Origin of the sequence: Streptomyces sp. CA2R106 (assembly GCF_037034245.1) — a bacterium.
Lineage (GTDB): Bacteria > Actinomycetota > Actinomycetes > Streptomycetales > Streptomycetaceae > Actinacidiphila.
This window is the reverse complement of sequence record NZ_JBAGKC010000007.1, coordinates 169,613-227,283: the sequence shown is the minus strand read 5'-3', so window position 1 is coordinate 227,283 and position 57,671 is coordinate 169,613. Positions and strand designations below refer to the sequence as shown.

The 57,671-nt window shown below is 73.2% G+C and carries 43 protein-coding genes and 3 pseudogenes (1 of these 46 cut by a window edge); 25 read left to right on the top strand and 21 right to left on the bottom strand.

Going from position 1 to position 57,671, the window contains the following annotated elements:
• From WA788_RS13475 to WA788_RS13465, 3 genes are all read left to right on the top strand, one after another.
• Positions 1-287: the final stretch of a cysteine hydrolase family protein gene (locus WA788_RS13475; RefSeq protein ID WP_335976719.1), read on the top strand. The gene continues 355 nt to the left of window position 1, outside the view; only the last 287 of its 642 coding nucleotides appear in the window; the start codon falls outside the window, past its left edge; it ends in the stop codon at positions 285-287.
• A 10-nt stretch (positions 288-297) separates the two neighbouring features.
• Positions 298-1,236, top strand: a complete 939-nt coding sequence (locus tag WA788_RS13470; protein ID WP_335976716.1) for a GlxA family transcriptional regulator — start codon at positions 298-300, stop codon at positions 1,234-1,236.
• A gap of 91 nt (positions 1,237-1,327) precedes the next feature.
• A complete protein-coding gene (locus tag WA788_RS13465) occupies positions 1,328-1,921 on the top strand; it encodes a DUF4291 domain-containing protein (RefSeq protein WP_335976713.1) in 594 nt (197 codons plus the stop codon).
• Positions 1,922-2,440: 519 nt separating this feature from the next.
• Here WA788_RS13465 and WA788_RS13460 read toward each other — a convergent pair.
• Genes WA788_RS13460 through WA788_RS13445 form a run of 4 tightly spaced genes read right to left on the bottom strand, consistent with a single transcriptional unit; the run spans position 2,441 to position 7,752 of the window.
• Complete coding sequence (locus WA788_RS13460) at positions 2,441-4,528, bottom strand: amylo-alpha-1,6-glucosidase (protein ID WP_335976711.1); 2,088 nt, start codon at positions 4,526-4,528, stop codon at positions 2,441-2,443.
• Positions 4,525-5,877, bottom strand: coding sequence for an MGH1-like glycoside hydrolase domain-containing protein (locus tag WA788_RS13455; RefSeq protein WP_335976709.1), 1,353 nt, complete (start codon positions 5,875-5,877; stop codon positions 4,525-4,527). The genes WA788_RS13460 and WA788_RS13455 overlap by 4 nt, the downstream gene beginning before the upstream one ends.
• Positions 5,874-6,674, bottom strand: coding sequence for a sugar phosphate isomerase/epimerase family protein (locus WA788_RS13450; RefSeq protein WP_335976707.1), 801 nt, complete (start codon positions 6,672-6,674; stop codon positions 5,874-5,876). The genes WA788_RS13455 and WA788_RS13450 overlap by 4 nt, the downstream gene beginning before the upstream one ends.
• Positions 6,675-6,705: 31 nt before the next feature.
• Positions 6,706-7,752: a zinc-dependent alcohol dehydrogenase gene (locus WA788_RS13445; protein ID WP_335976704.1), complete on the bottom strand. Its 1,047-nt coding sequence runs from the start codon at positions 7,750-7,752 to the stop codon at positions 6,706-6,708.
• Between the two features lie 161 nt (positions 7,753-7,913).
• On the opposite strand from WA788_RS13445, the gene WA788_RS13440 reads away from it, so the two are divergent.
• The 7 genes from WA788_RS13440 (at position 7,914) to WA788_RS13410 (ending at position 14,417) form a co-directional block, all read left to right on the top strand.
• Complete coding sequence (locus WA788_RS13440; RefSeq protein ID WP_335976701.1) at positions 7,914-9,335, top strand: ABC transporter substrate-binding protein; 1,422 nt, start codon at positions 7,914-7,916, stop codon at positions 9,333-9,335.
• Positions 9,336-9,379: 44 nt separating this feature from the next.
• On the top strand, positions 9,380-10,351 hold the full coding sequence (locus WA788_RS13435; RefSeq protein WP_335976698.1) for a carbohydrate ABC transporter permease: 972 nt from the start codon (positions 9,380-9,382) through the stop codon (positions 10,349-10,351).
• Positions 10,348-11,214 (top strand): carbohydrate ABC transporter permease, encoded by an 867-nt coding sequence (locus tag WA788_RS13430; protein ID WP_335976695.1) that lies wholly within the window; start codon positions 10,348-10,350, stop codon positions 11,212-11,214. The genes WA788_RS13435 and WA788_RS13430 overlap by 4 nt, the downstream gene beginning before the upstream one ends.
• Before the next feature lie 22 nt (positions 11,215-11,236).
• The gene (locus WA788_RS13425; protein ID WP_335976693.1) at positions 11,237-12,457 is read left to right on the top strand and encodes an ROK family transcriptional regulator; all 1,221 of its coding nucleotides are present in this window, start codon (positions 11,237-11,239) and stop codon (positions 12,455-12,457) included.
• A 158-nt stretch (positions 12,458-12,615) separates the two neighbouring features.
• On the top strand, positions 12,616-13,506 hold the full coding sequence (locus WA788_RS13420; RefSeq protein WP_335976691.1) for a Gfo/Idh/MocA family protein: 891 nt from the start codon (positions 12,616-12,618) through the stop codon (positions 13,504-13,506).
• Positions 13,507-13,647: 141 nt separating this feature from the next.
• On the top strand, positions 13,648-13,809 hold the full coding sequence (locus tag WA788_RS13415) for a hypothetical protein (RefSeq protein WP_335976943.1): 162 nt from the start codon (positions 13,648-13,650) through the stop codon (positions 13,807-13,809).
• A gap of 35 nt (positions 13,810-13,844) precedes the next feature.
• The gene (locus tag WA788_RS13410; protein WP_335976689.1) at positions 13,845-14,417 is read left to right on the top strand and encodes a DUF309 domain-containing protein; all 573 of its coding nucleotides are present in this window, start codon (positions 13,845-13,847) and stop codon (positions 14,415-14,417) included.
• 65 nt (positions 14,418-14,482) lie between these two features.
• On the opposite strand, the gene WA788_RS13405 is transcribed toward WA788_RS13410, so the two are convergent.
• The 3 genes from WA788_RS13405 to WA788_RS13395 all read right to left on the bottom strand — a co-directional run bounded on the left by WA788_RS13405 (position 14,483) and on the right by WA788_RS13395 (position 18,826).
• Positions 14,483-16,414, bottom strand: coding sequence for a DUF2264 domain-containing protein (locus WA788_RS13405; RefSeq protein ID WP_335976687.1), 1,932 nt, complete (start codon positions 16,412-16,414; stop codon positions 14,483-14,485).
• Between the two features lie 220 nt (positions 16,415-16,634).
• Positions 16,635-17,744, bottom strand: a complete 1,110-nt coding sequence (locus tag WA788_RS13400; protein ID WP_335976685.1) for a LacI family DNA-binding transcriptional regulator — start codon at positions 17,742-17,744, stop codon at positions 16,635-16,637.
• A 92-nt stretch (positions 17,745-17,836) separates the two neighbouring features.
• A complete protein-coding gene (locus tag WA788_RS13395) occupies positions 17,837-18,826 on the bottom strand; it encodes a hydroxyacid dehydrogenase (RefSeq protein ID WP_335976682.1) in 990 nt (329 codons plus the stop codon).
• 385 nt (positions 18,827-19,211) lie between these two features.
• Between WA788_RS13395 and WA788_RS13390 the strand changes: the two genes are divergently transcribed.
• The 7 genes from WA788_RS13390 (at position 19,212) to WA788_RS13360 (ending at position 29,104) form a co-directional block, all read left to right on the top strand.
• A complete protein-coding gene (locus WA788_RS13390; protein ID WP_435131139.1) occupies positions 19,212-20,204 on the top strand; it encodes an ABC transporter permease in 993 nt (330 codons plus the stop codon).
• Positions 20,205-20,337: 133 nt separating this feature from the next.
• Positions 20,338-21,198 carry a carbohydrate ABC transporter permease gene (locus WA788_RS13385; protein ID WP_335976932.1) on the top strand — a complete coding sequence of 287 codons (861 nt, stop codon included), beginning with the start codon at positions 20,338-20,340 and terminating at the stop codon, positions 21,196-21,198.
• A gap of 77 nt (positions 21,199-21,275) precedes the next feature.
• On the top strand, positions 21,276-22,958 hold the full coding sequence (locus WA788_RS13380; protein WP_335976680.1) for an extracellular solute-binding protein: 1,683 nt from the start codon (positions 21,276-21,278) through the stop codon (positions 22,956-22,958).
• Positions 22,955-24,487, top strand: a complete 1,533-nt coding sequence (locus WA788_RS13375) for a M1 family metallopeptidase (protein WP_335976677.1) — start codon at positions 22,955-22,957, stop codon at positions 24,485-24,487. The genes WA788_RS13380 and WA788_RS13375 overlap by 4 nt, the downstream gene beginning before the upstream one ends.
• Positions 24,484-26,748, top strand: coding sequence for a galactose-binding domain-containing protein (locus tag WA788_RS13370; RefSeq protein ID WP_335976676.1), 2,265 nt, complete (start codon positions 24,484-24,486; stop codon positions 26,746-26,748). The genes WA788_RS13375 and WA788_RS13370 overlap by 4 nt, the downstream gene beginning before the upstream one ends.
• 208 nt (positions 26,749-26,956) lie before the next feature.
• Positions 26,957-28,159 carry a Gfo/Idh/MocA family protein gene (locus tag WA788_RS13365; RefSeq protein ID WP_335976673.1) on the top strand — a complete coding sequence of 401 codons (1,203 nt, stop codon included), beginning with the start codon at positions 26,957-26,959 and terminating at the stop codon, positions 28,157-28,159.
• 156 nt (positions 28,160-28,315) lie between these two features.
• Positions 28,316-29,104, top strand: a complete 789-nt coding sequence (locus tag WA788_RS13360) for a hypothetical protein (protein WP_335976670.1) — start codon at positions 28,316-28,318, stop codon at positions 29,102-29,104.
• A 30-nt stretch (positions 29,105-29,134) separates the two neighbouring features.
• Here the strand turns inward: WA788_RS13360 and WA788_RS13355 are convergent, their stop codons facing one another.
• On the bottom strand, positions 29,135-29,662 hold the full coding sequence (locus WA788_RS13355) for an NUDIX hydrolase family protein (protein ID WP_335976930.1): 528 nt from the start codon (positions 29,660-29,662) through the stop codon (positions 29,135-29,137).
• Positions 29,663-29,747: 85 nt separating this feature from the next.
• Complete coding sequence (locus tag WA788_RS13350; protein ID WP_335976668.1) at positions 29,748-32,891, bottom strand: glycoside hydrolase family 2 TIM barrel-domain containing protein; 3,144 nt, start codon at positions 32,889-32,891, stop codon at positions 29,748-29,750.
• Between the two features lie 578 nt (positions 32,892-33,469).
• Here WA788_RS13350 and WA788_RS13345 point away from each other — a divergent pair.
• The gene (locus tag WA788_RS13345) at positions 33,470-35,773 is read left to right on the top strand and encodes a glutaminase family protein (protein ID WP_335976666.1); all 2,304 of its coding nucleotides are present in this window, start codon (positions 33,470-33,472) and stop codon (positions 35,771-35,773) included.
• Positions 35,770-39,045 (top strand): TIM-barrel domain-containing protein, encoded by a 3,276-nt coding sequence (locus WA788_RS13340; protein WP_335976664.1) that lies wholly within the window; start codon positions 35,770-35,772, stop codon positions 39,043-39,045. The genes WA788_RS13345 and WA788_RS13340 overlap by 4 nt, the downstream gene beginning before the upstream one ends.
• 105 nt (positions 39,046-39,150) lie before the next feature.
• Here the strand turns inward: WA788_RS13340 and rhaI are convergent, their stop codons facing one another.
• The 7 genes from rhaI to WA788_RS13305 form a co-directional block, all read right to left on the bottom strand.
• Positions 39,151-40,317, bottom strand: coding sequence for an L-rhamnose isomerase (gene rhaI / locus WA788_RS13335; protein ID WP_335976661.1), 1,167 nt, complete (start codon positions 40,315-40,317; stop codon positions 39,151-39,153).
• A gap of 51 nt (positions 40,318-40,368) precedes the next feature.
• A complete protein-coding gene (locus tag WA788_RS13330; protein WP_335976658.1) occupies positions 40,369-41,829 on the bottom strand; it encodes an L-fucose/L-arabinose isomerase family protein in 1,461 nt (486 codons plus the stop codon).
• Complete coding sequence (locus WA788_RS13325) at positions 41,807-42,178, bottom strand: L-rhamnose mutarotase (RefSeq protein WP_335976656.1); 372 nt, start codon at positions 42,176-42,178, stop codon at positions 41,807-41,809. The genes WA788_RS13330 and WA788_RS13325 overlap by 23 nt, the downstream gene beginning before the upstream one ends.
• A gap of 104 nt (positions 42,179-42,282) precedes the next feature.
• Positions 42,283-43,293 (bottom strand): substrate-binding domain-containing protein, encoded by a 1,011-nt coding sequence (locus WA788_RS13320; protein ID WP_435137700.1) that lies wholly within the window; start codon positions 43,291-43,293, stop codon positions 42,283-42,285.
• A gap of 207 nt (positions 43,294-43,500) precedes the next feature.
• Complete coding sequence (locus WA788_RS13315; RefSeq protein WP_335976650.1) at positions 43,501-44,553, bottom strand: ABC transporter permease; 1,053 nt, start codon at positions 44,551-44,553, stop codon at positions 43,501-43,503.
• On the bottom strand, positions 44,543-45,586 hold the full coding sequence (locus WA788_RS13310; protein WP_335976647.1) for an ABC transporter permease: 1,044 nt from the start codon (positions 45,584-45,586) through the stop codon (positions 44,543-44,545). The genes WA788_RS13315 and WA788_RS13310 overlap by 11 nt, the downstream gene beginning before the upstream one ends.
• Positions 45,583-47,100, bottom strand: coding sequence for a sugar ABC transporter ATP-binding protein (locus WA788_RS13305; protein WP_335976645.1), 1,518 nt, complete (start codon positions 47,098-47,100; stop codon positions 45,583-45,585). Before WA788_RS13305 ends, WA788_RS13310 begins: the two co-directional genes overlap by 4 nt.
• A 561-nt stretch (positions 47,101-47,661) precedes the next feature.
• On the opposite strand from WA788_RS13305, the pseudogene WA788_RS36055 reads away from it, so the two are divergent.
• Both WA788_RS36055 and WA788_RS13295 read left to right on the top strand, forming a co-directional pair.
• A pseudogene (locus WA788_RS36055) lies at positions 47,662-47,814 on the top strand (HAD family hydrolase); the annotation flags it as partial.
• 367 nt (positions 47,815-48,181) lie between these two features.
• The gene (locus tag WA788_RS13295) at positions 48,182-48,613 is read left to right on the top strand and encodes an SUKH-4 family immunity protein (protein WP_335976642.1); all 432 of its coding nucleotides are present in this window, start codon (positions 48,182-48,184) and stop codon (positions 48,611-48,613) included.
• A gap of 159 nt (positions 48,614-48,772) precedes the next feature.
• Here WA788_RS13295 and WA788_RS13290 read toward each other — a convergent pair whose 3' ends face one another.
• From WA788_RS13290 to WA788_RS13280, 3 genes are all read right to left on the bottom strand, one after another.
• Entirely contained in the window at positions 48,773-49,246 is a 474-nt protein-coding gene (locus tag WA788_RS13290; RefSeq protein WP_335976641.1) for a low molecular weight protein-tyrosine-phosphatase, read from the bottom strand.
• A gap of 23 nt (positions 49,247-49,269) precedes the next feature.
• Positions 49,270-51,879 carry a polysaccharide lyase family 8 super-sandwich domain-containing protein gene (locus WA788_RS13285; protein WP_335976638.1) on the bottom strand — a complete coding sequence of 870 codons (2,610 nt, stop codon included), beginning with the start codon at positions 51,877-51,879 and terminating at the stop codon, positions 49,270-49,272.
• 144 nt (positions 51,880-52,023) lie between these two features.
• Positions 52,024-52,872 (bottom strand): helix-turn-helix transcriptional regulator, encoded by an 849-nt coding sequence (locus WA788_RS13280; RefSeq protein ID WP_335976635.1) that lies wholly within the window; start codon positions 52,870-52,872, stop codon positions 52,024-52,026.
• A gap of 115 nt (positions 52,873-52,987) precedes the next feature.
• Between WA788_RS13280 and WA788_RS13275 the strand changes: the two are divergent.
• The 4 genes and pseudogenes from WA788_RS13275 to WA788_RS13260 all read left to right on the top strand — a co-directional run.
• Positions 52,988-53,161 (top strand): annotated as a pseudogene (locus WA788_RS13275) (GNAT family N-acetyltransferase); the annotation flags it as partial.
• Between the two features lie 23 nt (positions 53,162-53,184).
• A complete protein-coding gene (locus WA788_RS13270) occupies positions 53,185-53,637 on the top strand; it encodes a type II toxin-antitoxin system PemK/MazF family toxin (RefSeq protein ID WP_335976633.1) in 453 nt (150 codons plus the stop codon).
• Between the two features lie 206 nt (positions 53,638-53,843).
• Entirely contained in the window at positions 53,844-55,214 is a 1,371-nt protein-coding gene (locus tag WA788_RS13265; RefSeq protein ID WP_335976629.1) for an FtsW/RodA/SpoVE family cell cycle protein, read from the top strand.
• Positions 55,215-55,263: 49 nt separating this feature from the next.
• Positions 55,264-56,130 carry an SURF1 family cytochrome oxidase biogenesis protein gene (locus WA788_RS13260; RefSeq protein WP_335976627.1) on the top strand — a complete coding sequence of 289 codons (867 nt, stop codon included), beginning with the start codon at positions 55,264-55,266 and terminating at the stop codon, positions 56,128-56,130.
• Positions 56,131-56,233: 103 nt separating this feature from the next.
• Here WA788_RS13260 and WA788_RS36050 read toward each other — a convergent pair.
• Together WA788_RS36050 and WA788_RS13255 are read right to left on the bottom strand one after the other, a co-directional pair.
• A pseudogene (locus tag WA788_RS36050) lies at positions 56,234-56,665 on the bottom strand (YczE/YyaS/YitT family protein); the annotation flags it as partial.
• Positions 56,666-56,777: 112 nt separating this feature from the next.
• Positions 56,778-57,632, bottom strand: a complete 855-nt coding sequence (locus tag WA788_RS13255) for a glutamate racemase (RefSeq protein WP_335976625.1) — start codon at positions 57,630-57,632, stop codon at positions 56,778-56,780.
• Positions 57,633-57,671 lie beyond the last annotated feature (39 nt).

The following is a 57,671-nucleotide window of genomic DNA, read 5'->3' as shown; positions in this document are numbered from 1 at the left end:
AGACCACCGCGCGGATCGCGAGCGACTTCGGCTACCAGGTCACCTTCGTCGTCGACGCCACCGCCACCGATCCGATCCCGCACCGCGACGCGCCCGCCGGGCGGAGCGTCGCCGAACTGCTCGCGGACCCGCGGACGTTGAGCGCGCAGGAGGTCATCCGGCGGACCGAGTACGCGCTCGCCGGGCGTTTCGCCACCATCGCGACCGTCGCGGAGCTGGAAGCGGCGGCCGCGCGAACGTCCGAGGACCGGGACCCCGCCGCCGACGGCGGCGCGCACCCGGCATGATGGCCGGACCGTGAGCCGTATCGTCTTCTTCCTCGTCCCCGGCGTCCACCTGCTGGACCTGGCCGGCCCCGCGCAGGTCTTCTCCACCGCGGCAAGCTTCGGGCACCCCTGCACCCTGGAGTACGTCGCCGAGCAGCCGGTGGTCGGGACCGCGCAGGGACTGCCGGTGGTGGCGGGAACCGCGTGGCCCGAACTCGGCCCGGCGGACCTGGTGGTGGTGCCCGGCTGGCGGTCGCCGGCCGCCGTGCCGGGCGCCCGCGGCCCGGCCGGCCCCGCCATCGGCCCGGCCGTCCTGCGGGCGCTGCGCGACCACCACGCGCGAGGCGGCACGGTGGCCGGGGTCTGCGCGGGGGCGGAGGCGCTCGGCCGGGCCGGGCTGCTCGACGGGCGCCGCTGCACCACCCACCACGACGTGCAGGACGAGCTGGCCCGCCGCCACCCCGCGGCCGTGGTGGTCCGCGACGTCCTCTACGTCGCCGACGACCGGGTGGTCACCTCGGCCGGGATCGCCAGCGGCATCGACCTGGCGCTGCACCTCGTCGCCACCTGGCACGGACCGGCCGCGGCCGCGGCCGTCGCCCGCGACATGGTCGTCCACACCCGGCGCAACGGCCACGAACCGCAGGCCAGCGCCATGTTCCGGCACCGGTCGCACCCGGACGACACCGTGCACCGGGCGCAGGACCTGCTCGACGCGCGGTTCGCCGAGCCGCTGCCGCTGCCGGTCCTCGCCGCGGCGGCGGGCGTCAGCGAGCGCACCCTCACCCGCCTGTTCACCCGCGCCACCGGCGGGCTCACCCCGCTGCGCTACCAGCAGGCCCTGCGCCTGGAACGCGCCGAGCACCTCATCAGCCACGGCGCCACCGCGGACGCCGCCGCCCGCGCGGTCGGCTTCGAGGACCCCCGCATGCTGCGCCGCCTGCGGTCCCGTACGGCGGCGGGCGCGTGAACCGGTAGCGCGCCGGCACGCGAACCGGTGGCGGCGCCGGGCGCCGTAAACCGGTGGCGGCCGCGGGGCGGCGGCGGTGAGGGTGGGGGACATGGCAGCACCCCGGCAGCAGATACGCGCCCTGCACACCGCCTCCACCGTGACCGTCTACCAGGCGTACGCGCCGCACATCGGCGAGCCCGCGGCGCGCGACGGCCGCTTCCCCGCGGCCTGGAAGCGGGACCGGATGACGTGGATCAAGCCGTCCTTCCTGTGGATGATGTACCGCTGCGGGTGGGGTGAGAAGGAGGGCCAGGAGACCGTCCTCGCCGTCGAGATCACCCGGGAGGGCTTCGCCTGGGCGCTGGAACACGCCTGCCTGGCGCACTACGACCCCGCGCTCCACACCGACCACGGCGCCTGGCGGCAGGAGTTGAAGCGGGCCCCGGCCCGGGTCCAGTGGGACCCCGAACGCGACCTGCACCTGCGGCCGTTGCCGCACCGCTCGCTCCAACTCGGGCTCGCCGGGGAGGCCGCGCGCCGCTACGCCGACGACTGGACGGTCGGCATCACCGACGTCACCGCCCTCGCCCGCGAGGTCCACGCGCTCGTACGGCAGGGGGAGTCGGCGGCCGCGGAGGCGCTGCTGCCGCGGGAGCGGCCCTACCCGGAGGACGCGCGGCTCCTGGCCCACCTGCGCGGATGAGCGGCCGATGAGCGGCTGATGAGCCGCCGATGAGCGGCGGACGGGAGCGGTGTACCGGACACATAAGGACCGCGCGGCGACGGCGTACGGATGTTTATGCCATCGTGACCTGACGGATGTCAGAGTGTGGCCATGAGCGTGAGAACCACGGAGGACCACAGACACCCGTTCGCACCCCTCGCCGACGCGCCCGGCGGTCGCGCCGGCCGGTTCGGCACCGAGGGCGCCGGCCAGTTGGGCGGGTCGCCCGCCGGTGCCGGGCTCATCGCCCGGATGCAGGCACTGAACAGACGATGCCGGTGAGCAGTCCCGAGCACCGACGGTTCCTACCGCCGAGGGGCCCGATCACCTCCGGGCCGACCACCGCCGGCCCCGCCCCTCGCCGGTCCGGCCGCCATCGCCGCCCACCCGGGCCGACATGACGGCCCGTGAACCGGTGGTGCGCGGCACGAGCCGCCGGCAGGACCCGCCCACCCGTACACGTCCCCCGCGCACCCGCACCCACGTATCCGTAAGCGCTCAGCCGGACTTCGGCCCCGCCGTCGCGGTGAGCAGCGCCAGCGGAGTGGCCGCGGCCCAGGCCTGGGGAGAGCAGGCGTGCGGGTAGGGAACGGGCCGGGGCTGGAGGTCACTGCCGTAGCCGGAGATGACCTCGGGCAGCCGCCATCCGTTGTGGCCGGCGGCGGCCACCAGTGCCTCGGCCACCTCGCGGGCCTCGGCGTCCAGGCCGTACGCGGCCATGCCGAGGGCGATCACCGCGTTGTCATGCGGCCAGATCCCGCCCCGGTGGTAGGACAGCGGATGGTAGGGCACCTGGCCCGCCGCGAGCGTGCGCACGCCCCAGCCGGAGAAGAAGTCCGGTTCGAGCAGCCGCCGTGCCACCCGCCGTGCCTGGTCCTCGTCGAGCATCTTCGACCAGAGCAGGTGTCCCGCGTCGGAGGCGAGGGCGTCCACCTGGCGGCCCTCGCCGTCCAGGGCGAGGGCCGGGAAGTCCGCGCCGACGAGCCAGAACTCCGCCGGGAAGCGCCGGCGCAGGTCGAGCGCCGCCGCCCGCAGCTCCCGCGCCCAGGCAGGGTCGCCCCACACGGTCTCGGCGAGCCGGGCGGTGCGGCAGAGCGCGTCGTAGGCGTAGCCCTGGGCTTCGGCGACGGCGATCGCGCCGGTCGCCTGGGTGCCGTCGGTGAAGCAGATCGCGCCCGCGGAGTCCTTCCAGTTCTGGTTGGCGAGCCCGCCGGCCTGCTCGTCGGACCGGTAGACCAGCCAACCGCCGTCGTCCAGGCCCCCGTCGCGGAACATCCATGCCACGGCCGCGCGGGCGTGCTGCTCCAGTCGCCGCGCGATCGCGGTGTCCCCGGTGTGCTCGGTGTACGCCTGGAGCAGCACGAGGAAGAGCGGTGTGGCGTCCACGGACCCGTAGTAGCGGCCGTAGGGGACCTGGCCGAAGTGCGCGAGCTCGCCGTGGCGCAGCTCGTGCGGGATGCGGCCGGGCTGTTCGAGGCGTGCGGGATCGTCGCGGGTGCCCTGCGCCGCGGCGAGCGCCCGGAGGGTGTGCGCGGCGACGCAGGGCCGGTACGGAAGGCAGAAGAGCGAGGTCAGCAGTGAGTCGCGCCCGAAGAGGGTGAGGAACCAGGGAGTGCCGGCGCCCGGCACCCGCAGCGGCTCGCCGTCCGGGCCGGTCGCGGGCACCCGGAGACCGGCGATGTCGGCAAGCCCCTGCCGCACCGCGTGGGCGAGGTCGGGCCAGCCGGTCAGCCCGGCCGGTCGCGGCTCGGCGTCACGGAAGGCTGCCACCTCCCGGGCGATCCTGTCCCGTACGGCCTGCGGCCCGGTGTCTTCTTCCCCACCGGTGGCGGTGGCCCGACCGGCGTCGGGGGCCGGTTCGGCGTCGGTGGCCGCGCTGCCGGGCATCGTCCGTGCTGTCAGGTCGATCCGGGCACTGCCGTGCGGCGGGAGGTCCAGCCGCCAGCTCAGCACGCGCGCGGTGCCGGGCAGGTGGCCGGGGGCGTCCAACTCGGCTCCGGCGGTGGCGTGTTCGCCCCTCGACACGTCGATGCGGTCCGCCGCCCCCGCCGGGCCCGTGGCCGTGGGCGGCGGGTCGGCGGTGACGCTGGTCGAGGCCGACCATCCTGGCTCGCGCCGGTAGCGGAAGGTCACGCCGCCGGCGTGCTCCTCCACCACCCGCGAGGCCCCGGGCTTGGCGTAGTGGCGCCGGTCCGAACGCAGCTCGAACTGGTCGGCGAAGTCGGCGTCCACGGTCAGTTCCAGTGCGGCGGTGACCGCGCGCGGCAGGTTGTTGACGACGGTCAGCCGTTCCGCCAGCACCCCGGCGGCGAGCGCCTGGTCGCGCCGGACGGTGTACGGCGACGGCTCGTCGCGGGTGCCGGGCAGCACCATCACCGCGCTCGCGTCGTCCGAGGTCAGGACGGTCAACGCCTGTCCGCCGACGCTCAGTTGCCACCGGCTCAGATGCCGGGCGTCCCGGGCGAACAGCCCGTCCGGAGCGGCGCCCCGGCCGCCGGCGATGTCGCCGTCGGAGGCGAGGACGGCGAAGGTGCCGCCGTCGACGAGGACGCGGTCACGGTCCCGGCCCGTGGATGTGCCGGTCATCGTTCCTCCCGTGGGTCGGACAGCAGGTCGAGCACCACCGCGGCGGTCCAGCTGAAGTCGCGGATGCCGCGGGCGGCCCCGGTACGGGGGTTGACGTACTCGGCGAAGCCGCTGGTCCAGGCGTCGCGCAGGATGCCCGCGCGCAGCTCGTCGGCGGCGTCGGTGCTGCCGGAGGCGTGCAGCCCGCGGTGGACGAGCCAGGCGGTGTTGAACCAACTGGGGCCGCGCCAGTAGCGGTTGGGGTCGAACTGCTCGGACGTCAGGTCGTAGCTGGGCACCATGTGCACCTGCCCGAGCTGGAAGCGCTCGCCGGTGGCGGTCGACTCAAGGGCGTCGGCGAACGGGCGCGGCAGGCCCGGGACGGCCAGCGGCAGCAGCCCGTTCACGCCGGCGACCGGCAGCAGCCGGTCGTCGTGCAGGTCGCGCGGGGCGAAGATCCGGCGTTCGTCGTCCCAGAGCCGTTCGGTCAGCACGGTGGCGAGCCGTTCCGCGCGGCGCAGGGCCGGGGCGGGGTCGGCGCCCACGGCCCGCAGGATCTCGGCGAGGGCCTGCTCGGCGGCGACCAGCAGGGCATTGAAGCCGGGGTCCTCGACCTGGAAGGCGTGTGGGGCGGCGTCGTCGTAGCCGCTGTCGCGGTAGTCACGGGCAAGCCGGACATAGCGGGCGTAGTCCAGGTCGGTCGGACGGTCGCCGGCGGCGCTGTGGTCGAGGTCCACCCGGCGGTAGGAGTCCTCGGCGGCCGGTGTGACCCGGCCGAGGGGGATGTCCCAGCAGGGGCTGTTGTCCAGACCGGGTTCCCAGGGGTGCAGGATGGCGGCCAGGCCGCGGCCGCCGAGGTCCCGGTGGTCGGCGAGGTAGCGGTGCCAGGCGTCCAGGCGCGCGGCGACCCGCGGCAGGAAGCCGCGGCGGGCGGACTCGCGCGGGTCGGCGCGGTGTACCAGCCAGGCGGCGATGGCATGCACCGGCGGCTGCACGATCCCGGAAGTCTCGGCGTGGGCGGGCGCGCCCCGGTGCCGCCCGGCGCTGGAGGACTGCCAGAAGTCGGGGCTGGGGAAGTAGGCGCCGGCCGGTACCGCCGGGTTGAAGACGATGTGCGGAACGCGGCCGTCGGCCCACTGGGCGCTCAGCAGCCACTCGAGCTCCTGCTGCGCGCGGCGGGGGGAGAGGTGCCGCAGGCCGATGGCGACGAAGGCCGAGTCCCAACTCCACTGGTGGGGGTAGAGGGAACGGGACGGGACGGTGCCCCTGCCGTTCCAGTTGCCCAGCAGCACACGGGTGGCGGCGGCCCGCAGCGCCCGGTGGTCGTGGTCGGTGTCCGTGACGTCGCCGCTTCGGAGGAGGGAGGTCATCCCGCCGCCCGTCGCAGGAAGGCGGGCACCGACCGTACGGCGTCCAGCGGGTCGCCGGTCAGCCGGCACTCCGCCGCGAGCCAGCCGGTGTAGCCGGCGGCGCCGAGGGCGCCCAGCCAGGCGGGCCAGTCCAGGTGGCCGGCGCCGGGCTGGAACCGGTTGGAGTCGCTGACCTGGGCGTGCCCGATCCAGGGAGCGGCGGCCAGGATCGAAGCGGCCGGATCGGCTTCCTCGATGTTCATGTGGTAGCTGTCGATGCCGATGCGCACCGAGTCCAGCCCCACCTCGCCGATCAGGTCCACCGCCTGTTCGAGGCGGTTGACCATGTGGTCCTCGTAGCGGTTGAGGGGTTCGAGGAAGAGGGCGACCCCCTCGGCGCGGGCGTGCTCGCCGAGTTCGGTGAGCCCGGCGAGCAGCACCTCGCGGTCCTCGGCCTCGGTCCGCGGCGGCTCGAAGGGCGGCAGCCGGCGGGAGAACATGCCGTAGGAGGCGGGGGTCTGCGCGCCGAGGCCGCCGAGTTCGGCGATGACGCTCAGCTGGGACTTCATCTGCTCGATGGCGTCGCGGCGCTGCTCGGCGTCGAAGGCGCCGAGGAAGTGCAGCATGTCGACGCAGACGGTCGGCATGACGACCCCGTCGGCGAGCGCGGCGCGCAGTTCGGGCAGCCGGTCGCGGAAGTGCTGGTCGCCCTTGCCGCGCAGCTCGATGCCGTCGTAGCCGGCGGCCTGGGCGAAGTCCCACTTGGCCTGGAGGGTGCCTCCGGGCAGCAGTTGCTCCTGGCAGGCGAGTTTGAGCATGGGAGGGGGCCTTTCGGATCAGCCGGGCGGCTCAGAATTCCAGGACGACCTGGAGGGCGTCGGAGGGGCGTTCGTCGAGCAGGGCGTAGGCGTCGGCGGCGTCGGCGACCGGCACGCGATGGCTGACCAGGGCTTCGGTGTCGACCTGGCCGCGTGCGACCAGGTTCAGGAAGGTGCGCTGGAGCCGCTCGACGTTCCAGCGGTGGGACAGCTGCGGCGGGACCCCGCCGATCTGGGAGCAGACCAGCTGGACGCGGTTGTGGTGGAACTCGTCGCCGAGCCGCAGCCCGGTGCCGTCGCCCTGGTAGAAGCCGGAGGCGACGACCCGGCCGCCGGCGGCGACCGAGCGGATCGCCTCGTGCAGGGCGGGGTAGGCGCCGCTGATCTCCACGGCGACGTCGGCGCCGCGGCCGTCGGTGAGGTCGCGGACCGCCTCGGCGACCTTGCCCGCGCGGACGTTGAGGGTGTGGGCGGCCCCGTAGTGGCGGGCGGCGGCCAGCCGGGAGTCGAGGGCGTCGACGGCGGTGACGGTCGCGCCGTTGAGCTGGGCGAGTCGGGTTGCCAGCAGGCCGATCACGCCCTGGCCGAAGACGGCGACGTCCTCGCCGAGGTGGATGTCGGCGGCGAGCACCGCGTTGTATGCGATCGCGCCGACCCGGGCGAACGCGCCGGCGAGCGGTTCCACCCCGTCGGGCAGCCGGTGGCCGATCATCCGCTCGGCCGGCACCAGGCCCTCGCTGCGGTGGCCCCAGATCCCCCAGACCAGGTCGCCCGGCTCGGGCAGGTCCGGCGTTCCGGCGAGTTCGGGGGAGACCTCGACGACCTCGCCCACCTCGGAGTAGCCCCAGCCGGCCACCGGATAGGAGATGCCCGCCACGTCGTCGTGGAACAGCCGCTGCTCGGCGTCCCAGGTGCGGGTCAGGTACGGGTTCGTGCCGCGGTAGGCGGTCAGTTCGGTGCCCGCGGAGATGCCGGAGAAGCGGGTGCGGACCCGCAGATGGCCCGGTGGAAGTGCCTCCGGGGCGACGTCCGCGACCTCGACGGTGCGGGGGCCGGTGAACTGGACGATGCGTTCCACGTTGACTCCGGAGCTGCTGCGGGATGCGTGCCATGAACCGTCGGATGACGCTGGCTTGTGTCGAAGATATCTCAGACTTAAGTCTTGTCAACAAGTAAAAGTGGTGGTGTTATGCAACACGACGTTGACGCAAGGCGGGCAAGTGAGGACGGTTCATGCACATGAGGTCCCTCGGAGGCATCGGCGGCGGCAGAGGCAGAAGCAGGTGCCTGGCGGCCGGTACCGCGGCGGCGCTCGGTATCGGGCTGCTGGCGGGATGCTCCGGCCAGAGCCCGGGGCCGCACGCGGGCAGGACCCTCACGGTCTGGAGTGAGGAGAACCTGCCGGCCCGGATGGCGGCGACGCAGAAGCTCGTCGACACCTTCGAGAAGCAGACCGGATACAAGGTCAAGCTGGTGGGCATCGACGAGAGCCAGCTGCCCCAGCTCGTGGAGTCCGCCGCAGCGGCCGGCAAGCTGCCCGACGTGATGGGCGGCATCCCGCTCGCCCCGATCTGGCAGATGTACAGCAACGGCCTGATCGACACCGACGCCACCGCCAAAGTGCTCGACAACCTGGGGCGCTCCACCTTCAACGCCAACGCGCTCAAGCTGACGAGCGACGGCGGCAAGGCCCTGTCGGTGCCCAGCGACTCCTGGCAGCAGATCCTCGTCTACCGCAAGGACCTCTTCGCCAAGGCCCACCTGCCGGTGCCGGACACCTACGACGCGATCCTCAAGGCCGCGCGGACGCTCAACAAGGGCTCGATGAACGGCATCTCGCTGGCCACCGACCCCAAGGACGCCTTCACCCAGCAGAGCTTCGAGGACTTCGCGGTCGCCGGCGGCTGCCAGCTGACCGACTCCGGCGGTGACGTCGCGCTGGACAGCCCCGCCTGCGTGAAGGCATTCAAGACCTACGACGACCTCGCCAAAACCGGTCCCGAGGGCACCCAGACCGTCGACACCACCCGCGCCACCTACCAGGCCGGCCAGTCGGCGATGGTGGTGTGGTCCACCTACCTGATGGACTCCCTCGCCGGCCTGCGCGACGACGTCCTGCCCAACTGCCCGCAGTGCAAGGGCGACCCGACCTTCCTGTCGAAGAACTCCGGCATCGTCACCGCGATCAAGGGCTCCGCCGGCTCCTCCTCCGCCCAGTTCGGCGAGATCTCCTCCTGGACCGTCACCAAGACCGCCAACACGCTCGGGGCCGAGAAGTTCATCCAGTTCATGATGTCCAGCGGCTACGAGGGCTGGCTCGGCATGGAACCCGAGGGCAAGATCCCGGTCCGTGACGGCACCGCCGCCGAACCGCAGAAGTACGTCACCGACTGGCGCGGCATGAAGATCGGGGTCAGCCGGACCGAGCCGATGAACCGGCTCTTCCCGGCTGCCTTCCTCGACCAGCTGCTCGCCGGCGTCACCAACATGCAGCGCTGGGGCATCGCCCAGGGCCAGGGCGCACTGGTCGGCGCGACCGAGGGCTCGCTGCCGGTGCCCCAGGCCATCGGTTCCATGACCGGCGGGGACGGCACCTCGCCGAAGGACGCGGCCAAGCAGGCGAACGACGCGGTGTCCGCCCTGAAGAAGACGCTGCTGTGACCGGCGGCACCCTCACACCCGAGGCAGCACCTGAGGAAGCGCACATGAGCACATCCACCGCCGGCGGCCGCCGACGGTCCACCCCGTCGGAACGCGCCGAGAACCGGGCCGGGCTGGCCTTCGTGTCGCCCACGCTGCTGGTCGTCCTGGTGATCGTCGTCGTGCCGATCATCTGGACCGTCCTGCTCGCCTTCCAGCACGCGAAGCTGATCGACCTCCAGGGCATGGGCCTGTTCGGCAACTGGACGTCGCACAACTTCGAGCAGGTCTTCACCGCGCCCGGCTTCTGGAGCTCGCTGACCACCACCCTCATCTACACCGTGGGCGGCACCGTCGGCTCCATCGTGCTCGGTCTGATCGCCGCGCTCGCACTGCGCCGCCCGTTCCGCGGCCGGGGAGTGGTCCGCAGCACCATGCTGCTGCCCTACGTCGCCCCGGTTGTCGCGGTCACCTTCGTGTGGGAGACCGCGCTCAGCCCGCAGACCGGCATCATCAACAACTGGGGCACGCACGTGTTCGGTTGGCACAAGCCGATCGCGTTCCTGTCCACCAGTTCCTACCCGGTGGACCTGCTCGGCTGGCACCTGCACCTGCCGCTCGCCCTGCTGACCGTCGTCGCCTTCGAGATCTGGCGGTACTTCCCGTTCGCCTTCCTCTTCCTGCTGGCCCGCCTCCAGGCGGTCCCGGCCGGCATCGAGGAGGCCGCCGAGGTCGACGGCGCCACCCTCACCCAGCGGTTCAGGCACATCCTGCTGCCGCAGCTGATGCCGGTGATCGCGCTGCTGTCCGTGCTGCGCTTCATCATGACCTTCAACAAGTTCGACGACATCTACCTGCTCACCGGCGGCAACTCCGGTACCGAGGTGGTCTCGGTGCGGGTCTACAACTTCCTGACCGCCAGTTACGACGTCGGCGCCGCCGCCGCGCAGGCACTCGTCCTGGCCGTCATCCTCATGGTGCTGCTCGGCATCTACTTCGGGTTCTTCGCCAAGCGGGTACAGGAGGAGCAGGCATGAGTCGGGCACAGTTCGAGGATCGCCTCTTCGGCACGCTGCGGTGGGTGGTCATCGCGGCGCTGCTGGTGGCGACGCTCTTCCCCTTCTACTACATGGTGATGCTCTCCTTCCGGCCCACCGGACAGCTGCTGCTGCACCCGGGGTCGCTGTGGGTGCCGCTGCACGAGATCACCGTCAGCACCTACAAGACCATCCTGGAGCCGACCTCCAAGGGCGGTCAGGGCCTGCTCGGCATGCTGCGCAACTCCGCCCTGGTCTCCCTGGGCACGGTGGTGCTCACGCTGGCCGCCGCCGTCCCCGGCGCCTGGGCGATCAGCCGGCTGAAGTTCGTCGGCAGCCGCCAGATCAGCGCGCTGTTCCTGGCGGTGTACCTCTTCCCGGCGACCCTGCTCGCGGTCCCGCTCTTCGTGATGTTCGCCAAGATCGGCCTCCAGGGCAGCCTGGTGGGGCTGGCCGTGGTCTACATCGCCCAGACCGTGCCGGTGTCGATCTACATGCTGAAGAACTACTTCACCACCGTGCCGGTGAGCATCGAGGAGGCCGCCGCCCTCGACGGCTGCTCGCGGCTGCGCATCCTGTGGCGGGTGGTCCTCCCGCTGGCGGCTCCCTCGCTGATGGCGACCGGGCTGTACGTCTTCATGATCGCCTGGAACGAGTTCCTCTTCGCGCTGCTGTTCCTCGCCGCCACCCCCGCCAAGTGGACGGTCTCGCTCGGACTTTCGCAGATGAACAACGCCATCGAGGTCCCCACCACGGTTCTCATGGCGGGTTCGGTGGTGCTCACCATCCCCGTGATAGTCCTGTTCTACGCTGCTGAGCGGTTCCTCACCGAGGGACTGACCACCGGCGCCGACAAGAGCTGAGACCATGAGGAGATCCCACCCGATGGCCCAGACGGCCGCGCCGCGGACCACCGCCGGCCACCTGCTGGAACTCATCCGCACCGGCCAGGCCGGCACCCGGGGAGAGCTCCTGAGCCTCACCGGTCTGTCCCGTTCCACCGTCGGCCACCGGCTCGACCAGCTGTTCGCCGCCGGCTGGGTGGCCTCCGCCCCGGGCCAACTGTCCACCGGTGGACGGCCGTCGGTGCGCCTCACCTTCGACACCACCCACGCGGTGGTGCTCGCCGCCGACCTCGACACCAGCCAGGCGCACGCCGCGGTGCTCGACCTGGCCGGCGCGGTGCTCGCCGAGCGGCGGGGCGAACTGCGGGTGGCCGACGGGCCGGAGACGGTGCTGGACACCCTCGCCGACTGGTTCACCGGTCTGCTCGACGGCCTCGGCGCCGCCGCGTCGAAGGTCTGCGGTGTGGGCCTGTCGGTGCCCGGACCGGTCGAGTTCGACACCGGCCTGGTCATCCGGCCCCCGATCATGCCCGGTTGGGACGGCTACCCGATCCGGGAGCGGATGCGCGCCGCGCTCGCGGAGCGCGCCGGCACCGAGCCGCTGCTGCCGGTGCTGCTCGACAACGACGCCAACCTGATGGCGCTGGGCGAGCAGCGCGCGGACTGGCCGGACTGCTCGACCTTCATGCTGGTCAAGGTCTCCACGGGGATCGGCGCCGGCGTGGTGATCGACGGCCAGGCGTTCCGCGGCATCGACGGCGGCGCCGGCGACCTCGGCCACATCCGCCTGCACGACCAGCCGGATGCCCGCTGCATGTGCGGCTCCTACGGCTGCCTGGCGGCTGTCGCCAGTGGGAGGGCGGTGGCCGGGCAGCTCTCCGGACTGGGTGTCGCGGCCGAGTCGGGCACCGACGTACGCGAACTGCTCGACGCCGGGCAGCCCGACGCGGTACGGCTGGCCCGCGAGGCCGGCCAGCGCTGCGGCGAGGTGCTGGCCACCGCCGTCACCCTGCTCAACCCCGGCGTGCTGATGATCGCCGGCGACCTCGCCGAGACCCACTTCCTCACCGGGGTACGGGAGGTGCTCTACCAGCGCGCGCTGCCGCGCTCCACCCGCAGCCTCCAGATCGTCACCTCGCGACTCGGCGACCGGGCCGCGCTGGCCGGAGCGGCCGCCACCGTCGTGGAGCACCTCTACGCGCCGGAACAGGCCGACCTGCGCCTGGCGGCCACCCTCGCCGACCAGCCCGCCACCACCTGACCCCTGACCCCTGCCCTCTGACCCTGCCGTCGCTGTCCGGTACCGGCCGGCCTTCGACACGGCCTGCGGGACGACCTGACCACGGGTACGGACCCGACCACGGGTACGACCCGGCCTCCGGCGCCGCCGGACCCACGACCCCTCCCGGGAGAACCACCGTGCACTCCACCGCCCCCGACCCGGTCCGGGTCGGACTGATCGGAGCCGGACCGTGGGCGCGCGACATGCACGCCCCCATGCTGGCCGCCGGGCCCCAGACCAACCTGACAGCCGTCTGGGCCCGGCGGCCTGAAGCCGCCGCCGAACTGGCCGCCGCCCACGGGGCGGTCGCCGCCACCAGCATCGACGAGCTCTTCGACAGCTGCGAGGCGGTGGCCTTCGCGGTGCCGCCGGCCGTGCAGGCCGAGCTCGCCGTACGCGCGGCCCGCGCCGGAAAGCCTCTGCTGCTGGACAAGCCGCTGGGTGCCGACCTGGCCGCGGCCAGGTCGGTGGCCGACGCGGTCGCCGAGGCCGGTGTGGTCTCGCAGATGGTCCTCACCAAGCGCTACCACCCGGCGACCCGCGCCTTCCTGGACCGGGCTCGGGACCTGACGCCGACCGGGGCGCGCTCCTGCTACCTGCACGGCGCCTTCCTCGGCGGCGAGATGGCCACCGGCTGGCGGCTGACCGAGGGCGCGCTGCTGGACCTCGGCCCGCACCTGCTCGACCTGCTCGACACGGCGCTCGGCCCGATCGTCTCCGTACGGGCCACCGGCGACCCCCGACGCTGGGTGGAACTGGCCTGCGTGCATGACGGCGGCGCGGTCAGCCAGGCGTCACTGTCCGGTGCGGTACGGCTGCCGCGCGCCCGGACCCGCGTCGAGCTCTTCGGAGCCGACGAGGAAGTGGTGTGGGACAGCAACGGCGCCGGCCACCAGGAGAGCTGGCCCCTGCTGCGCGCGGAGTTCGCCGCCGCCGTACGCTCCGGCGTCCCCGGCCCGCTCGACGCGGCGCGCGGGCTGCGCCTTCAGGAACTGATCGCGATGGCGAAAGCCGACCTCTCGGCGTGACCCGCGGCGGGGCGTCCGGGCTCCGCGCGGCAAGCGGACCGGCCCCGGCGCGCCGACGCTCACGGCGCGTTGCCGTTCCGGCCACGCCGGCCTCACCTGCTGGTCACGGCACCGGGTGAGGGTCCAGGCGACGGGACCGCGGTGTGGCGGACGACCGCCCCGCTCGCCGCCTACGTCCGCGCCGAGGTGCGCCACCCGATGGCCGACGGCACGGGGCAGGGCAACACCATGGGCGACGCGCTGCTGTTCGGCCCGATGGCGGCCCTGACCGACCCGGTCCTCCTGGTGGCGAAGGGACACTGACGCCCGCGCGTGCCGCCGGGCGGCACAATGGGAGCATGAGCGACGCCTCGCAGGACGCGGACCGGCCCGCGCGGCGTCCCGGGCGGGACCGGGACGCCGAGGGCAGGGCCCGCAACAGCCGGCCGCGCGACGGCCTCGGCCGCCCCCTGCCGTACGGCGCCCCGGGCGTGGAACGCCAGCCCGAAGGCATCCGCCGCACACCGCGGCAGACCCTGGACGAGGCCCAACGGCTCCTCGACGACGGAAAACCCTTCCACGCGCACGAGGTGCTGGAGGACATGTGGAAGGCCGCGCCGGAGGGCGAGCGCGGCCTGTGGCGGGCCCTCGCCCAGTTCGCGGTCGGCCTGACCCACGCCGCCCGCGGCAACACCCGCGGCGCCGCGACCCTCCTGGAGCGGGCCGCCCGCGGCCTGGCCCCGTACGGCGACCGCGCCCCGTACGGCATCGACGCGGCCGGACTGGTGCGGTGGGCCGCCGCACAGGGCGCGGCGGTCGAACCCGGCGCAGTAACCGCGTACCACGCGGCCGCCGAGGACGGTCCGTCGGGCGTACCCGGCACCACCGCTGGACCACCCCCGCCGCTGCGTGCCCCGCGATCCGGCCACTGACCGGCGCCGGGCCCTCACGAGCGACCGGCGTTCACGAGCGACCGGCGCTCACGAGCGACCGGCGCTCACGACCGGCGCGGGACCTCCACCGGCGCGGCGCCCGGGAAGACGATCCGGACCCGGTCGCCGTCCACCTCGCAGCCGATCGCCTGCCGCAGCGCCGCCGGGTCCACGGTGTCCTGGGACAGGACGACCAGCGTGACGTGCACGCTCCCGCCCGGCTCCGCGTCCGTCTCCCCGCCCGGCACCGCCCCTCCGGCCTCTCGCGCCGCACGCGTGAGGTACGGCGTGGCCGAGTGGGAGCCGAACGCGTTGGCGGCGACCTCGCGGGCGACCGCGGCCTCCTCGTCCCAGCCGTGGAGGGCGACCACCGCGCTGGTGAGGCCGTCCGCGGTACGGGCCAGCGCCCAGCCGGGACCGGTCTCGACCTGCGGCGGCCGGGCGCCGGCGACCGCGTGACCGCCTTCCCGTACGGCCGCGTGCGCCGCGCCGCCGCCGACCCGGTGCACCCGCACCTCCCACGGGCCGTGCAGCACGCTGGCCGTCTCGACCGGTACCGCCTCGCAGCCCGGGAGTTGGGCGTCGTGGCGGGAGGCGGCGGTGGCGCCCTCGCAGTGCAGCGGATGGATACGCACCCGGCGCGAGGCGGTGCCGTCGGGGGCGAGCAGCGCCAGGTGGCCGTCGACCGTACGTTCCCAGGCGTGCGGCGCCGACTCGGGCGCGGTCGCGGTGGAGTAGCCGAACTTGGCGTAGTGCGGGTCGTCCTGGCCCGGGCCGGTGGGCGGGTTGTGGTCGCTGCCGTGGTTGACCAGCCGGACGATGCCGTCGTGCCGGGTGCCGTGCAGCAGCCAGCCGGGGACCGGCAGTGCCGTGCGCAGGTCGGACTCCTCGACGGGCAGCGGCGCCTCGTGCGCGGTCCACACCGGGTGGTCGGCCGGCAGCAGCAGCCCGAGGAAGCCCTTGCTCGCCCAGTACGGCGAGGCCGGCCCGGAGTACGCCTGGGTGGCGGGCAGGAAGGTGCGGTGCCAGCCGAGGGTGAGCAGCCCGCGCTCGTCCGGCGCGCCGCGCTCCACGAAGTGCCGGACCGCGCCCGACGCCAGCCGCCGGGTGAGCCCGGGGGGAAGCGGCGAGCAGTCCGCGAGCGCGCCCATCCACACCGGCGCGGTCGCCGCGAACCGGTAGGCCAGCGAGCGCCCTTGGTGCACCGGGGCGCCGTCGCCGCCGAAGAAGCGCGGGTAGTCGGTGAGGAAGCGGGCCAGCCGGGCGCGGTACTCCCGGGCCCGTCCGCCGTCCTCCGCGCCCGCGATACGCGCCCACAGCAGCGGGTACAGGTGCAGCGCCCAGCCGCCGTAGTAGTCGAAGTTGCGGCCGTCGCCGTCGGTGTACCAGCCGTCGCCCAGGTACCAGTCCTCGATGCGGTCGAGGCCGCCGTCGATGTCCCGCCGGCTGAAGGGCGCGCCGACCGAGGCGAGGAACTGCTCGGACACGACCTGGAAGAGCCGCCAGTTGTTGTCCCAGGTGCGGGCGCCGACGAAGCCGGAGAACCAGTCGACCACCCGCTGCCGCACGGTGTCGTCCAGGCGGTCCCAGATCCACGGCCGGGTCTCGTGCAGGCCGATGGCGATCGAGGCCGCCTCCACCATCTGCTGCGAGCAGTCGGTCAGGGCCGGCCACGCCTCGCCGGAGCCGGGGTCCACACCGGCCGCCAGGCCGCGCGCGTACCGCTCCACGAGCCGCCCGTCGACCGCGCCGCCCGCGCCGGCGATGCGGAAGGCGGCCAGCAGGAAGGTCCGCGCGTATCCTTCGAGGCCGTCCGAGACCACCCCCGACCAGGAGTTGCGGCCCGGCAGCCGGTACTGCGCGAAGCCCGGGGTGGCGAACGGCACGACGGAGTCCAGCAGATGGTCGGCGAGGGCCTCCCAGTGGGCGCGGGTCCAGCCGGTGCGGGACGAGCGCACCCGGTCGGTCGGCGGGAGTCGGAGGTACGGAGCGGGCATGCGGAGGTCCTGCCTTCCTGCGTACGGTGCCGGGGGTGGGGAGGGGCGGGGTGTGGCGCGGGGATCGCGCGGGTGCGCCGGCGGTGAGCGGTTCGGGGTAAACGGTTGCTGTGTGCGGGGGCCGGGCGCGGCGGTCGGGCGGGTCCGGTGGTCGGGCGGGCTGGATGGTCGGGCAGGTCCGGCGGCCGCCGGGGGAGCGGGGGAGCGGGGCCCCGCCTGCTCAGCCCCGGCGGGCCCGGCTGCCGCCGCCGGGCGGCGCCACCGAGTCGCGGACCACGATGTGCGTGCCGAGCCGCACGGACCCGCTCGGCTGCGCCCGCCAGTCGTCGCCGTCGCCGTCGGCGTCGGAGAGGGCCAGCCGCACCGCCTGCCGCCCCATCTCCTCCAGCGGCACGTGCACGGTGGTCAGGCGGGGGCGCAGTTCCTGGGCGACGGGGATGTCGTCGTAGCCGACCAGCGAGACGTCCTTCGGCACCCGCACGCCCGCTTCCTCCATGGCCTGCGCGGCGCCCGCGGCCACGATGTCGTTGGCCGCGAAGACGGCGGTGAACTCCGGCCCGTCGTCGAGCAGTTCGGCCATCCGCCGGTAGCCGAAGGAGCGGCTGAAGGGCCCGTGCTGGACCAGGGCGGGGTCCGCGGTCAGGCCCCGGGCCTTCAGCGCGCGGCGGTGGCCGGCCAGCCGGTCGCGGCTGGTGGACAGCCGCGGCGGGCCGCCGAGGTAGACGATCCGGCGGTGGCCCTGGGCGAGCAGGTGGTCGGTGACGGCGAACGCGCCGCCCTCGTTGTCGTACTCGACCTGGGCGGTGGGCGCGTCCCCGCCGATGCCCGGCCGCCCGCACAGCACCAGTCTGCTGCCGTCGGCGTGCAACGCGTGGGCCCGCTGCTCCAGTTCGGCCACGTAGGCGCGGTCCTGGACGCTGCCGCCGACCAGGATCACCGCGTCCGCGCGGCGCTGGTGGAGCAGTTCGATGAAGGCGAGTTCGCGCTGCGGGTCGCCCTGGGTGCAGCAGACCAGGCACAGCCGGCCGCCGCCGGTGGCCTCCCGCTCCACGCCGCGCGCGATGTAGGCGTAGAACGGGTCGATCACTTCGTTGACGACGATGCCGACGGTGCGGGCCGACACCCCGGCGAGCGCGCGGGCGTGGGCGTTGACGACGTAGCCCAGTTCGCGCATGGACGCCTCGACGCGCTCCCGGGTGGCCGCGGCCACCGGGTAGTTGCCGTTCATGACCCGTGACACGGTGGCCGTGGAGACACCGGCATGCCGTGCCACGTCGGTGACGGTCGCGCGCCGTGGCGCGTCCTGGGGTGTCGTTCCTGCCCGACGCATCGTGCCGCCCTCTGCCCGCTGTCTGGTTCCACTGAGCCTATGGTCTGGGCGGGCGCCGTCGTGCCACCTCGCGCCAACCGGGTCGGCCGCCGTCATGCCAGATACTCCCAACTGGTCTGCCGCACCTGGTGCGCGAACGGCTCGCGCCGCGCGTAGCGGGCCACCTCCTCGACGGCCAGCGCCCCCAGCCGGGCCGCCTCGTTGCCCTGGGCGCCGGCCAGGTGCGGGGTGATGAAGACGTTCGGCAGGGTCCACAACGGGTGCTGCGCGGGGAGCGGTTCGGGCTCGGTGACGTCGAGCATCGCGTCCAGCCGGTTGCTGACCAGGTGTTCGGTGAGCGCCTCGATGTCGACCAGGGCGCCGCGCGCGGTGTTCACCAGCAAGGTGCCCGGCCGCATCAGGGCCAGCCGCCGGGCGTCGATCAGGTGGTGGGTCTCGGGGGTCTGGGGGGCGTGCACGGTCACCACGTCGCTGGTGGCCACCAGGGTGTCCAGGTCGGTCCGCCGCGCCCCGAGCCCCTCCGCCTCGCCGTCGCTCAAGTAGGGGTCGTAGAGCAGCACTTGGGCGTCGAGGGTGCGCAGCACCAGCTCGGTGACCCGGCGCCCGGTACGGGAGGCGCCGATCACCCCGACGGTCAGCCCGTGGGTGCCGAGCCAGTGCTGGCGGCGCAGGTCGGCGGCGGTGCGGTGGGTGCGGCGCTGCTGGAAGAGCCGGGCGAGCGGCATGACCCGCTTGGCGCCCATGATGATCGCCGCGAGGGTGAACTCGGCGACCGGTACGGCGTTGGCGGCAGCGGCCGAGGAGACGACGATGCCGCGGTCGAAGACCTCCGGGGACAGGAAGGTGCGCACCGTGCCCGCGGCGTGCACCACCGCGCGCAGCCGCGGCGCGCGCGCCAGCACCGCCGCGTCCACCGGGGGGCAGCCCCAGCCGGTCACCAGCACCTCGACGTCGGCGAGTTCGGCCGCGGCGGCGTCGGCCGAGAAGTCGTCCACCGGGTGTGCCAGGCGCAGGTCGGCGACCTGCGCCAGGCGGCGCCTGACGTCCGGCGGGAAAACCTCGTCGACCTGACCGGGGTTCATCGTGATCAGCGCGCGCGGCCGCCTCGGTGGACCGTCGGCGTCCGCTGCGGGACCAGTCGACGCCTCATCGATGCTACGCACCCTGCCTCCGGACAGTAAACGTGTACTACGGACAGGAGGCACGCTAGGCACTCGCCGGGGCGGCCGTCAAGAAACCGGTCGGCGCCCAACCAGGCGGTGCGCGGCCACACATGGCATCTGACCACGGGTTTTCCGGTGGCGGGCATCGACGGTCGGAACGCCAGGAAACACAGACGTTTCATGAAGACTATTGACGCTCGACGTAATCGCTTACTACGTTCTCGCAGCAGAACCGGACCGATCACACACCCGGCGCGGCCCAGGGCGACTCCTGCGCCACCTCGTCGAACAGGAACCCCGTCGTATGGCTGACACCGCAACAGGCCCCCCGATGAACGCCCGGCGCAAGCCCGCCGGGCCCGCCGCCCCGCCGGTGCACAAGCTGTCGCTGTGGCAGCGGCTCAAGCGGGACAAGGTGATGCTGCTGCTCACCCTGCCGGGCCTGCTGTACTTCGTGGTCTTCCACTACGTGCCGCTGCTCGGCTACGTCGTGGCGTTCCAGCACTACGAGCCCTACCTCGGCTACATGCACAGCACCTGGACGGGGCTGGCGAACTTCTCGGACGCCTTCTCCCAGCCGGCGTTCTGGTCCGCGACCCGCAACACCGTGGAGATCGCGGTCGTCCAGCTGGTGTTCTTCTTCCCGGTGCCGATCGCCCTGGCGCTGCTGCTGAACAGCGTGCTGAGCAGCAAGGTCCGCCGGTTCGTGCAGAGCGTGGTCTACCTGCCGCACTTCATCGGCTGGATCATCATCGTCTCGATCTTCCAGCAGGTGCTCGGCGGCGCCGGGTTGCTGCCCCACCTGCTCGGCAAGGTCGGGCTGCCGCGCTACGACATGATGTCCGACCCGCACGCCTTCCCGTGGCTGCTGACCCTGGAGTCCATCTGGAAGGACGCCGGCTGGGGCACCATCATCATCCTCGCCGCGCTGCTGAGCATCGACCGCGGGCTGTACGAGTCCGCGGCCATCGACGGCGCGGGCCCCTGGCGGCGGCTGTGGCACGTCACGCTGCCGGGCATCTCGCCGGTGATCGTGCTGCTGCTGATCCTCAACCTCGGAAACCTGCTCTCCGTCGGGTTCGAGCAGGTCCTGCTCCAGCGCGACGCGGTCGGGCCGGACGCCGGCGAGGTCCTGGACACCTACGTCTACTACCACGGCATCCAGGACAACGACTGGGGCGTCGCCGCCGCGGTCGGCCTGGTCAAGGCCGTCGTCGGCACCGTCCTGGTGGTCGGCGCCAACAAGTTCGCCCACCGGCTGGGCCACGAGGGGGTGTACCGCGGTGCTGACCGCTGAGACAGCCGACACCACGCGATCCGCGGGCGCGCGGGCGCGGTCCGCCGCGTCCGACGGCGGGGCCCGGGCCTTCCTGGCGGCCCGCCGCGCCGCCCGCCGCCGGGCCGGCGCGCCCGAGGGCCGGCCGCCGTGGATGGAGCGGCCCAGCCTGCTCGGACGCTGGGGCAAGGCCGTCATCCTGGTCCTGGTGGTGGCCGCCGTCGCCTATCCGATGATCGGCATCATCGCCACGAGCTTCGCCTCCCAGTCCGACATCATCAAGAGCTCCGGCCTGGTGCTGTGGCCCGCGCACCCCACCCTCGCCGCCTACCGCACCGTCTTCACCGGCGGAGTGGTGCTGCGCGCGCTGTTCGTCAGCATCGGCGTCACCGCCGTCGGCACCCTCGTCAGCCTGCTGTTCACCATCGGCATGGCCTACGGGCTGTCCCGGCGCGAGGTGACCGGCTCCCGCTTCATCCTGATGACCGCACTGGTCACGATGCTCTTCAACGCCGGCATCATCCCGAACTTCCTGCTGGTCAAGAACCTCGGCCTGTACAACACGTACGCGTCGCTGGTCATGCCGACCCTGATGAGCGCCTTCAACCTCGTGGTGCTGCGGGCGTTCTTCATGAACCTGCCGACCGAACTGCTCGACGCGGCCCGCATCGACGGCGCCGGCGACCTGCGCATCCTGGTCAGCATCGTGCTCCCGCTGTCCAAGGCGGTCATCGCCGTCGTCAGCCTCTTCTACGCGGTGACGTACTGGAACGCCTTCTTCAACGCGCTGCTCTACCTCGACGACTCCGCGAAGTGGCCGCTGCCGATGGTGCTGCGCAGCTATGTGCTCCAGGGCCAGAGCCTCAGCGGCGCCGCGACCGGCGAGACGGTCGCGCCCCAGGAGGCCGTGCAGATGGCGGTGCTCGTCATCGCCGTGGTGCCGATCCTGCTCGTCTACCCCTTCCTCCAGCGCTACTTCACCAAGGGCGTGCTCACCGGCGCCGTCAAGGGCTGAGTCCCCCCGCTCGTCCCCCCGCTCGTCCGCCCGCACCCTCCCGCAAGCACCCCGCCCCACTCCTGGCAAGGAGAGACATGTCCCGTTCCGCCCTTCCCTCCCTCAGCCGCAGATCGCTGCTGCGCTCGGCCATCGGCGTCGGCGTGGGCCTGACCGCGTCCCCCGTGCTCAGCGCCTGCGGCGACGGCGGGAGCACCGCGAAGGCGTCCGCGAAGGCCGCGGACCTGCTGCCGGCCACCACCGTCCGCGACATCGGCGTCAAGGCCGATCTGCCGGGCACCGCGGCGGGCGTCCCGCAGGGCTTCTTCCGCTACCCCGCCACCCCGCTGCGCGCCACCAAGGGCACTCCGCTGGCGGGCGCGCAGCCGGTGCGGGCCACCTCCGAGACGTTCATGCCGCCGCCGCCCGGACGCGGCAAGAACGCGGCCTGGCAGGCGATCGAGAAGCTGCTCGGCGGCCAGGTCGAGGTCACCGCGGTGCCCAGCGACGACTACCCCACCAAGTTCTCCACCATGGTGGCCGGCGGCAGCCTGCCCGACATCTTCGAGTACCCGGAGACCGGCGGCGTCGACGACAAGGCCGCCTTCCTCGCCGCCACCTGCGCGGACCTCACCCCGTACCTGGCCGGCGCCAAGGTCAGCGCCTACCCGAACCTCGCGGCGATCCCCAAGGCGGCCTGGCAGGGCGCCGTCTTCGGCGGCCGGCTGTACGGCGTGCCGATCTCCCGGATGGGCACCGGCGGCGCCGGCTTCTACCGGCACGACCTGTTCGCCGAGGTCGGCGTCACCGACCCGCGCGAGATCGCCGACACCGACGCGTTCGTGAAGCTGTGCAAGGAGCTGACCCGGCCGTCGAAGGACCAGTACGCCATCATGGCCGGCGCGGGCAACCTGGTGGCGATGAGCACCGGCTCGCCCATGTCCTGGCGGATGGACGCCAGGACCGGGAAGTTCACCCACCAGCTGGAGACGGACGAGTTCCGCACGGCGATCGAGGTGCAGCGCACGCTGTACAAGGCGGGCTGCTACTACCCGGGGTCGATCGGCATGTCGGGGTCCCAGAAGGCCAAGTACACCGACCTGTTCAAGAACGGCAAGGCCGCCTACGTCTACGACGGCATGCCGGCGTACCTGACCCCCAGCACCGGCTACGTCGACGCCATGAAGGCCGTCGACAAGAGCTTCGACCCGCGGCCCATGGTGCCGTTCGGCAAGAGCGCGGTCAGCTGGATGGACAACGTCTCGCTCCAGAACGTGCACCTGAAGAAGGCGTCCGGGCAGCGGGTGAAGCAGCTGCTGGCGTTCGCCGACTTCGCCGCCTCGCCGTTCGGCAGCGTGGAGTACACCCTCATCAACTACGGCGTGGAGGGCACCGACTTCACCCGGGACGCAGGCGGCAACCCGGTGCTCACCACGAAGGGCAGCGCCGACATCGCCGTGCCGTGGAAGTTCTTCGGCTCCGCGGTGCCGGCGGTCTTCAGCGCGACCTCCGAGGCGGGCGTGCGCTACTCCCACGACGCGTACACCGTGCTCGTGCCGATGATGATCCCCGACCCCACCCTCGGCTACTCCTCGCCGACCTGGGACTCCAAGGGCGCGGGCAGCCTCAACACGCTGCTCGGCGACGGCACCAAGGACCTCATCACCGGGCGCAAGCCGATGTCCTGGTACAGCGAGCTGACGAAGAACTACCTCGCCGCGGGCGGCGAGAAGGCCCGCACCGAGTTCGAGGAAGCCGCGCAGAAGGGGAGCGCGAAGTGACCCTGCCGCCCGCCCTGCCGGCTGAGCCCGCCCTGCCCGCCGCGCCGTCCGTACCCGCCGCGCCCGCACGCCGGACCGTGCTGCGCGCCGGGGCCACCGCCGCGGCCGCCACCGCCGCGGCCGCCGTGGCCGGCGCCGCCCCCGCCTCCGCGGCCGCCCGCGGCTTCGACCCGCGGCCCGGCGCGGCCGGCGCCGGCGACCCGCTCTTCCCCACCCTCGGCAACGGCGGCTACCAGGTCACGCACTACGACCTGACCTTCGACTTCACCCCGGTCGACTACGACTACACCGGCGTGGTCGCGATCCGGGCCCGCGCCACCCAGGACCTCTCGGCGTTCGACCTCGACACCGACGGGCACACCATCGACCAGGTCACCGTGGACGGGAAAGCCGCCGCATGGGCGCTCTCGCTCGGCCAGAGCGGGCAGGAGCTGACCGTCACCCCCGCCCGCCCGCTGCACGACCAGGCGGCCTTCACCGTCGAGGTCCACTACCACGGCAACGGCAAGGACCCCCGGTCCGGGCTGTCCGGCTGGGTGTTCGGCGCCGACGGCGGCTTCGCCTGCGCCGCCCAGGCCTCGCGCGCCGACACCTTCTTCCCCTGCAACGACACCCCCTCCGACAAGGCCGAGTGGACCTTCCACCTCAGCGCCCCCGAGGGCTACGTGGCCGCCGCCAACGGCGAACTGCTGCACACCACCCCCCGGGCCGACGGCTCGGCCGTCTGGCACTTCGCGCTGCGCGAGCCGATGCCCACCGAGCTGTGCGGGATCGCCGTCGTCAAGGGCACCTACCTGTACGGCGCGAGCCACACCGGGCTGCCGCTGCGCCATGTCGTCCCGCAGGGCCAGGAGGACACCTACGCCCCGATCGTGGCCCGCACCGCGGACCATCTCGCCTGGCTGGAGGCGAAGTTCGGCCGCTACCCGTTCTCGGTGTACGGCCTGCACATCTACGGCGGCTACACCGACGCCCTGGAGAACCAGACGCTGAGCCTGTTCGGCACCAACTGGTTCAAGCCCACCGCCTCCGGCAACCCCACGTGGGAGAACACCATGGTGCACGAGCTGACCCACCAGTGGTGGGGCGACTCGGTCACCCCCAGCAACTGGCAGCAGGCGTGGCTCAACGAGGGCCCCGCCACCTACTACGCCGCCCTGTACAGCGAGGAGCAGGGCTGGTCGGTGCTGGCCGACAAGATGCGGCAGACCTACGGCCTGCTGGACGCCGTACGCGCCGCCGACGGCCCGCCCGGGCTGCCGAAGGGGCTGGGCGGCACCAACATCTACGACGGCGGCGCGCTGGTGCTGTACGCGCTGCGGATGCGGGCCGGCCAGCAGCGGTTCGACCGGATCATGCGGCTGTGGCCGGAGCGCTTCAAGAACGCCAACGCCTCCAGCGAGGACTTCATCCGGCACGCCGTGCAGGTCACCGGGGACCCCTCGCTCGACCCCTTCCTGCGCGACTGGCTCTTCGGCGCCGTCAACCCGCCGATGCCCGGGCACCCCGACTGGAGCGTGAACGCGTGAAGCGGACCGCCGGCGCCGTACTCGCCGCAGCCACCACCGCCCTTGCCGCCCTCCTGCTGCCCGCCGGCGCCGCAGGTGCCGCCGCGCCCGGCGCGTCCGCGCCGTCCCCCGCCCCGGCGGTCTACCACGTCGCGCCCACCGGCGGCGGCGACACCTGCGACCTCGCGCACCCGTGCTCCCTGGACGGCGCGCGCGCCAAGGTCCGCGCCGCCGTCGCCGGCGGCATGACCCGCGACGTACGGGTCGAACTGCGCGACGGCAGCTACCCGTTGACCGCACCGCTGACGCTCGGCGCGGCCGACTCCGGCCGGGACGGGCACACCGTGACCTGGGCCGCCGCGCCCGGCGCCCACCCCGTGCTGACCGGAGGCCGCACCCTGGCCGGCTGGACGCACCACACCGACGGCACCTGGACCGCGCCCGTGCCCGCCGGGGTGATCCCGCGCCAGCTCTTCGTCGACGGCGAGCGGGCGACACCCGCGCGGGGCGCCGCGTGCGCCGCGAGCGTCTGCCACGCGACGAAGGACGGCCTGACCGGCGCCGTCGCGAGCGGCATCGCCGGATCGGCCCGCCCGACCGACGTGACCGCCGTCATCAAGGTCCGCTGGCGGAACTACCAGTGCCGCGTCACCGCCGTCAGCGGCGACGAGATGACCCTCGCCCAGCCCTGCTGGGCGGACTCCTCCAGCGGCACCGGCCGCACCGGGCCCTCCTGGGACACCACCACGGTCGACTCCACCCGCTACACCGGCGTCGCCTGGTTCCAGAACGCGCCCGAACTGCTCGACACCCCCGGCGAGTTCACCTGGAACTCCGCCGACCGCACCGTCACCTACCTGCCACGGCCCGGCCAGGACATGCGCCGCGCCCAGGCCGTCACCCCCGCCACCGAGCAGCTGGTCGTCCTCGACCACGCCCACGACCTCGACCTGACCGGCCTCGGCTTCGCCTACGCCGCCTACCACCAGCCCGACACCGGCGACGGCTACGCCGGCACCCAGGCCGGCCTCACCCTCACCGGCGCGAGCGGCCCCGCCGACCAGTCCGGACGCTACTACACCAAGCCGGCCGGCGCGCTCACCGTCGACGGCGGCCGCCGGATACACGTTCAGGACGCCGACTTCACCCACCTCGGCGGCGCCGGAGCCGTACTCCAGGACGGCACCCAGGACTCCGCCGTCACCCACTCCACCTTCACCGACCTGTCCTCCGGCGCCCTCTACGTCGGCGACACCGACCCGGACCCCGCCCCGGAGCTGGCCGGCCGGGACAACACCGTCGCCTACGACACGATCGACCACGCCGGGGCCGAGTACACCGACGCCGCCGGGATCTGGGCCGGCTACGAAGCCGGCCTGACCGTCGACCACAACACACTGGAGCACCTGCCGTACTCCGGCATCTCCGTCGGATGGGGCTGGGACCAGCCCGGCGCGCAGACGTCCGTCCTGCGCGACAACCGCGTCACCGGCAACCGGATCACCGACGTCATGGCGGTCGCCGGCGGCCAGCACGACGGCGGCGCGATCTACACCCAGGGCGACCAGCCCGGCACGGTCATCTCCGGCAACTACGTCAACCGCTCCGCGTACGGAAACACCGAGCGCGACGGCAACGGCATCTACCTGGACGAGCAGTCCTCCCACATCACCGTCACCGGCAACGTCCTGACCCGCCTGGGCTACAAGTGGATCTCCAACTGGGCGGACTACGGCATCGACAACACCGCCACCGGCAACTGGACCGACACCGACGCCCCCGCCCTGGCCGGTACCGGCTCGGTCGCGACCGGCAACCACACCCGGCTCGACACCCTGCCCGCGCAGGCCGTGGCGATCGCCGCCCGGGCCGGCGCCGACGGCCCGCACGTCGAACCGCTCAGCGCCGACCTGGCCCGCGGCAGCACCGCCGGCCAGTCCGGCACCGACGGCACCGCCACCGCCGCGAACGCCGTCGACGGCGACACCACCACCGACGCGCTCACCCTCGCCGGGCCCGGCGCCTGGTGGCAGACCGACCTCGGCGCGGTCCGGTCCGTCGACCGGATCGAGATCTGGAACGACGCCACCATGGCCACCGCCGACGCCGACATCGAGATCAGCGCCACCCCCGACTTCGCCCACGCCACCACGGTGCACCTCGGCGGCACCGCACTGCGCCCCACCACCGTGGACCACCTGCACGCCCGCGGCCGCTACGTGCGGATCACCGCCACCACCGCCGGGCGGATCGGCCTTGCCGAGGTACGCGTCCACTCCTGACCGCGGGTCCCCACCGCCCGCTGACCGCTCACCGCCTGACCGTTTGACCGCCCGACCCGCCGACCGCCGCGGCCGGTCCGGACCCGGCCGCGACCCGGCCCACCTCGTCCGCACCGGCCGCGGCACCCACCCCGGGCGCCGCCCGGCGCCCGTACCCGCACTCGTGCCGTCGCTTCGCGCGGCACCGCCCGTAAGGACTGATACCCGCGTGACCACCACGGATCTGGCCCTCGGCGTCCTCGGCTACGGCCTGCGGGGCTCGCTGGCCCGCACCGCGCACCGCCCCGGCAACGGCGCACGCGTCACACTGCTGGCCGACCCGGACCCGGCAGCGCGCGAGAAGGCGGCCGCCGACCTGCCGGGCGTGCGGACCGTCGCCGACCACCGCGACGTCGTCGCCGACCGGAGCATCGACGCCGTCCTGGTGCTGACCCCCGACCACACCCACGCCGAACTCGCCTGCCAGGCGCTGCGGGCCGGCACCCCGGTCTTCCTGGAGAAGCCGCTGGAGATCACCGTCGAGGCGTGCGACACCATCCTGCGCACCGCGTACGAGACCGGCACCCCCCTCTACGTCGGCCACAACATGCGCCACATGCCGGTGGTCCGGCTGATGCGGGACATCGTGGCGCGCGGGGAGATCGGCGCCGTCAAGGCGGTATGGGTCCGGCACTTCGTCGGATACGGCGGCGACTGGTACTTCAAGGACTGGCACGCCGAACGCCGCCACACCACCGGCCTGCTGCTCCAGAAGGCCGCCCACGACCTCGACGTCCTGCACTGGATCGCCGGCGGCTACACCCGCACCGTCCAGGCGCTCGGCGACCTCATGGTGTACGGCGGCAACCCGCACCGCCGCGCGCCGGGCGAGCCCAAGACCGCCGACTGGTACACCCGCGACGGCCACTGGCCGCCGAGCACCCAGCGCGACCTCAACCCCGTCATCGACGTCGAGGACGTCTCGCTGGTCAACATGCGCCTGGACAACGGGGTACTGGCCGCCTACCAGCAGTGCCACTTCACCCCCGACTACTGGCGCAACTACACCGTCATCGGCGACGCCGGGCGGCTGGAGAACTTCGGCGACGGGCCCGGCGCGGTGGTGAAGGTCTGGAACTCGCGCCGCTCCGGCTACCGGGCCGACGCCGACGCCGAACACGCCGTGCCGGACGCCCAGGACGAGGGCGGCCACGGCGGCGCCGACCCGCTGCTGATCGACGAGTTCGTCCGCTTCGTGCGCGACGGCGGCCGCACCGACACCTCGCCGGTGGCCGCCCGGATGGCGGTCGCCGCGGGCGTGCGCGCCACCGAGTCGCTGCGCGACGGCGGCCGCCCCCGCGACGTACCTCCCCTCGACCCGGACCTGGCTGCCTACTTCGACCGCGGCCAGACCGCCCGGACCCGCAACTGACCGGCCCCCGACCGCCCGGACCCGCAACTGACCGGCCCCCAACCGACCGGCCCCCTGACCGCCCGGGCCCGCAAACGACCGGGTCCCAACCGACCGGCGCGCACCACCCGTTCCACCGCACCGCAGCCATGCACCGCCCCCACGAACGGAGATGACATGCGACCCACCTCACTCCTCGGCCGCCGCCCGCGCCGCGCACTGCTGCGCTCGGCCACCGTCGCCGGAGCCGCCGCGCTGCTGGGCGTCGCCATGACCGGGCAGTCGTGGGCCTCGACGCCCACCTCCACCTGGAGCACGGGCGCACCGACCCCGGTCAGCCGGCTCACGCTGCCGATGTCCTTCGAGTCCGCGCCCGCCGCCGGCGGCATCTACTTCGCCTACTACACGACGCTGGAGAGCGGCACCCGCCCCTACGCCGGCTTCCAGCCGAAGGAGGCGGACGCCGACGGGAACCCCACCCTCCAGGCGGTGTTCAGCTCCTTCAACGCCGCGGCCACCACCACCGACGCCAACTGCTCCTACGGCGCCGACGGCGGCGCGGGGGTGAGCTGCGCGGCGCGCTTCGCCTACACCAAGGGCCGCACCTACGCGCTGGTGCTCCAGTTGGCGAGCGTCACCGGCGACACCCAGCTGATGACCGGGGACGTGGTGGACGAGGTGACCGGCGCGACGGTGACGCACATCGGCAGCTTCAGCCTGCCGTCGGCGTCGGGCCGGTTCAAGGCGGCCGACAGCGGCTTCATCGAGCCCTACCTGACCGCCGGGTGCGGCCAGCAGGTCACCGTGACCTACGGCGCCCCGGTCGGGACGGAGGACGGCACCGACTACACCGGCGGTCTGCCGACGGTCACCGACCCGTCGTCCGGCAGCTGCCTGAGCACCACGTCCACCACCACCGCCGAGGGCCGCCAGGTCACGGTGACCGGGGACTCCTACACCGGGTAGCGCGCCCCGGCCCGGACCGGCCGGGGACCGTCAGGCCAGGCGGCCCACGTGGGCCAGGGCCTGCTTGAGGAGGATGCCGCGGCCGCCCGGCATCTCCTCCTGGAGCTGCGGCGAGGACGCCTCCTCGGGGGTGAACCAGACCAGGTCCAGCGCGTCCTGCCGCGGCCGGCAGTCCCCGGCCACCGGCACCACGTACGCGAGCGAGACCGCGTGCTGCCGCGGGTCGTGGTAGGACGTGACGCCCTCGGTCGGGAAGAACTCCGCGACGGTGAACGGCTGGAGCGAGGCCGGCACCCGCGGCAGCGCCACCGGCCCGAGGTCCTTCTCCAGGTGCCGCACCAGCGCGTCGCGGACTCGCTCGTGGTGCAGCACGCGGCCGGAGACCAGGCTGCGGCTGACCGTGCCGTCCGGTCCGATGCGCAGCAGCAGCCCGATGTGGGTGACTTCTCCGTTGTCGTCGACCCGCACCGGTACGGCGTCGACGTAGAGGATCGGCATACGAGCGCGGGTCAGCTCCAGGTCCTCGGGAGCCAGCCAGCCGGGCGTGGTGTCGGTCATGTCAGCCATTGCGTGATCGTACGTGGAGGGGCGCGCTCTCCACTATGACCTTCGGAACTCCGCCCCCCGGCTCCGGGCGCGCACGCTACCCCCGGCCGCACACGCCGAGGACGGTGAAGTGGACCGCGCTGATCCGCAGGGCGCCTGCGGGCGTGCCGGGGGCGGAGCTGGTCATGTCCAGGCGCAGGGCGGCGGTGCGGACGGGGGCGAAGGCGATGCGCGTGGGCTCGTCGCTGGCGGTGGCCCAGGTGACGACCTGGCCTTGCACCGGCGTCCAGCGGTCGTCGATCCAGGCGGACAGGGTGACCTCGGCGGGCAGCGCGTGGGTGTCGTCCACGGTGAAGCGGAAGGAGACGCTGTCGAAGGTGCGGGGATTGCGCAGCCGTATCGAGTACCAGTCCGCGCGGCGGGCGCCGTCGAAGGCGGGCAGCAGGCCGGTCGCGGCCTTGGTGAAGGCGTTGGACCAGCCGGTGGCGGGATCGTCGTCGTGGATCGCCTGGGGGGTGCTGGCGGGCGAACCGGAGAAGCTGGCGTCGGCGATCGGGTAGGCGGGCTCGCCCGGGCCGGGGTCGGGGGCGAAGACGGCCGGGGGCGTGGTGGCGACCGGGCCGGTGGCGGGGGTGGTGGGGATCGAGGCGGTGCCGTCGCGTAGCCCGGGGGCGCTCGCGGTCACCGTCAGCGGCCCGGGGGCGGTGCCGGAGCGGACGACGGCCAGCGCCTTGCCGTGGAAGGCGGTGCGGGTGGTGGCCTGGTAGCGCTCGGCGTTGTCCTGCTGGCCGTTGTCCAGGCCGGCCAGCGATCCGCCGGTGACGGCGAAGGTGAGCAGGTGGTCGGCGTCGGGCACCAGGACGCCGGACGCGTCGACCACGTCGGCGGTGACGTGGACCAGGCTGTCGCCGTCGGCGGTGACGGTGGCGCGGTCCGGGGTGAGCCGGATCGCGTGCGGCGCGCCTGCGGTGCGCAGCACGTCGGTGGCGACCACCTCGCCGTCGCGCAGGGCGAGCGCCGTCAGCTCGCCGGGTTCGAAGGGCACCCGCCAGGTCAGGTGGAGCTTGCCGGCGCTGCCGCCGGGGCTGGTGTAACTGCCCGGGTAGGGGCCGGTGGTGACCGTCTTGTCGTCGCCGGTCGGCTCGGTGGTCTCCAGGTAGTCGCGGCCGTCCGCGGTCTTCTTGGCGTCGAACCGGCGCACCCCCAGCGAGCGGCCGTTCAGGCGCAGTTCGACGGTGTCCACGGTGGAGTACGCCCACACCTCGACGGTCTCGCCCGGCTCGTGGCCGGTCCAGTCCATCGGCACCAGGTGCACCATCGGCTCGGTGGTCCACTGGCTGCGGAAGAGGTGGTACATGTCCTTCGGGAAGCCGGCGGTGTCGGCCGCGCCGAAGAACGACGCCTTCACCGGGAACACCTTGTAGGGCGTGGGCTCGCCGATGTAGTCGATGCCGGACCAGAGGAACTGCCCGGCGAAGAAGCGCCGGTCGCGGTCCTTCTTCAGGGCGTACTCGCCGCTCATCGTCCAGCGGGCGAGGTTGTTGTCGTACGAGGAGGTGGCGCGGCGGCCGGGGGTGTGGTTCTCGCCGGTGTTCAGGGCCTGCGGGTCCTGGTAGGTGCCGCGGCTGGCGGTGGCCGAGGAGGACTCGGACTCGAAGAGGAACAGGTGCGGGTGGCGGGCGTGCAACTCGTCCACGGTGGCGGCGCTGTTGTAGTTCAGGCCCAGGCCGTCGAGCTTGGCCAGCAGCAGGTCGGCGGGGGAGCCGGCCGGCGGCAGCTGCTGGTACTTGTCGGAGCCGACCACCACCGGGCGGGTGGTGTCGTGGGCGCGGACGGCGGCGATCAGCCCGTCGGCCATGGCCAGCCCCGCGGTCTCGGTGGTGTCGGGCACCTCGTTGCCGATCGACCACATCAGCACGGCGGGGGAGTTGCGGGCCGCGCGGACCATCTCCGCAATGTCGCCGACGTGGTGCTCGTCGAAGAACCGGCCGTAGTCGTAGGCGCACTTGGCGGTGCGCCAGCAGTCGAACGCCTCGATCACCAGCAGCAGGCCGAGTTCCTCGCAGATCCGGATCAGCACCGGCGCGGGCGGGTTGTGGGCGGTGCGCACGGCGTTGGCGCCCATGGACTTCATCAGGGTCAACTGCCGCCGGATCGCGTCGTGGTGGACGGCGGCGCCCAGCGCGCCCTGGTCGTGGTGGAGGTTGACGCCCTTGAGCTTGGTGTGCACGCCGTTGACCGACAGGCCGCGATCGGGGTCGAGGGTGAAGTGGCGTACGCCGAAGGGGGTGGTGACGGTGTCCACCACCGCGTCCCCCACCAGGACCTCGGTCGTGAGGGTGTAGCGGTGCGCGGGCGTGTCCGGCGACCACAACTCGGGCTGGTCCAGCCGCAGTTCGGCGGTGACCGGCTGGGGCTGCGCGGAGGCGGCCAGCGGGAGGGGCGTCGCGGACCGTGCCACCTGGCGGCCGTGCCGGTCCCGTACGGTGCCGAGCACGGTGGCGGCGACCGCGCCGCCGGTGGTGTTGACCACCTCGACCCGGGCGTGCACGGCGGCGTGGGCGGTGCCGTGCGCCGGGTCGAGGGTGGTGGCGAGGCCGGGCGTGGTGATCTGGACGCCGTGCCGGGCGACGTGCACCGGGTCGGTGAGGACCAGCCGCACATGGCGGAAGATGCCGCTGCCGGAGTACCAGCGGCTGCTGGGCAGTTGGTTGCGGACGGTGACCGCGATGACGTTGGCGGTGCGGCCGTCGGTGTGCAGCAGGCCGGTGAGGTCGTAGGCGAACCCGGTGTAGCCGTAAGGGTGGTTGCCGAGCAGCGTGTCGTTGCAGTAGACGTCGCTGTCCATGTGGACGCCGTCGAACTCGATGCCCACGCGGCGGCCCGCGGCGGCCGCGGGCAGCGCGAACGCCGTGCGGTACCAGCCGAGTCCGCCGGGGAGGTAGCCGCCGCCGCTGGTGGTGTGGTGGTCGGTGGTCGGGGTCTGCTCGATGCTCCAGTCGTGCGGCACCCGCACCGCCCGCCACCCGGAGTCGTCGTACTGCGGCGTCGCGGCGTCCGCGTAGCCGCCGGCGGGGTCGGTGACGTCGCACAGGTCCACCAGGGCGAAGCGCCAGCCGTCGGCGAGTTCCACGGTCCTGGGCAGGGCGGCTTCGTCGGCGGCGCCTGCCAGGGCGGGCGGGACGGCGGCAGCGGCGGCGGACGCCCCGGCGGCCGGGTGTGACGTGTGGTCGGCCGCCATGGCGGGACCCCTCTCGTGGACGCGTGCGGCCGGCACCCGCCGGGAGGTGCCACACCTCACCAGGACTGAACAGAACCGACCACGAACCCACGGATTCTCCCACTGCCGGGCCGCCGCCGGTCAAGGGGCGTGCCGGCGATTTCCGGGCCGGGGAGCGCAGGTCGGACCCGGTGCGGCGGGTCTGCGACGGGTCTTTACATCGATGTAAGGAATCCGTCCGCACACCTCAAGATCGGACACCGCCCGGCTGCTCCCGGGCGACCCCCGCCACCCCCTCCCGCGTGTCGTCCGCGCCGCTCGACGGCGCCCTCAAACCTGCCGCCGGGTCAGGATTTCCCCTTGTCGGCGCGGTCGCACGCACGGTGGCGGCGGGACGCGAAACACGGCGGAAACCCGTCGAGTTCGAGGGATGGACATGACATGCGGGCTGTGCTGTCATCATCCTGCCCTCTTTACATCGTTGTAGGAATCTCCACGGCGGACCCTCCGCCACCCCCCGCTCCGGCCTGCCGCCGCACCGGCCGGAGCGCCTGCCCCTGCCATCCCGCTCCGCACCGGAGCGGTCCCGGGAGGAATAGATGACCCACAGGAACAACGACGTCCCGCCACCCGCGGCCGGAGCGGACGGCGTGCAGCCGGCCGCCGCGGCCGGGCCCGAGCCGGGGATGAGCCGGCGCGGCCTGATCCGCTGGACCGGAGCGGCCGGCGTCGTCGGGATCGGTGCGGCGAGCGCCGGCATGCTGCCGGGCGCGGTCAGCGCCGCGCAGGCCGCGCCCGCGCCCGCGGCGGCGGCCGCGGCCGCCGCCACGGCGGACAGCGGCGCGCACGGCTCGGCCGTGAGCACCGTGACCACCGTCTTCGACCCGATCCGCCCGCCGTCGGTGCCGCTGGCGGTGCGCTCGCCGTACCTGAGCGCCTGGCTGCCGGCGAGCAGCCCGGTCGGCACCTGGCCGACGTTCTGGACCGGCCGCACCATGGCGATGGTCGGCATCGCCCAGATCGACGGGGTGCCGTTCCTCTTCCTCGGCGCGCCCAACATCAGCGGGCAGGTGCTGCGCGGCATGGCGCAGCGCTCGCTGACCACCACCGCGACCCGCTCGGTGTTCCTCTTCGAGGCGGCCGGGGTGGAGCTGACGGTGACCTTCCTGTCCCCGGTGGAGCCCGGCGACCTGCGCCGCCAGTCGGTGCCGCTGACGTACGTCACCGCCGACGTGCGCAGCGCGGACGGCGCCGCCCACGACGTGAAGCTGTACTTCGACATCTCCGGGGAGTGGGCGCACAACGACTCCGGCACGAAGATCGGCTGGTCCGCGGAGCAGGTCGCCGGCGCCGGCGGCGGCTCGCTCACCTCGCTGTCCTTCAGCCCCGACGGCACCAAGTCGCTTGCGGAGAACGGCGACATGGCGACCTGGGGCACCGTGGTGTGGAGCGCCACCAACCGCGCCGGGCTGACCTGGCAGATCGGCGCCGACACCGCGGTGCGGCCGGCCGCGCTCACCGACGGCAAGCTCGACGGCTCCACCGACAGCCGCCAGCCGCGCGCGATCAACGACGCCTGGCCCGTCTTCGCCTTCCACTTCGACCTCGGCAGCGTGCACGGCGCCGCGCAGCACACGGTGCTGTCCCTCGGCCATGTGCGCGAGCCCGCGGTGAGCTACCTCGGCACGCCGCTGCCGCCGCTGTGGAAGTCGTACTGGTCCACCTGGCAGCAGATGGCGGCGTTCTTCCACGGCGACCTCACCACCGCCGCCGCCCGCACCGCCGCGCTGGACCGCAAGGTGCGGCAGGAGGCCACGGCGGCCGGCGGCGCGAAGTACGCGGCGCTGTGCGCGCTGGCGCTGCGGCAGGCGTACGGCGCCACCGAACTGGTCAGCAAGGACGGCAAGCCCTGGGCGCTGCTGAAGGAGATCTCCTCCGACGGCAACGTCTCCTCGATCGACGTCACCTACCCCACGGTCCCGGTCTTCGCCTGGGCCGACCCGGCCTATCTGGGACTGCTGCTGGCGCCGATGCTGGAGTACGCCGAGCACGGCGGCTGGCCCAAGGAGTTCGCCGAGCACGACATCGGCTCCTCCTATCCCAACGCCAGTGGCCACAACGACGGCAACGAGGAGGACATGCCCGTCGAGGAGTCGGCGAACATGCTGCTGATGTCGGCCGCGTACCTCAAGGGCGCCTCCGCCGCCGACGCGAAGTCCTTCGCCACCGGCCACTACGCGATCCTCAAGCAGTGGGCGGACTACCTCGTCGACAACGCCCTCGACCCCGGCTACCAGAACCAGACCGACGACTTCACCGGGTTCATCGGGCACAGCGCCAACCTCGCGCTGAAGGGCATCCTCGCGCTCGGCGCGATGAGTCAGGTGGCCGCCGCGGCCGGCAACGCCGCCGACCGCACCCGCTACCTCGGCGTCGCCAAGGACTACATCGGCCAGTGGGTCGGCAAGGCACAGGACACGGGCGGGGACACGAGCGGCAACTCCGGCGGGGACCACCTCAAGCTCGCCTACGACCAGCCGGGCACCTGGAGCCTGAAGTACAACGGCTACCCCGACGCGCTGCTGGGCCTGGGGCTGGTCCCGAAGTCGGTCGCCGCCGACGAGGCGGCCTGGTACCTCACCCAGGTCAACCAGCACGGCATCCCACTGGACAACCGGCACGCCTACACCAAGGCCGACTGGGAGATGTGGACCGCGGCCTGGCTGCGCGACCACCCGGTCAGCGGCTACCTCATCGACTCGCTCTACGAGTTCGTCCACACCACCCCGACCCGGGTGCCGTTCACCGACTGGTACGACACGGTCAACGACCGGCAGAGCGGCGGCTTCCAGGCCCGCCCGGTGGTCGGCGGCATCTTCGCCCTGCTGAGCGTGGCCCGATGAGCGCCGCACAGGCCCGCCGCCGGACCCGGACCCCGCGGCGGCGGCTGGCGGTGGTGGCCGCCGCGGCCACCGTGGCGACGGTGCTGACCGGCACCGGACAGGCGGCGTCCGCGCACAGCAGCGCCCGCCCCCACATCCCGACGGTCACCGCGGGCGACGCCCGCTTCGAGGTGCTCTCGCCCACCCTGATCCGCACCGAGTACGCCGGGGACGGCCAGTTCACCGACAGCCCGACCTTCAACGCGATCGGCCGGGACTCCTTCACCAGCACGCCCTACACCTCCTCCACCGCCGGCGGCTGGCTCACCGTCAAGACCAGCAAGGTGACGCTGCGCTACAAGCTGGACTCCGGCGCCTTCACCGCGCAGAACCTGACGGTGCAGCAGAACGCCGGCAGCGCCGCGGTCACCGCCGCCCCGTGGAACGGCCTGACCTGCGCCGTCGGCGAGCTGTGCGAGGCGGAGAGCCTCACCGCCTCCGGCGTGGGCACCGCGAGCGACCACACCGGGGCCACCGGCACCGGCTTCCTCGCCGGCTTCGAGGCCACCGGCAACGCGGTCACCGCCGACGTGGACGCCACCTCGGCGGGCAGCTACGAGTTCGACGCCCGCTACGCCAACGCCGTCGGCGGCGACGGCAAGGACGTCACCCGCACCCTGTCGGTCTCGGTGGACGGGGGCGCCGCGAAGACCGTCAGCATGCCGGTCACCGCCGACTGGGACACCTGGGCCGTCGCCAAGGTGCCGCTGACGCTGACCGCCGGGCACCACACGGTCACCCTGGCGCACACCGCGGCCGACACCGGCCACGTCAACCTCGACAGCATCGCGGTCGTCACGCCCGGCGCGTCCTACCCCCAGGCGTCGACCACCGCGATCCTCGACTGCCCCTTCGGCACCAGCTGCGAGTCCGAGGCGGGCCGCGCCACCGGCAACGCGAAGACCGCCACCGACCACAAGGGCTACTCCGGCGCCGGCTTCGTCGCGGAACTCAACCAGGGCACGTCCCTGACCCACCGGATCGTCGGGGTGCCCGCCGACGGCACCTACCTGCTGCGGCTGCGCTACGCCAACGGCACCGGCGGCGACGGCCTGCACCAGACCCGCACCATGACGGTCACGGCCGGCGGCGCCACCAGCACCCTCAGCCTGCCGGCCACCACCGACTGGGACACCTGGAGCACCGCGTCGGTCCCCGTCGCGCTGAGCGCGGGCACCGACACGATCACCCTCGGCTGCCCCGACGCGACCAGCTGCCACGTCAACGCCGACACCGTCTCCGTCGCCGACCAGAGCGCGGCCGCCCCGCAGCCGCACATCTCCCTGGGCGGCTACCGCCGCGGCCTGGACGGCGTCAACGGCGACAACGGCGACCCGGCCACCACACCCGGCCTGCTCTACCGGGACGGCTGGTACCTCCTCGACGACACCACCTCGGCGCTGTACTCCACCGCCACCGGCACCACCTCGCCGCGCCCCGGCCACAACGGCACGCCCTACCAGGACGGCTACCTCTTCGGCTACGGGCACGACTACCAGCAGGCGCTGGGGGACCTGGCCACGCTCACCGGCCCCTCCGAACTGCTGCCCGAGTGGGCCTACGGCGTCTGGTACTCCGAGTACCTCGACCGCACCGCGGCCGACTACGAGAACACCGTCCTGCCCGACTTCCGGTCCGAGAACGTGCCGCTGGACGTGCTGGTCACCGACACCGACTTCAAGTCGCCCGCCACCTGGGACGGCTGGGAGATGGACCCGTCGAAGTTCCCCGACGAGAAGGCGTTCTTCGACTGGGCGCAGAGCCAGGGCCTGCACAACACCCTGAACATCCACCCGAGCATCATCAGCACCGACCCGCAGTTCGCGCAGGCCGAGGCCACCGCGAAGAACAAGCTCGCCAAGGCCGGCTGCGACGGCGACGTGTGCACGTACACCTTCGACTTCGGCGACCCCGACCAGCTGAAGGCGTACCTGGACCTGCACCAGACGATGGAGAGCGACGGCGCCGACTTCTGGTGGCTCGACTGGTGCTGCGACAACTCGCAGTCCACGCTGGCCGGCGTCACCCCCGACGCCTGGATCAACCAGCAGTACGCCACCGACGCCGACAAGACCGTCGGCCGCGGGTTCGTGCTCTCCCGGGCCTTCGGGTCGCTCCAGTCCGGCGGCTACAGCAGCCCGACCGGCCTGCCGACCGGGCCCTGGGCGGACAAGCGCACCACCGTCCACTTCACCGGTGACACCTCCTCCAGCTGGGGCACCCTGAAGTACGAGGTCGGCTACACCCCGGGCGAGTCCGCGGCCACCGGGCTGTCCGCGGTCAGCCACGACATCGGCGGCTTCAACGACACCACCGGCCTGAAGGGCGCCGAGACGTACACCGACGGCGGCACGCAGAAGAGCACCACCAAGCTGCCCGACGACCTGTACGCGCGCTGGGTCCAGCTCGGCACCTTCCAGCCGATCGACCGGCTGCACGGCAACCACAGCGACCGGCTGCCCTGGCAGTACGGCACCGCGGCCCGCACCAGCGCCGACAAGTTCCTCAACCTGCGCGAGGACCTGCTGCCGTACACCTACACCCTTGCCCAGCAGGCCAACGCCACCGGCATCCCGGTGGTGCGGCCGATGTACCTCCAGTACCCGGAGGAGGACAGCGCCTACACCACGGCCGACAGCGAGTACATGTACGGCTCCGACGTGCTGGTCGCGCCCGTCACCACGCCCGGCACCACCGCCACCACCTCGGTGTGGCTGCCGCCGGGCACCACCTGGACCGACTACTTCACCGGGAAGACCTACCCCGGCGGCACCACGCAGACCGTCACCACCGGGCTCGACACGATGCCGGTGTTCGTCAAGGCCGGCGCGGTCGTGCCCACCAGGACCGACCACGTCGCCGACGACGCGAACAACCCGCTGAAGAAGGTCACGCTCACCGTCACCACCGGCGCCTCCGGCGCGTTCACCCTCTACGAGGACGACGGCACCTCCGCGGTGCCGGCCCGCTCGGCGACCACCGCCGTGCACTACACCGAGAGCAAGGGCGCCCACACCCTGCGGATCGGCGCCGCCCGCGGCAGCTTCCACGGCCAGGTCACCAGCCGGCAGTGGACGGTCGCCTTCCGCGGGGTCGACACCGCGAGCGCGGTCTCCGCGTCCGGCACCCGGCTGCCCAGGACCGCCTGGCACCTCGATGCGGCCAGCCACACCCTGACCGTCACGCTCCCGGCCCGCAGCGTCCGCAACGGCACCACCGTCACCTTCCACTAGGCAACGCCCCACCAGGAAGCAGGAAGCGAAAAGGCCCCGGGGCGGGGTCCGGCAGCCGGCCGGACCCCGCCCCGGGGTTTCCTCGCGTGTGCGGGTGCGCGCGAGTCAGGCGCCCCAGCCCGCCTGGGTGCCGCCCACCCGCTCCGCGACGATCCGCTCGGCGTAACCGGACCGCGCGTACGCGGCCATCGGGTCCGGGTCGAGCCCGCCCTCCTCGCGCAACTCCGCCAGCAGCGGCCGCACATCGGTGTTGAAGGCGTCCATCAGCACCCCGTTGGCGCCCAGCACGTCTCCGGCCGCCTGCGCCGCGGCCAGCGCCTCGGTGTCCACCAGCAGCGCCTTCGCGGTGGCCTCCTGGACGTTCATCACCGAGCGGATCTGGCCGGGGATCTTCGGCTCGATGTTGTGGCACTGGTCGAGCATGAAGGCGATCTGGGAGTTAGCCGCCAGCCCGCCCGCCCGCGCGACCTCGAAGAGGATGCGGAAGAGCTGGAAGGGGTCGGCGGCGCCCACCATCAGGTCGTCGTCGGCGTAGAAGCGCGAGTTGAAGTCGAACGCGCCGAGCTTCTGCTCGCGCAGCAGGAACGCCACGATGAACTCGATGTTGGTGCCCGGCGCGTGGTGCCCGGTGTCCACGCACACCCGGGCCCGCTCGCCCAGCCGCAGGCAGTGCGCGTAGGCGGTGCCCCAGTCCGGCACGTCGGTGGTGTAGAAGGCCGGCTCGAACAGCTTGTACTCCAGGATCAGCCGCTGGTCGCCCGACAGCCGCTCGTACACCGCCGACAGCGCCTCGGCCAGCCGGTCCTGGCGGGCACGGATGTCGTCCTGGCCGGGGTAGTTGGTGCCGTCGGAGAACCACAGCTTCAGGTCCCGCGAGCCGGTCAGGTCCATCACGTCCACGCACGCGAACAGATGGTCCAGCGCCTTGCGGCGGACGGCCGGGTCGGGGTTGGTGACGCTGCCGAGCTTGTAGTCGTCGTCCTGGAAGACGTTCGCGTTCACCGTTCCCAGCGCGATCCCGGCGTCGGCGGCGGCCCGGCCCAGCGCCGCGTAGTCCGCGACCTGGTCCCAGGGGATGTGCAGGGCGACGCTCGGCGCGACCCCGGTGAAGCGGTGCACCTGGGCGGCGTCGGCGACCTTCTCGAACGGGTCCCGGGGCACGCCCTGCTGGGCGAAGACCTTGAACCTGGTGCCGGAGTTGCCGAACGCCCACGACGGCAACTCGATGCGCTGCGCGCGCAGAACGTTCTTGGCTGCCTCACGACCGGCCATGGGCGGACCTGCTTTCCGTTGCGGGGAATTGCTGACGATGCGTCACTCGGGTCACAGCGCGACCTCCACCAGGTCCACGCCCAGCAGGTCGGCGGTCGCCCGCAGTTGCGGCCGCAGGTCGCCGACGCCCAGCGCCCAGTGGTGCGAGATGCCGGTGGAACTCCACGCGTCCGTCCACTCGCCCGGGTCGCAGCCGAAGTCGACCCGCGAGGTGGTGTTGCCGATCTCCAGCAGCGGGCCGGGCACCACCTGCCCGGTGGACGCCACGAACCGGAACGCGCCGTCGCGCTGCTGCGCGATGCCGAACGCGGTGACCGGCCCGTGCGCCACGTCGAACTCCACCGACACCCCCCAGCCGCGCTTGCCGTGGTAGACGCCCAGGCCGCGCAGCAGCGGGCGGCGCCTGCTGATCGTCAGGTGGGCCGGGCCGTCATGGCCCATCTCCACCACGTTGTCGCGGAAGTTCAGCGCCTGGAGCTCGGTGAACGAGCCGCCGCCGCCGAGCCGGTCCACCACCAGCATCGCCAGCGACGTACGCAGCTCGTACTCGCCGGTGGCGGGCAGCCCGCGCGCGGTCAGCAGCGACGCGCCCAGGATCATGCCCGCGCCCAGCCGCTCGTGCTGCTCGCCCTCAAGTCCGCGGTGGTAGTAGGCGAGGCTGTCCAGCGCGAAGTCGGCTGCCAGCCGGTCCAGGCCCACCGACACCTTCGCCGCCCAGCGGAAGTCCTCCTCCTGGACGCTGGGGTCGATGTCGAAGACCTCCCGGGCCAGCGCGATCCGCTCGTCCACCTGCGCGTCGGTGACCTCGGCGACCCGCACCCGCAGGTCGTCGAACTCCAGCACCTCCATGTGGCCGCCGAAGTTCGCCGGGACCAGCGTGAGGTCCGTCGACACGTCCAGCATCCCCGGGTACAGGTGCCCCATCAGGCCGTGCCGGCCGTGCCGCAGCGCGCCGCGCACCCCGGCCGCCTCGATCCACCGGCCGATCCGCGCCCAGGCCCGCTCGTCCTCCAGATAGCCCGACACCGACCGGAAGTCGATGCCGCAGCGCAGGAAGGCGTTGGCCATCTCCGGCAGCGGGCAGGCACCGCAGTACGCCAGCCACTGCCCGGTGTCGAAGGACGCGTGGTCCATCGCCTCGGTGGGCTGGAGGTTGATCAGCAGTACCGGCGCACCGCTGCGCTGCGCGATCGGCACCAGCATCGAGGCGGTCATGTAGGTGGTGAGGAAGCCGACGATGATGTCGCAGCCGGCCACCCGCAGCGTCTCGGCGGCACGCGCCGCGTCCTGCGCGTCGGAGACGAACCCGGCGTCCACCACGTCGGCCTCCAGCGCCCCCAGCCGCTGCGCGACGCGGTCCGCGGACCGCCGCAGCTGCGGGAGCAGGTCGGGGAACTGCGGCCAGTAGGCGCCGAGCCCGCCGGCCACCAGGCCCACCGTGGTCCGGCGGGCGGCCACCCGCGGCAGCCCCTCGGGCAGCGGGGCGCGCTCAGCGCCCGACGTCGTGGTCATCGGGTCCTCCTTCGTGGGCGCGCAGTTGGTCGTCGAGGTGGAAGACCGGCCGCAGCAGCAGGAACCCCTCGTCGGGGGCGCGGCCGTCCAGGCCGGTGAAGAAGGGCGCCATCTCGGCCTGCCAGCGGGCGTTGACGTCGGTGCGGGCCATCGCGGCCTGGGCGGCGGCGAGGTCGTCGGCCTCGACGTAGCCGACGAGCAGCCCGTCGTCGGCGGCGAAGATCGAGTAGTTGTGCCAGCCGGCCGCGGCCAGCGCGCGGAGCATGTCCGGCCACACGTGCGCGTGCCGCTCGCGGTACTCCTCGAGGCGGTCGGGCCGGACCCGGAGCAGGAAGCAGTAGCGGTTCATCCGTTCGTCGTTCCCCAAGGGCTCGCCGGGCGCCGCCGGCGCCCGGGTGCCACCGGCGCCGGCCGGCCCCGCGGGAGGGACCGGCCGGCGCCGCGCGGCGTTTTTCAGAAGTCGAACTTGTCGACGTTGGTGGAGTCGAAGACGGTCGGCGGGCCGAGCACCACCGACGGGCTGCTGCTGCCGGAGGCGCCGATCACCGTGTAGCTGCCCAGCGTGCCGGCCTTGAAGGAGGACCCGGCCTGGAGGCTGGCGCTGCCGGACGCGAGCGACGCGGCCGCATAGCCGGCCAGGTAGCCGAGCTTGTTCGGGTCCCACAGCTCGAAGGACTTCACGGTGCCGTCCTTGACGTAGGACTTCATCTGCGAGGGCAGCCCGAGCCCGGTGAGCGTGACCTTCTTCGCCACGTCCTTGTGGTTGGACAGGTACTGCGCCGCCGTCGAGATGCCCACGGTGGTCGGCGAGATGATGCCCTTGAGGTTCGGGTACGCCGACAGCAGGCCCTGGAGCACCGTCAGGGAGGTGGCCGGGTCGTCGTTGCCGTAGACGGTGCTGACCAGCTTCATGTTCGGGTACTTGGCCAGCTGCTGCTTCATGTACTTGATCCAGGCGTTCTGGTTGGTCGCGCTGGCCGCCGCCGACAGGATCGCGACCTGGCCGCTGCTGCCGATCTGCTTGGCCAGCAGGTCCACCTCGGAGGTGCCGATGACCTTGGTGTCGGCCTGGTTGATGAACAGGTGGTTCGGGCTGGTGCCGCAGGAGATGTCGGAGTCGAACGAGACGATCTTTATCCCGGCGGCCGCGGCCTGGTTCAGCGACGGGCACAGCGCGGACGGGTCGTTGCCCGCGATCACGATGGCGTCGGCGTGCTTCTGGATCGCGGTCTGGATCGACGGGATCTGCGCGGCCGCGGTGTCGGCGGTGCCGGAGCTGACCACCACCTTGCCGCCCAGCTCCTCCAGCGCCTTCTTGCCGCCCTGGTCGGCCAGCACCTCGTACGGGTTCTGGGTGTCCTTCGGGATGAAGTAGACCGTCAGGCCCTTCTTGACCCCGGTCGCGGTCGGCTTGCCGGTCGGGTCGGCGCCGGCGTTGGAGGAGGAGCCGCACGCCGCGAGCATCAGGCCGGCCACGGTAAGGGAAAGGAGTGCGGTCGCCCTGCGGCGTGCCGTTCTGCTAAGGGTCACGTGACTGTCTTTCTTCGAAGGGCTGGACGAGGGACGGTGGAGCAAAGCGGCTTGACGAAAAACGTGACGAAAAACGTGACGAAAAACGTGACGAAGAAGGGGCCGGGCGCCGGGAGGTGCGAAGCCGCGCCCGGCCGGGCGTCAGGCGGCCGGCAGCGGGCCGCGCCGCGCGCGGGCCCTGGCCCGCCGCAGCAACTCCCCGCCGTTCGGCACGATCACGCTGACCAGCAGCAGCGCACCGGTGACGATGTTCTGCACCTCGGGCTGGACGCCCATCTGCGTCAGCGCCTGCTGGAGGCACCCGACGATGGCCACCGCCAGCACCACGCCGATCACGGTGCCCCGGCCGCCGAAGATCGACACCCCGCCGAGCAGCACGATGGCCACCACGTTGAGTTCGAGGCCGGTGCCCGCGTCGTAGCTGACCGAGGAGTTCTTCAGGGTGAACAGGATGCCGGCGAGCGCGCAGAACAGCCCGGAGACCACGTAGAGCCCGAACTTGATCCGGTCCACCCGCACCCCCGAGAAGCGGGCCGCCTCCGGTTGCAGGCCGATCGCCACGATGGAGCGGCCCAGCGACGTGGCGTGCAGCACCACCCCGAAGAGCACCGCCAGCACCAGGAAGATCAGCGCCGACCAGGCGATCTTCGTCCCCTGCACCGGCATGACGCCGATCTTGGTGAGCGAGATCGGGAAGCCGGTGATGGTCCGCGGCGCCAGCACGATCTCGGACAGGCCGCGGAAGAGCGTCAGGGTGCCGATGGTCACCGCGATCGACGGCAGCCCCATCTTCGCGACCAGCAGGCCGTTGAGCGCACCGCCGGCCGCGCCGACCGCCAGCGCCGCGGCCATCGCCGCCCACACCGACCAGCCGTCGTGGAAGAGCGAGCCCATCACGGTGCCGGACAGCCCCAGCATCGAGGCCACCGACAGGTCGATCTCACCGGTCATCACGATCAGGGTGAGCGGCAGCGCCATGATGGCGATCTCGCCCATGTTCAGGCTGATGTAGAAGAAGTTGGTGCCGTCCAGGAAGTCCGAGGAGTGCGCGGCGCCGAAGATCACCACGGCGATCAGCACGAACACCAGCGCGGTCTCCCAGCGCACCAGCGAGCGCCACAGCGGCTGCCCGCCGTCGTCGACACCCCGGTAGGAGGCGGCCGGCGGCTTGGCGGTGGTCAGGTCAGGCGTCACGGTGTGCTCCCTGTGCGGACTGGAGGCTGCGGGCCACCCGCAGGCCCAGCCAGCGGTCGAAGGCGATGGCCGCCAGCAGCAGGCCGCCGGCGATCGCCTCGTTCCAGAAGGACGAGATCTTCGCGGCGACCAGCGCCTGGTTGATCGTGTTGAGCAGCAGCGCGCCCAGGGCGGCGCCCAGCACGGTGCCGCTGCCGCCGAAGATGGCCACCCCGCCGACGACGACCGCGGAGACCACGGTCAGCTCGTAGCCGTTGCCGCCGGTGACGTCGATCTGGGCGTGCAGCGCGAGGAACAGCGAGCCGGCCAGGCCCGCGAGCGCGCCGCTGATCACGAAGGCGCCGAAGACCCGCCGCCCGGCGGGGATGCCGGCCAGCGCGGCCGCCTCCGGGTTGGAGCCGATCGCGTACAGGTCGCGGCTGGCCCGGAAGGAGCGCATCGCGTAGCTGACCACCGCGACCACCACCGCCACGATGATCGCCAGCCACGGCACCCCGAGGAAGGTGCGGTACCCCACTTCCGTGAAGGACTTGGGGATGGCCGCCGGGTCGATGGTCTTGCCGTCGACGATCACCCCGTCCACCCCGCGCACGATGTAGAGCATCGCCAGGGTCACCACCAGGCTCGGCACCCGCGTCACGACCGTGATCACGCCGTTGATCGAGCCGACCAGCGCGCCCACCGCGATGCCCAGCACATAGCCGAGCAGCACCGGGAAGCCGGCGTGGTGCTTGAAGACGTCCCCGACGACGTAGGCGGACAGGCCGACCACCGAGCCGACCGACAGGTCCACGTTGCGGGTGACGATCACCATCGTCTCGCCGACGCCGAGCAGCGCGATCAGCGAGGCGCCGGTGAGCAGCTGCTGCACGCTGTGCGCATTGGCGAAAGCGTGGTTGCTGATCGTGGTGACCACGAAGACCAGCACGATCGCGACGCCGATGCCCAGTTCGCGGGCCCGCAGCAGCGCCGCGCCGCGTGCGAAGCGCTGGGTGCCCTGGGCCGGGGCGGGTGCGGTGAGCTGTGCGGTCATGAGGCCACCGCCGCGTAACCGGTGGCGGCGCGCATGATCGAGTCCTCGTCGGCCTCGTCGCGGGCGAGCTCCGCGGTGATCCGGCCCTCGTGCAGGACCAGCACCCGGTCGGCCATGCCCAGCACCTCGGGCAGTTCGGAGGAGATCATCAGCACCGCCATCCCGTCGGCGACCAGGCCGTCGAGGATGCGGTGCACCTCGGCCTTGGTCCCGACGTCGATACCTCGGGTCGGTTCGTCGATGATCAGCAGCGAGGGGTCCCGGGCGAGCCACTTGCCCAGCACCACCTTCTGCTGATTGCCGCCCGACAGGGTGGAGACCGGGTTCTTCATCCGGCCGAACTTCAACTGGAGCCGCTCCGCCCAGGTCAGCGCCAGCTCGCGTTCCGAGCCGCGGCGTATCAGGCCGAGCCGGCCCAGCCGCGCCAGCGAGGCCAGCGCCACGTTGCGGTCGATGCCCATGTCCATCACCAGGCCCTGCTGGCGGCGGTCCTCCGGGACGAGCGCCACGCCGGCGGCCATCGCGTCGGCCGGCACACCGTTGCGCAGCCGCCGGCCGCCCACCGTGACGGTGCCCGACGTCCGGCGGTCGATGCCGAAGACGGCCCGGGCGACCTCGCTGCGCCCGGCGCCGACCAGCCCGGCCAGGCCGACGATCTCGCCGCGGCGCACGGTGAAGCTGACGTCGTGGAAGACGCCCTCGCGGGTGAGGTGCTCGACCTCCAGCACCGTCTCACCGGGGGAGGTCTGGGTCTTCGGGAAGAGCGCGCCCAGCTCGCGGCCGACCATCGACCGGATGATGGAGTCGGCGGTCACCTCCTCGATGGGCGCGGTGCTCACGAACTTCCCGTCGCGCATGATGGTCACGCGCTGGCAGCTGGCCAGCACCTCTTCGATGCGGTGCGAGATGAACAGCACCGCGGCGCCCTGCTCGCGCAGCGTGCGCATCACCTCGAAGAGCCGCTCGACCTCCACCGTGGTCAGCGCGGCGGTCGGCTCGTCCATCACCAGCACCTTGGCGTCCAGCGACAGCGCCTTGGCGATCTCGACGATCTGCTGGTCGGCGACGGACAGGCCGCGGGCCTGCCGCTGCGGGTCCAGTTGGACGCCCAGCCGCTCGAATACCTCCGTCGCCGCCCGGTTCATCGCGGTGCGGTCGATCCGGCGGCCGGCGCGCAGCGGCTGACGGCCCATGAAGATGTTCTCCGCGACGGTCAGGTCGGGGAAGAGGGTGGGCTCCTGGTAGATGATCGACACGCCGGCGGCGCGGGAGGCCGCGGGGCCGGAGAACACCACCGGGGTGCCGTCGACCGCGAGCCGGCCGCTGTCGGGCTGGTGCACGCCGGCGAGGATCTTCACGAGCGTGGACTTGCCCGCGCCGTTCTCGCCCAACAGGGCGTGTGCCTCGCCTGGGTAGAGGGTGACCGACCCGTCCTCAAGCGCGCGCACCGCGCCGAAGCGCTTGGTGGCCTGCTCGAGGACCAGGAGCGGGTCCTTGCCTACGGGATCTTTCATCGCGCCAGGTCCTCGTCTTGGTGTGGTGCTCGGTGGCGGGTTCGCCACATGTGGGCCCACTCCCTCCCCGGAACGCGGTCCGGGACTCGTCGTGCCCTCCGTCCGAACGTCGGGCCACCGGTGAATTGGAACGTTTCACAAGGGTGAACGACGCGAGACTATGTCCTGTGTCACGTGACGTCTAGGGTCGCGCACGAAATATTCGCGGCTACGGAAGAGTGCTGGTGGGCGCGTCGCGCCGCAAGGGCTTTCGGGTGGGCCCGGGGTGGCGGCGCCCGGGGCCTTCCGGGCGCCGCGGCGGCTGGATGCGGCCCGGCGGCCGGTATCTTCCCCGAATCGTGCCGTTACGCCCCATTGCGGAGCCCGTCCGCCACCGTTATTCTGTGCCCGTCTGAAACGACTCAGCCCACCAAGCCCGGTGCCCGGCAGGCGAGTTGCCAGCGCCTTCCCACATGCTGGCACCCGGCCGGGTGTCGGAAGCACGCGAGGCGTCCCGCCATCGGGTGCAGCGCGTGGCGGTGTCATCCTTGGCCGGTGTTCTCATCCGATCACGCGGGCGCCGTGTTCTTCGATGTCGATGGCACCCTCGTCCCAGGCACCAGTTCGTCGGTCTTTCTGGCTGGCTTCCTCGGCCATCGGGACGAGTTGGCCAAGGCCGAGGACGCCTACGCCTCCGGTGGCCTGGACAATCGACAGGTCTCCGTGCTGGATGCCGAGCGTGGCGTTCAACGCATCGGCGCGAGCACGTGCGGCGGCGACTGTCACGGTGGACGACGACCTACGGGGCGTGCTCCCCGCCCTGAGCCGCTTGGTCACAGCCACTCGCTGACGGCCACGACGAGAACGGCCGCCGTACGCCATGGCCCCCACCCCCTACGGCGCCGGAACGTCGGTGCCGGTGACGCGCTCGCGCTTCTTGGTTCTCGCCGCGGCCGCCGCACGGTCGGCGGGTGCGGGCGCCTGCCGCTCCGGCACTGCAAGTCCTTCCCGGGGCGGCATCAGGTCCGGGCGGATGCGGCACCGTGTGCGTGGGGAACGTGTAGTCGCTCTTGAGGGAAAGCATGGAGGAGTCCGATTTCAGGTGATCTATGGAACCGTCAGGGTCTCATCCTCTTCCGGGGACGTTTCGTTGGAGGTGCCCCGGGAGTTCTACAACTACCGGGCTTCTGGTGAGGTGTGGTTCTCCCGCAGGGCGGAGGGCGGCGTGCACTGGGGTTTCGGGAAGATCGAAGCCACCTCCGACATCTACGTCCGAGCCTCGAACGGCGAGATCTGGGCGGGGCATCCCGAAGGTGAACCCGTGTTCGTCAATTCCTCCCTGTCAAGGTTTTCGGCGTCGGTCCGCCGTATGGTCCTGCGATGGCCGTACTACTCCGAGGACTCCGACTACGGTGACTGGGAGGCGGCTGCGCAGTCTTTGCAGGAGGATCTGCGGGCCATCGACCCGGAATCCATCGAGAGGGACGGCTACTGGGCGGAGTTCGTCTCGGCCGTTGAGATGGGAGATTTTTGAACCGTGAAGCGCGCTCGAACCGGGCGGGGGAGCACGGTGTTGCCGGCGGCGAGGCGCACTGCGGCCATGAACTGCGCGCGACGGCACGGGGGTTGGGGGCGGCGGCCACGTGGTCGGGGTGCCGCGCGTATCGGGCAGGTCGGCGCGGAGCGGCGGGGCTCAGGGGGCGAGGTGGGTGCGGGTCCAGGTGAGGAGGGCGGGGGCGGCGGCCTCGATCATGGTGAGGACCGTGGTGAAGCCGTCGGGGCCGCCGTAGTAGGGGTCGGGCACGTCGAGGTGCGGGCCGCCGGCCGGGGCGGCCGGGTCGAAGGAGCGGAAGAGCCGGACCCGGGCGGGGTCGGGCACCAGCGTGCGCAGCGCCCGTTCGTGGCCGCGGTCCATCGCGAGGAAGAGGTCGGCGTCCAGATGCTCCGGGCCGACCTGCGCGGCGACATGGTCGACAGGGTAGCCGTGCTGCTCCAGCACCCGCGCGGAGCGCGGGTCCATCGGCTTCCCGACGTGCCAGGGCCCGATGCCCGCGCTCGTCACGCGCACCCGGTCGGACAGGCCGGCCCGGCGCAGGTGCTCCGCCACCACCAGCGCGGCGGACGGCGACCGGCAGATGTTCCCGCTGCATACGAAGCACAGATGCACGGGCGCCAGGCTACGGGCCTGCTTCAGCACAGCGTCACCTCCACGGTGGCACCGTAGGCGTGGTGCGTGGCGGCCTCGATCCGGGTGCCGCCGCGGGTACGGGTGACGCGCACCCCGTCCGCGCCGCCGGCCGGCCGCAGCTTCCGCCCGCGCAGCAGCACCGTGACGGACTCCCGCGCCGTGGTCGGGTCGGCCACCGCGACCGTCGTACGGCCGTCGCGGTGCTCCCGCACCAGCACCGACGCCGGACCGTCGACCTCCAGCGGCCCGGCGCGGTGCGGCCCGGGACCGAACGCGTTGGCGGCCGTGATACCGAGCCCGGTGTGCCGGACGGCCTGCACGGCGGGGGAGTTGGCGAGCACCGACAGCGGCCCGGACCGCCCGTACCCGCGCAGCGCCTGCTCGCTCGCGCCCGGCACCAGCGCGTACGCGAAACAGGCCGGCGCGGCGCCGGCCTCCTGCGCGCAGCCGACCGAGAAGACCTGCTTGGTGACCGCGGTGTCGGGGTTGGCGGTACGGATCGCCCGCCGGCTGCGGGTGACGGTCGCAAGGCCCACCCGCACCAGCGGCGCCCGCCCGGGTCCGGGCAGCAGGACGTAGCCGACGGCGGTGCCCTGCCCGCCGTCGGCGTAGCGCAGCCAGGCCAGTTCGCCGCTGCCGGGCCCGGTGAACGCGCGGCCGTCCCGCAGTTGCCCGGTGACGGCGACCGGGTCCCCGGGGGCCGCGACGCGCGTGTCGAAGGTGGTGGTCACCGCCCGGCCCGCGTCGTCGCCGACGCCCGCGGCGAGCACCACCACCTCGTCGTCGAAGAAGTACCAGGACTTGGTGGCGCGCGCGTTCGCGTAGGCGACGAAGTCCGCGGGGAGCAGGCCGGTGCGGGCCGCGGCATAGGACGCGTCATCGGACAGCACCAGCCCGCAGGTGCCGTACGGGCCCGAACGGGCGCCCCCGGAGTGGGAGTTGGTGGACAGCGGGAAGTAGACGTAGGTGTTCTGCGCCTCCGACGAGGAGGTGAACCCGGCCGCGGGGTTGTCGTACCAGGCGGTGCCGTACAGCTCCGGCACGCTTCGCCGGGTCTGGACCGGCGCGGTCACCCCGCCCAGCGCGTAGGGCGACACGGTCGTGAAGTGGTCGACGCCGTACGCCTGCGTCTGGTCCTGGCCGGACAGGTAGAGGTAGTGCGCGCCCGCGCCCTGGAACCAGGGCAGGAGGTTCTCGCCGTTCATGTACTCGTAGCCGCTGATCCGGGTGGAGCTGCGGGCGAGGGTGAACGCCCAGCCGGGGCGGCGGTGCACCACGCGGTCCATCGCGTTGAACGCGGTGTGCTGGGCGGGCGCGTTGAGGTCGGCGGCGGGCACGGAGGGGTCGGCGAGGAGGTCGGCGTAGCGGGCGGTGCTCACCGGGGAGACGAACGACGCCGGGTCCACCGGTGCCCGCGACTCGCGCCGGACGAACTTCGCGTACCCGGCGAGCGCGGTCGCCCGGGCGCCGGTGGTGTACGCCGCCAGGTCCACCACGGACTCCACGACGGTGCCCACGTCCGCGTAGCCGGTGGTGGGGCGGGAGACCGCGCGGCCCTTGACCGCCTCCGTCATCCACCCCTCGAAGATCAGCGGCGCGAAGCTGTCCGCCACCCAGCCGGCGGCGGTGCCCGCCGGGTCGGTGCCGGCCAGGTAGCCGGTGCCGTCCAGCAGTTTGACGGTCTGCACGATCCGGCTGAGCAGCCCGGTGCCGTAGGAGCCGGTGTAGGCGACCGACGCGTGCTGGAGGTAGGAGCCGTCGGCGTAGAACCCGTCGGTGACGTGGTGCCGCAGCGCGTACGGGTCGATGGGCGCGAGCACCGTGGCCTGGTCCGCGACGGCCTTGGTGATGCGGGCGTCGTCGCCGGTCAGGGCGCCCTGCATGATGCGGTCGGTGGTGATGTCGGCGAGGTTGGCGCCGGTGTGGAAGCGGGAGTCGAGGTCGACGTCGCCGTCCTTGCCGTTGCGCAGGTAGCCGTCCATGGCGGCGACGTAGGCCGCGGTCAGATCGGGGTGGGAGGCGGCGACGGTCTCCTGGAGCAGGATCAGGGTCTTGGTGGCGTACTGCGGGATCGCGATCTCCCAGTTGAACCAGTTGCCGTAGTAGCCGGCCTGCTGGTCGCCGAAGCAGCGGTCGTAGAGCCACTGGAGCCCGTCGGCGGCGCGCTGCTGGACGGCGGTGGCGCCGGTGAGGTCGGCGGCGCCGGACGGGACGCGGGTGGCGAGCGCGATCTCGTACAGGTACTGGTAGGCGGCGGTCAGCGCGGTGTCGCTGCTGCCGAGGGTGAGGCCGGCGAACAGCTCGCCGCTGCCGGCCGCGTCCATCGCGGCCAGCCGGGTGCGGGCGGTGGCGGCGATCGCGGCGAGCTTGGCGGCGACCTCCGGGCGGGCGTTGGAGGCGGCGGTGCCCGCGAAGACGTCGACGGTGTTGGACAGTACGGTGGCGCGGTCGGCGGGAGTGCCGGGGGCGCCCCGGGGCGCGGGGGCGGTGCCGGCCGTGCCGGCCGTGGTGGCCGTCGTGTCGGCCGTGGTGGCCGACGCCCGGTCCGGCGCCGCGGCGAGCACGGCGGTCGCGGGCACCGCGGCGATCAGGGCGCGGCGGGAGATCTGCACGGCGGGGCCTCCAGGGGTGGGCGGAAGCGGTGCTTGCGGCCTGGCCGTATTGAAGCAACGCTTCCGCCGCGCGTCAGCACTTCTCACACGGCCGCCGGGCGCGTGGGGCCTTTGTCCGGCCGGAACCGCGTCAGGCGTCAGGCGTCAGGCGTCCGCCGGCGTGAAGCGGTTCAGGCCGACCGCCGCCAGCAGCCGCAGTTTCTCCGCGCCCTCGCTGCGGGGCGGCGCGGTGAGCACCAGCAGGGTCTGCGACTGGTCGTCGGTGAACAGCGCCTGGCAGTCCACCTCGATCGCCCCGATCTCCGGGTGCAGCAGCGTCTTGTGGTCCTCGAAGCGCTGCGCGACCTCGTGCCGGTCCCACAGCTCGGCGAACTCCGCGCTGGCCCGGTGCAGGGCGCGCGCCAACTCGCCCGCCCGCGAGTCCGGTCCGCGCAGCCCGTACGCGACCCGCAGGCCCGCGACCTGGGCGCGGCCGTGCCGGGTGTGGTCGTCGGCCGGGTAGGAGGAGCGGGCCGCCGGGTCGGTGAACCAGCGGTAGACCGCGCTGCGCGCGAGCCCGGTGTACCCCGAGGCGTCGCCGAACAGCGCGGCGGCCATCCGGTTCTGCACCAGCGTCTCGCCGAGGTCGGTCAGGATGAGCGCGGGCGTGTCGTCGAGCCGGTCCAGCACCCGCAGCAGCGCCGGGGCGACGTGCGGCACCGCGGACAGCGACACCGGCGCGTTGTGCCCGGCGATCCGGTAGAGGTAGCGGCGCTCGTCGTCGGTCAGCCGCAGCGCGCGGGCGAGCGAGGCGAGCATCTGCTCGCTGGGCTGCGGGCCGCGCCGCTGTTCCAGCCGCGTGTAGTAGTCGGTCGACATCACCGCGAGGCCCGCCACCTCCTCGCGCCGCAGCCCCCGGGTACGGCGCCGCGCGCCCTGGGGGAGGGCGACGTCCTCCGGGCGCAGCGCCTCCCGTCGGCGGCGCAGGAAGTCGGCGAGTGCGGCACGGTCCATGCCTTCCATTATCGGCCTCTGCGCCCGCCCGGCCAGGGACTGCCGATCCCCCCGTCCCGGCGGTGCGGCCCGCCGCGGCCGAAAACCGCTTGCCGTACGGCGCTACGGTCGTGGGATGACCTTCGCGCCCCGGCTGGAAGAGATCACCGCCGCCAACCTGCGAGCCGCCCTCGCCGTCGAGGTCGGCCCGGACCAGGCGCACCTGGTCGAGCCGGTGGCGGCGTCGCTCGCCGAGGCGTACGTGCACCGCGCGTTCGCCTGGCCGCGCCTGATCGTGGACGGCGGGCGGGCCGGGGAAGGGCGGGGTGAGGGATGAGCGGGGGGATGTGGGCCGCGGTGCTCGCGGTGGCGGCGCTGGCGCTGGTCGCCGCGGTGGTCGACGGCCGCGCCAGGTCGCGGCGGCCGCCGCGGGGCGCGCGCGGGGGCGCCGGCCCGGGTCCGGGCCGGGGGCCCGCGCTGCGGCAGCCGCGCCGGGGCGAGGTGTGGTGGGCGCGGGTGCCGTTCAAGGACGGCCCGGGCGGCAAGGACCGGCCCTGCCTGGTGCTGTCGGTCCGCGGCGGCTCCGCGCGCGTCGCCAAGATCACCACCAAGCGGCACGCCGGGCTGCCGGGGGTGCTGGCCCTGCCCCCGGGCACCGTCGACGACGCGGCGGGCCGGCAGAGCTACCTGGAGACCGGGGAGCTGCGGGACGTCCCGCTCCCGGCGTTCCGCCGCCGCGCCGGAGCGCTGGACCCCGGCTTCATGAAGCGGCTCGAACGGCGCTGACGCCCCCGGACCGCACCCATCCCGACGCCCGCCCCGCGCGTCGCACCCTGTGACGCGCGGGGCGGGCGTATGTGCCGTAACCGCGCCCCCGCGGCCGGGGAAACGCTAGCCTTGCGTGCGTTGTGGCCGTTTCGGCCGTCAGGTCGTTCCGAGCCAGGGGGGCTCATGCGGAGAGCCGGTGCACCGACGCGCGCCTTCGGCCCGCGGTGACCCGTCGCACCGAGCTCTGGCTGCTGCTCCTGGCCATCGCGGTGCCGGTGTACGCGTACGCCGACGCGGGGCTGGCGCTGCACGGCGAGGTGCCGTCCGGGCTGCTGGGCTACGGCCTCGGCCTCGGGCTGCTGGCGTGCCTCGGCCACTTGGCGGTGCGCAGGTTCGCCCGCCACGCCGACCCGCTGCTGCTGCCGATCGCGACGCTCCTCAACGGCCTCGGGCTGGTGGTCATCTGGCGGCTGGACCAGTCCCCGCGGCTGCGCTCCGACCCGGGCTTCCAGGTGGCCGCGCCGCGCCAGCTGCTGTACTCCGCGGCGGGGCTGGTGCTCTTCGCGGTGGTGCTGGTGCTGCTGCGGGACCACCGCACGCTCCAGCGGTACACGTACACCTCGATGGTGGTCGCGCTGGTGCTGCTGCTCCTGCCGCTGGTGCCGGGGCTCGGGCTCGACGTGTACGGGGCGCGGATCTGGATCGCGCTGGCCGGGTACAGCATGCAGCCGGCGGAGTTCGCGAAGATCGTGATCGCGGTGTTCTTCGCGGGCTACCTGGTGGTGAAGCGGGACGCGCTGGCGCTGGCCGGGCGGCGGTTCGCCGGGCTGGCGCTGCCGCGCGGCCGGGACCTGGGGCCGATCCTGTCGGTGTGGGCGCTGTCGGTGCTGATCCTGGTCTTCGAGACCGACCTCGGTACGTCGCTGCTGTTCTTCGGCATGTTCGTGGCGATGCTGTACGCGGCCACCGAGCGGACCAGCTGGCTCGTCTTCGGCCTGCTGATGGCGGCGGGCGGCGCGGTGGGCGTCGGCTCCTTCGAGCCGCACGTGCAGCAGCGGGTCCGGGCGTGGCTGCACCCCATGGGCGAGTACCTCAAGAGCCGGCAGGGGCTGCCCGGCCACTCCGAGCAGTCCATGCAGGCGCTGTGGGCGTTCGGCTCGGGCGGCCTGATCGGCACGGGGCTGGGGCAGGGCAACTCCGACCTGATCGGCTTCGCCGCGAACTCCGACTTCATCCTGGCCACGGTCGGCGAGGAGCTGGGGATGGCCGGGCTGGTCGCGGTGCTGCTGCTGTACGCGCTGGTGGTCGAGCGCGGGATGCGGGCCGCGCTGGCCACCCGCGACCCGTTCGGCAAGCTGCTGGCGGGCGGGCTGTCGGCGGCGTTCGCGCTCCAGGTGTTCGTGGTGGCCGGCGGTGTCCTCGGGCTGATCCCGCTGACCGGGATGACGCTGCCGTTCGTGGCGTACGGCGGGTCGTCGGTGATCGCGAACTGGGCGCTGGTCGGGATTCTGGTCCGGATCAGCGACACCGCGCGGCGGCCGGACCCGGAGGGGGCCGCCGGCGGGGAGGCGTACGGGGACGGGGGCGCTCGGTGAGGCGCCCCCGGTGTCCGGTGGGTGCCGGGGCGAGGGGTACCGTCGTTCCGTGCTTCGCGTCCTGCTCACCCGCCGCTGGATTCTGCTGACCCTGCTGTTCGTGGTGCTGATACTGGTCATGGGCCGGCTGGGCCTGTGGCAGTACCACCGCTACGAGCAGACCAAGCGCAGCAACCACCGCATCTCGCTGGCCATCCACGCGAAGCCGGTGCCGATCCAGACGCTGACCCACCCGGGTGCGAAGATCCCCGGCAGCCTGCGCTACCGCCCGGTGACCGCCACCGGGCACTACGACGCCGCACACGAGTTCGTGGTCCGGCGCCGTACCAACGCCAACGGCGACCAGGGCTTCTTCCTGGTCACCCCGCTGATCACCGCCGACGGGGACGCCGTGCTGGTCAACCGCGGCTGGATCGCGCCCGCCGACGACACCGCGGCCTTCCCCGCGGTGCCGAAGACCCCGACCGGCACGGTCACCCTCACCGGGCGCTTCCAGCTCGACGAGACCTCGCGGCTCAGCGGCATCCGGGACGTGGGGGGCTTGCCGGCCCGCCAGTTCATGCTGATCAACAGCACCCAGCAGGCGAAGAAGCTGGCCGAGCCGGTGCTCAGCGGCTACCTGGAGCTCGTTCGGACCAGCCCGCCGCTGACCAAGGGCGAGTCCGCCGAGCAGGTCGGCGCCCCCGGCAGCGACACCTCCGGCACCGACATGGCGGTCGTCGGCCAGGGCGTCCACCTGCCGTACGCGATCCAGTGGTGGCTGTTCGCGCTCATGGTGCCGGTCGGCTGGTGGATTCTGCTGCGGCAGGACCTGAAGGAGCGCCGCAAGAAGGCGGCCGCCGCTGCCGCGGCTCCGCCGCGGCCCGCGGCCGAGGACGAACCGGCGCCCGGCGCGGAGACCGCCGCCCGGACCTGACCGGCGCGCCGCCGCGCTCCTCGGGCGTCCGGTAGGCCAGGCGCGGCAGCAGCAGTTGGGCGATCGGGCCGATCGACACCGCGTACAGCACGGTGCCGGGGCCGGGGCGCCCGCCCAGCGCGACCCCCGCCACCAGCACCGTGACCTCCATCAGGGTGCGGATGAACCGGATCGAGCGGTGGGTGGCCGCCGACGCGCCCGTCATCAGCCCGTCCCGCGGCCCGGGCCCGTACCGCGCGCCGACGTAGATCGCGATCGACACCCCGTTCACCAGGACGCCCCCGAGCAGCAGGCCGACCCGGGCCGCCCACCCCGGGTGCGCGGGCAACAGCGCGAGCCCCAGGTCCGAGGCGGACGACAGCACCAGGATGTTCAGCACCGTGCCGAACCGCGGCCGCTGCCGCAGCGGAATCCACAGCAGCAGCACCGCCACCCCGACCAGCGCGTTGACCGCGCCGAAACTCAGCGGACTGTGCCGCTGCACCCCCTCGTACAGCACGCTCCACGGACTGACCCCGAGCGACGCCCGCACCATGGCCGCCAGCCCGAACCCGTACAGTGCCAGCCCGACCACCAACTGCGGCATCCGCCGCCACGGATCACGCCCGAGCGCCACATACCCCAGCGCGACGCCGCTCCTCGCCGCCTCACCGCCCACGGCCGCCGCCCCCTTCCCCTGCCGCCGCGTCGGTGCCCGACAGCAGCGCGCGGCCTTCGGGATAGGCGAGCGCGGCGGGCGGCAGCGCGGCCGGGCGCCCGCTGTGGAGGACCCTCAGCGTGCCGACGGCGGGTGCGTACGGTCGGGCCGGGACGCCGATCCTGCGCAGCGTCTGGGCGGCCACGGCGTCCGCGGTGCCGTGCAGCTCGACCGGCGGCCTGCCGGCCCGGAGGAAGCCCGCGCGGACGTGTCCGGCGATCAGTTCGTAGTGGGTGCAGCCGAGGACGACGGCGCGCACGTCGGCCGGGGTCCGCTCGACCGCGGCGGCGACCGCGGCCCCGACCGCCTCCTCGTCGGCGTGCTCCACCGCGTCCGACAACCCGGGGCAGGCCACTTCGGCCACGCGCACCCCGTCGGCGAACGCGTCGATCAGCGCGCGCTGGCCGCTGCTGCCGGTGGTCGCGGGGGTGGCCCACACCGCCACCGGCCCGCCGTGCAGGGCGGCGGGCCTGACCGCCGGGACGGTGCCGACCACCGGCACACCGGGTTCGAACCGCGCGCGCAGCGCGGGCAGGGCGTGCAGCGTGGCGGTGTTGCAGGCCACGACCAGCGCGTCCGGGTGGTGCGCGGCCGCCGCCTCGGCGACGGCCATGGCCCGCGCGGCCAGGTCCGCGGGGGTGCGCGGGCCCCACGGCATCCCGTCGGGGTCGCAGGTGAGGACGAGGTCGGCGTCCGGGCGCATCCGGCGCAGCGCGGCGGCGGCCGCGAGCAGCCCGAGGCCGGCGTCCAGGAGCGCCAGGCGGGGCCGGGCCGCGGGAGGCGGGAACGGAACGGGCGGGGGCATGGGGGCTCCTGCGGGTGGGGCGGCGGGTTGATGGGGAGG

What these genes read in the sequence shown, in the direction of transcription:
- WA788_RS13325 (WP_335976656.1), bottom strand. Translation starts at nt 42,178, where the DNA reads ATGAACCGCTACTGCTTCCTGCTCCGGGTCCGGCCCGACCGCCTCGAG.
- WA788_RS13330 (WP_335976658.1), bottom strand. Translation starts at nt 41,829, where the DNA reads ATGACCACGACGTCGGGCGCTGAGCGCGCCCCGCTGCCCGAGGGGCTG.
- WA788_RS13395 (WP_335976682.1), bottom strand. Translation starts at nt 18,826, where the DNA reads ATGAACCCCGGTCAGGTCGACGAGGTTTTCCCGCCGGACGTCAGGCGC.
- WA788_RS13455 (WP_335976709.1), bottom strand. Translation starts at nt 5,877, where the DNA reads ATGACCTCCCTCCTCCGAAGCGGCGACGTCACGGACACCGACCACGAC.
- WA788_RS13425 (WP_335976693.1), top strand. Translation starts at nt 11,237, where the DNA reads ATGGCCCAGACGGCCGCGCCGCGGACCACCGCCGGCCACCTGCTGGAA.
- rhaI (WP_335976661.1), bottom strand. Translation starts at nt 40,317, where the DNA reads ATGGCCGGTCGTGAGGCAGCCAAGAACGTTCTGCGCGCGCAGCGCATC.
- WA788_RS13410 (WP_335976689.1), top strand. Translation starts at nt 13,845, where the DNA reads ATGAGCGACGCCTCGCAGGACGCGGACCGGCCCGCGCGGCGTCCCGGG.
- WA788_RS13270 (WP_335976633.1), top strand. Translation starts at nt 53,185, where the DNA reads ATGAGCGGGGGGATGTGGGCCGCGGTGCTCGCGGTGGCGGCGCTGGCG.
- WA788_RS13360 (WP_335976670.1), top strand. Translation starts at nt 28,316, where the DNA reads ATGCGACCCACCTCACTCCTCGGCCGCCGCCCGCGCCGCGCACTGCTG.
- WA788_RS13460 (WP_335976711.1), bottom strand. Translation starts at nt 4,528, where the DNA reads ATGACCGGCACATCCACGGGCCGGGACCGTGACCGCGTCCTCGTCGAC.
- WA788_RS13255 (WP_335976625.1), bottom strand. Translation starts at nt 57,632, where the DNA reads ATGCCCCCGCCCGTTCCGTTCCCGCCTCCCGCGGCCCGGCCCCGCCTG.
- WA788_RS13350 (WP_335976668.1), bottom strand. Translation starts at nt 32,891, where the DNA reads ATGGCGGCCGACCACACGTCACACCCGGCCGCCGGGGCGTCCGCCGCC.
- WA788_RS13305 (WP_335976645.1), bottom strand. Translation starts at nt 47,100, where the DNA reads ATGAAAGATCCCGTAGGCAAGGACCCGCTCCTGGTCCTCGAGCAGGCC.
- WA788_RS13320 (WP_435137700.1), bottom strand. Translation starts at nt 43,293, where the DNA reads ATGCTCGCGGCGTGCGGCTCCTCCTCCAACGCCGGCGCCGACCCGACC.
- WA788_RS13430 (WP_335976695.1), top strand. Translation starts at nt 10,348, where the DNA reads ATGAGTCGGGCACAGTTCGAGGATCGCCTCTTCGGCACGCTGCGGTGG.
- WA788_RS13435 (WP_335976698.1), top strand. Translation starts at nt 9,380, where the DNA reads ATGAGCACATCCACCGCCGGCGGCCGCCGACGGTCCACCCCGTCGGAA.
- WA788_RS13310 (WP_335976647.1), bottom strand. Translation starts at nt 45,586, where the DNA reads ATGACCGCACAGCTCACCGCACCCGCCCCGGCCCAGGGCACCCAGCGC.
- WA788_RS13340 (WP_335976664.1), top strand. Translation starts at nt 35,770, where the DNA reads ATGAGCGCCGCACAGGCCCGCCGCCGGACCCGGACCCCGCGGCGGCGG.
- WA788_RS13440 (WP_335976701.1), top strand. Translation starts at nt 7,914, where the DNA reads ATGAGGTCCCTCGGAGGCATCGGCGGCGGCAGAGGCAGAAGCAGGTGC.
- WA788_RS13390 (WP_435131139.1), top strand. Translation starts at nt 19,212, where the DNA reads ATGGCTGACACCGCAACAGGCCCCCCGATGAACGCCCGGCGCAAGCCC.
- WA788_RS13385 (WP_335976932.1), top strand. Translation starts at nt 20,338, where the DNA reads ATGGAGCGGCCCAGCCTGCTCGGACGCTGGGGCAAGGCCGTCATCCTG.
- WA788_RS13345 (WP_335976666.1), top strand. Translation starts at nt 33,470, where the DNA reads ATGACCCACAGGAACAACGACGTCCCGCCACCCGCGGCCGGAGCGGAC.
- WA788_RS13355 (WP_335976930.1), bottom strand. Translation starts at nt 29,662, where the DNA reads ATGACCGACACCACGCCCGGCTGGCTGGCTCCCGAGGACCTGGAGCTG.
- WA788_RS13380 (WP_335976680.1), top strand. Translation starts at nt 21,276, where the DNA reads ATGTCCCGTTCCGCCCTTCCCTCCCTCAGCCGCAGATCGCTGCTGCGC.
- WA788_RS13400 (WP_335976685.1), bottom strand. Translation starts at nt 17,744, where the DNA reads ATGCGTCGGGCAGGAACGACACCCCAGGACGCGCCACGGCGCGCGACC.
- WA788_RS13465 (WP_335976713.1), top strand. Translation starts at nt 1,328, where the DNA reads ATGGCAGCACCCCGGCAGCAGATACGCGCCCTGCACACCGCCTCCACC.
- WA788_RS13450 (WP_335976707.1), bottom strand. Translation starts at nt 6,674, where the DNA reads ATGCTCAAACTCGCCTGCCAGGAGCAACTGCTGCCCGGAGGCACCCTC.
- WA788_RS13405 (WP_335976687.1), bottom strand. Translation starts at nt 16,414, where the DNA reads ATGCCCGCTCCGTACCTCCGACTCCCGCCGACCGACCGGGTGCGCTCG.
- WA788_RS13280 (WP_335976635.1), bottom strand. Translation starts at nt 52,872, where the DNA reads ATGGACCGTGCCGCACTCGCCGACTTCCTGCGCCGCCGACGGGAGGCG.